At 65.8% G+C, this 55,851-nt stretch carries 53 protein-coding genes, 1 tRNA gene and 2 riboswitches (1 of these 56 running past the window's edge); of the genes, 35 read left to right on the top strand and 19 right to left on the bottom strand.

The features are described from left to right. The 11 genes from BSY239_RS06020 to tolA form a co-directional block, all read left to right on the top strand. On the top strand, positions 1 to 166 hold the end of the coding sequence (locus tag BSY239_RS06020) for a type IV pilin protein (RefSeq protein ID WP_216637503.1). It extends 209 nt beyond the left edge of the window; only the last 166 of its 375 coding nucleotides appear in the window; its start codon lies beyond the left edge, outside the window; it ends in the stop codon at positions 164 to 166. Between the two features lie 127 nt (positions 167 to 293). Then, positions 294 to 2,495 (top strand): type IV pilus modification protein PilV, encoded by a 2,202-nt coding sequence (gene pilV / locus BSY239_RS06015; protein ID WP_069046048.1) that lies wholly within the window; start codon positions 294 to 296, stop codon positions 2,493 to 2,495. 88 nt (positions 2,496 to 2,583) lie between these two features. After that, positions 2,584 to 3,228 (top strand): riboflavin synthase, encoded by a 645-nt coding sequence (locus tag BSY239_RS06010; RefSeq protein WP_069046047.1) that lies wholly within the window; start codon positions 2,584 to 2,586, stop codon positions 3,226 to 3,228. After that, positions 3,225 to 4,355, top strand: a complete 1,131-nt coding sequence (ribBA, locus tag BSY239_RS06005) for a bifunctional 3,4-dihydroxy-2-butanone-4-phosphate synthase/GTP cyclohydrolase II (protein WP_069046046.1) — start codon at positions 3,225 to 3,227, stop codon at positions 4,353 to 4,355. Before BSY239_RS06010 ends, ribBA begins: the two co-directional genes overlap by 4 nt. A gap of 45 nt (positions 4,356 to 4,400) precedes the next feature. Beyond that, positions 4,401 to 4,865, top strand: a complete 465-nt coding sequence (ribH, locus tag BSY239_RS06000) for a 6,7-dimethyl-8-ribityllumazine synthase (RefSeq protein ID WP_069048812.1) — start codon at positions 4,401 to 4,403, stop codon at positions 4,863 to 4,865. 2 nt (positions 4,866 to 4,867) lie between these two features. Beyond that, positions 4,868 to 5,398 (top strand): transcription antitermination factor NusB, encoded by a 531-nt coding sequence (nusB, locus tag BSY239_RS05995; protein ID WP_069046045.1) that lies wholly within the window; start codon positions 4,868 to 4,870, stop codon positions 5,396 to 5,398. Continuing rightward, the gene (locus BSY239_RS05990) at positions 5,395 to 6,615 is read left to right on the top strand and encodes a pyridoxal phosphate-dependent aminotransferase (RefSeq protein ID WP_069046044.1); all 1,221 of its coding nucleotides are present in this window, start codon (positions 5,395 to 5,397) and stop codon (positions 6,613 to 6,615) included. Before nusB ends, BSY239_RS05990 begins: the two co-directional genes overlap by 4 nt. An 11-nt stretch (positions 6,616 to 6,626) precedes the next feature. Beyond that, a complete protein-coding gene (gene ybgC, locus BSY239_RS05985) occupies positions 6,627 to 7,058 on the top strand; it encodes a tol-pal system-associated acyl-CoA thioesterase (protein ID WP_069048811.1) in 432 nt (143 codons plus the stop codon). Between the two features lie 33 nt (positions 7,059 to 7,091). Beyond that, positions 7,092 to 7,790 (top strand): protein TolQ, encoded by a 699-nt coding sequence (tolQ, locus tag BSY239_RS05980; RefSeq protein WP_069046043.1) that lies wholly within the window; start codon positions 7,092 to 7,094, stop codon positions 7,788 to 7,790. Positions 7,791 to 7,792: 2 nt separating this feature from the next. Further along, positions 7,793 to 8,236: an ExbD/TolR family protein gene (locus BSY239_RS05975; RefSeq protein WP_069046042.1), complete on the top strand. Its 444-nt coding sequence runs from the start codon at positions 7,793 to 7,795 to the stop codon at positions 8,234 to 8,236. A gap of 16 nt (positions 8,237 to 8,252) precedes the next feature. Further along, a complete protein-coding gene (gene tolA / locus BSY239_RS05970) occupies positions 8,253 to 9,149 on the top strand; it encodes a cell envelope integrity protein TolA (RefSeq protein ID WP_069046041.1) in 897 nt (298 codons plus the stop codon). A gap of 120 nt (positions 9,150 to 9,269) precedes the next feature. Here the strand turns inward: tolA and dnaE are convergent, their stop codons facing one another. From dnaE to BSY239_RS05945, 5 genes are all read right to left on the bottom strand, one after another. Further along, positions 9,270 to 12,827 carry a DNA polymerase III subunit alpha gene (gene dnaE, locus BSY239_RS05965; RefSeq protein WP_069046040.1) on the bottom strand — a complete coding sequence of 1,186 codons (3,558 nt, stop codon included), beginning with the start codon at positions 12,825 to 12,827 and terminating at the stop codon, positions 9,270 to 9,272. A 37-nt stretch (positions 12,828 to 12,864) separates the two neighbouring features. Then, positions 12,865 to 13,578, bottom strand: a complete 714-nt coding sequence (locus BSY239_RS05960; protein WP_069046039.1) for a DUF599 domain-containing protein — start codon at positions 13,576 to 13,578, stop codon at positions 12,865 to 12,867. A 39-nt stretch (positions 13,579 to 13,617) separates the two neighbouring features. After that, entirely contained in the window at positions 13,618 to 14,172 is a 555-nt protein-coding gene (locus BSY239_RS05955; protein ID WP_069046038.1) for a flavodoxin family protein, read from the bottom strand. A 72-nt stretch (positions 14,173 to 14,244) separates the two neighbouring features. After that, complete coding sequence (locus tag BSY239_RS05950) at positions 14,245 to 14,652, bottom strand: DoxX family protein (RefSeq protein WP_069046037.1); 408 nt, start codon at positions 14,650 to 14,652, stop codon at positions 14,245 to 14,247. Positions 14,653 to 14,689: 37 nt separating this feature from the next. Beyond that, positions 14,690 to 15,391: a pirin family protein gene (locus BSY239_RS05945; RefSeq protein ID WP_069046036.1), complete on the bottom strand. Its 702-nt coding sequence runs from the start codon at positions 15,389 to 15,391 to the stop codon at positions 14,690 to 14,692. Positions 15,392 to 15,542: 151 nt separating this feature from the next. On the opposite strand from BSY239_RS05945, the gene BSY239_RS05940 reads away from it, so the two are divergent. The 6 genes from BSY239_RS05940 to BSY239_RS05915 all read left to right on the top strand — a co-directional run bounded on the left by BSY239_RS05940 (position 15,543) and on the right by BSY239_RS05915 (position 20,893). After that, positions 15,543 to 16,490, top strand: coding sequence for a LysR family transcriptional regulator (locus BSY239_RS05940; RefSeq protein ID WP_069046035.1), 948 nt, complete (start codon positions 15,543 to 15,545; stop codon positions 16,488 to 16,490). A 95-nt stretch (positions 16,491 to 16,585) separates the two neighbouring features. Next, the gene (locus BSY239_RS05935; protein ID WP_069046034.1) at positions 16,586 to 17,686 is read left to right on the top strand and encodes an NAD(P)/FAD-dependent oxidoreductase; all 1,101 of its coding nucleotides are present in this window, start codon (positions 16,586 to 16,588) and stop codon (positions 17,684 to 17,686) included. 60 nt (positions 17,687 to 17,746) lie between these two features. Next, a complete protein-coding gene (gluQRS, locus tag BSY239_RS05930; protein ID WP_069046033.1) occupies positions 17,747 to 18,619 on the top strand; it encodes a tRNA glutamyl-Q(34) synthetase GluQRS in 873 nt (290 codons plus the stop codon). Between the two features lie 31 nt (positions 18,620 to 18,650). After that, entirely contained in the window at positions 18,651 to 19,379 is a 729-nt protein-coding gene (gene trmB / locus BSY239_RS05925; RefSeq protein WP_069046032.1) for a tRNA (guanosine(46)-N7)-methyltransferase TrmB, read from the top strand. Between the two features lie 17 nt (positions 19,380 to 19,396). Next, entirely contained in the window at positions 19,397 to 20,329 is a 933-nt protein-coding gene (locus BSY239_RS05920) for a pseudouridine synthase (protein WP_069046031.1), read from the top strand. A 195-nt stretch (positions 20,330 to 20,524) separates the two neighbouring features. Then, on the top strand, positions 20,525 to 20,893 hold the full coding sequence (locus tag BSY239_RS05915) for an RNA recognition motif domain-containing protein (RefSeq protein ID WP_069046030.1): 369 nt from the start codon (positions 20,525 to 20,527) through the stop codon (positions 20,891 to 20,893). A gap of 77 nt (positions 20,894 to 20,970) precedes the next feature. Here the strand turns inward: BSY239_RS05915 and BSY239_RS05910 are convergent, their stop codons facing one another. Beyond that, the gene (locus BSY239_RS05910) at positions 20,971 to 24,039 is read right to left on the bottom strand and encodes an FAD-binding and (Fe-S)-binding domain-containing protein (protein WP_069048810.1); all 3,069 of its coding nucleotides are present in this window, start codon (positions 24,037 to 24,039) and stop codon (positions 20,971 to 20,973) included. Between the two features lie 44 nt (positions 24,040 to 24,083). Continuing rightward, positions 24,084 to 24,785 carry a GntR family transcriptional regulator gene (locus BSY239_RS05905; RefSeq protein ID WP_069046029.1) on the bottom strand — a complete coding sequence of 234 codons (702 nt, stop codon included), beginning with the start codon at positions 24,783 to 24,785 and terminating at the stop codon, positions 24,084 to 24,086. Positions 24,786 to 24,892: 107 nt separating this feature from the next. Between BSY239_RS05905 and BSY239_RS05900 the strand changes: the two genes are divergently transcribed. Genes BSY239_RS05900 through BSY239_RS05885 form a run of 4 tightly spaced genes read left to right on the top strand, consistent with a single transcriptional unit; the run spans position 24,893 to position 29,146 of the window. Then, positions 24,893 to 26,128, top strand: coding sequence for a pyridoxal-phosphate-dependent aminotransferase family protein (locus BSY239_RS05900; protein ID WP_069046028.1), 1,236 nt, complete (start codon positions 24,893 to 24,895; stop codon positions 26,126 to 26,128). Between the two features lie 48 nt (positions 26,129 to 26,176). Next, entirely contained in the window at positions 26,177 to 27,154 is a 978-nt protein-coding gene (locus BSY239_RS05895) for a Bug family tripartite tricarboxylate transporter substrate binding protein (RefSeq protein ID WP_069046027.1), read from the top strand. 10 nt (positions 27,155 to 27,164) lie between these two features. Then, positions 27,165 to 27,944, top strand: a complete 780-nt coding sequence (locus tag BSY239_RS05890) for an enoyl-CoA hydratase/isomerase family protein (RefSeq protein ID WP_069046026.1) — start codon at positions 27,165 to 27,167, stop codon at positions 27,942 to 27,944. Beyond that, the gene (locus BSY239_RS05885; protein ID WP_257784873.1) at positions 27,941 to 29,146 is read left to right on the top strand and encodes a CaiB/BaiF CoA transferase family protein; all 1,206 of its coding nucleotides are present in this window, start codon (positions 27,941 to 27,943) and stop codon (positions 29,144 to 29,146) included. Before BSY239_RS05890 ends, BSY239_RS05885 begins: the two co-directional genes overlap by 4 nt. Positions 29,147 to 29,156: 10 nt before the next feature. Here BSY239_RS05885 and alaS read toward each other — a convergent pair whose 3' ends face one another. Further along, the gene (alaS, locus tag BSY239_RS05880) at positions 29,157 to 31,790 is read right to left on the bottom strand and encodes an alanine--tRNA ligase (RefSeq protein ID WP_069048808.1); all 2,634 of its coding nucleotides are present in this window, start codon (positions 31,788 to 31,790) and stop codon (positions 29,157 to 29,159) included. A 227-nt stretch (positions 31,791 to 32,017) separates the two neighbouring features. On the opposite strand from alaS, the gene BSY239_RS05875 reads away from it, so the two are divergent. Next, positions 32,018 to 33,508 (top strand): NAD-dependent succinate-semialdehyde dehydrogenase, encoded by a 1,491-nt coding sequence (locus BSY239_RS05875; RefSeq protein WP_069046025.1) that lies wholly within the window; start codon positions 32,018 to 32,020, stop codon positions 33,506 to 33,508. Positions 33,509 to 33,575: 67 nt separating this feature from the next. Here BSY239_RS05875 and BSY239_RS05870 read toward each other — a convergent pair whose 3' ends face one another. Continuing rightward, the gene (locus tag BSY239_RS05870; RefSeq protein WP_156775421.1) at positions 33,576 to 34,283 is read right to left on the bottom strand and encodes a PEP-CTERM sorting domain-containing protein; all 708 of its coding nucleotides are present in this window, start codon (positions 34,281 to 34,283) and stop codon (positions 33,576 to 33,578) included. Between the two features lie 205 nt (positions 34,284 to 34,488). Here BSY239_RS05870 and BSY239_RS05865 point away from each other — a divergent pair. Continuing rightward, positions 34,489 to 34,562: transfer RNA gene (locus BSY239_RS05865), tRNA-Gly, on the top strand. 60 nt (positions 34,563 to 34,622) lie between these two features. On the opposite strand, the gene BSY239_RS05860 is transcribed toward BSY239_RS05865, so the two are convergent. The 3 genes from BSY239_RS05860 to BSY239_RS05850 form a co-directional block, all read right to left on the bottom strand. Then, positions 34,623 to 35,201 (bottom strand): TMEM165/GDT1 family protein, encoded by a 579-nt coding sequence (locus BSY239_RS05860; protein WP_069046023.1) that lies wholly within the window; start codon positions 35,199 to 35,201, stop codon positions 34,623 to 34,625. Between the two features lie 70 nt (positions 35,202 to 35,271). Further along, entirely contained in the window at positions 35,272 to 35,910 is a 639-nt protein-coding gene (locus BSY239_RS05855; RefSeq protein WP_069046022.1) for a 3-oxoacid CoA-transferase subunit B, read from the bottom strand. Position 35,911: 1 nt separating this feature from the next. After that, on the bottom strand, positions 35,912 to 36,619 hold the full coding sequence (locus tag BSY239_RS05850) for a CoA transferase subunit A (RefSeq protein WP_069046021.1): 708 nt from the start codon (positions 36,617 to 36,619) through the stop codon (positions 35,912 to 35,914). An 88-nt stretch (positions 36,620 to 36,707) separates the two neighbouring features. Here BSY239_RS05850 and BSY239_RS05845 point away from each other — a divergent pair, with 88 nt between their 5' ends. Beyond that, positions 36,708 to 37,262 carry a PAS and helix-turn-helix domain-containing protein gene (locus BSY239_RS05845; RefSeq protein ID WP_069046020.1) on the top strand — a complete coding sequence of 185 codons (555 nt, stop codon included), beginning with the start codon at positions 36,708 to 36,710 and terminating at the stop codon, positions 37,260 to 37,262. Positions 37,263 to 37,265: 3 nt separating this feature from the next. On the opposite strand, the gene BSY239_RS05840 is transcribed toward BSY239_RS05845, so the two are convergent. Further along, positions 37,266 to 38,237 (bottom strand): Bug family tripartite tricarboxylate transporter substrate binding protein, encoded by a 972-nt coding sequence (locus BSY239_RS05840; RefSeq protein WP_069046019.1) that lies wholly within the window; start codon positions 38,235 to 38,237, stop codon positions 37,266 to 37,268. Between the two features lie 46 nt (positions 38,238 to 38,283). Further along, on the bottom strand, positions 38,284 to 38,670 hold the full coding sequence (locus BSY239_RS05835) for a carboxymuconolactone decarboxylase family protein (RefSeq protein WP_069046018.1): 387 nt from the start codon (positions 38,668 to 38,670) through the stop codon (positions 38,284 to 38,286). 109 nt (positions 38,671 to 38,779) lie between these two features. Here BSY239_RS05835 and BSY239_RS05830 point away from each other — a divergent pair, with 109 nt between their 5' ends. After that, positions 38,780 to 39,358: a peroxidase-related enzyme gene (locus BSY239_RS05830; protein WP_069046017.1), complete on the top strand. Its 579-nt coding sequence runs from the start codon at positions 38,780 to 38,782 to the stop codon at positions 39,356 to 39,358. A 2-nt stretch (positions 39,359 to 39,360) separates the two neighbouring features. On the opposite strand, the gene BSY239_RS05825 is transcribed toward BSY239_RS05830, so the two are convergent. Genes BSY239_RS05825 through BSY239_RS05815 form a run of 3 tightly spaced genes read right to left on the bottom strand, consistent with a single transcriptional unit; the run spans position 39,361 to position 41,507 of the window. Further along, positions 39,361 to 39,783 carry an acyl-CoA thioesterase gene (locus BSY239_RS05825; protein ID WP_069046016.1) on the bottom strand — a complete coding sequence of 141 codons (423 nt, stop codon included), beginning with the start codon at positions 39,781 to 39,783 and terminating at the stop codon, positions 39,361 to 39,363. Next, the gene (locus tag BSY239_RS05820; protein ID WP_236944139.1) at positions 39,780 to 40,724 is read right to left on the bottom strand and encodes a DMT family transporter; all 945 of its coding nucleotides are present in this window, start codon (positions 40,722 to 40,724) and stop codon (positions 39,780 to 39,782) included. The genes BSY239_RS05825 and BSY239_RS05820 overlap by 4 nt, the downstream gene beginning before the upstream one ends. Beyond that, positions 40,725 to 41,507, bottom strand: a complete 783-nt coding sequence (locus BSY239_RS05815) for an SDR family oxidoreductase (protein ID WP_069046015.1) — start codon at positions 41,505 to 41,507, stop codon at positions 40,725 to 40,727. It abuts the gene before it with no gap. A gap of 132 nt (positions 41,508 to 41,639) precedes the next feature. Between BSY239_RS05815 and BSY239_RS05810 the strand changes: the two genes are divergently transcribed. The 6 genes from BSY239_RS05810 to BSY239_RS05785 all read left to right on the top strand — a co-directional run bounded on the left by BSY239_RS05810 (position 41,640) and on the right by BSY239_RS05785 (position 50,789). After that, positions 41,640 to 43,325 (top strand): electron transfer flavoprotein-ubiquinone oxidoreductase, encoded by a 1,686-nt coding sequence (locus tag BSY239_RS05810; protein ID WP_069046014.1) that lies wholly within the window; start codon positions 41,640 to 41,642, stop codon positions 43,323 to 43,325. Between the two features lie 129 nt (positions 43,326 to 43,454). Then, entirely contained in the window at positions 43,455 to 43,967 is a 513-nt protein-coding gene (locus BSY239_RS05805; protein WP_069046013.1) for a hypothetical protein, read from the top strand. 31 nt (positions 43,968 to 43,998) lie between these two features. Further along, a riboswitch (glycine riboswitch) is annotated at positions 43,999 to 44,100 on the top strand. A gap of 12 nt (positions 44,101 to 44,112) precedes the next feature. Then, positions 44,113 to 44,217: riboswitch (glycine riboswitch) on the top strand. Between the two features lie 58 nt (positions 44,218 to 44,275). After that, positions 44,276 to 45,400 carry a glycine cleavage system aminomethyltransferase GcvT gene (gene gcvT / locus BSY239_RS05800; protein WP_156775420.1) on the top strand — a complete coding sequence of 375 codons (1,125 nt, stop codon included), beginning with the start codon at positions 44,276 to 44,278 and terminating at the stop codon, positions 45,398 to 45,400. Positions 45,401 to 45,435: 35 nt separating this feature from the next. Then, a complete protein-coding gene (gcvH, locus tag BSY239_RS05795; RefSeq protein WP_069046011.1) occupies positions 45,436 to 45,807 on the top strand; it encodes a glycine cleavage system protein GcvH in 372 nt (123 codons plus the stop codon). Positions 45,808 to 45,829: 22 nt separating this feature from the next. Next, on the top strand, positions 45,830 to 48,727 hold the full coding sequence (gene gcvP / locus BSY239_RS05790; RefSeq protein ID WP_069046010.1) for an aminomethyl-transferring glycine dehydrogenase: 2,898 nt from the start codon (positions 45,830 to 45,832) through the stop codon (positions 48,725 to 48,727). Between the two features lie 88 nt (positions 48,728 to 48,815). Beyond that, the gene (locus tag BSY239_RS05785; protein ID WP_069046009.1) at positions 48,816 to 50,789 is read left to right on the top strand and encodes a B12-binding domain-containing radical SAM protein; all 1,974 of its coding nucleotides are present in this window, start codon (positions 48,816 to 48,818) and stop codon (positions 50,787 to 50,789) included. Between the two features lie 57 nt (positions 50,790 to 50,846). On the opposite strand, the gene BSY239_RS05780 is transcribed toward BSY239_RS05785, so the two are convergent. Then, positions 50,847 to 51,506: a DsbA family oxidoreductase gene (locus BSY239_RS05780; RefSeq protein WP_069046008.1), complete on the bottom strand. Its 660-nt coding sequence runs from the start codon at positions 51,504 to 51,506 to the stop codon at positions 50,847 to 50,849. A 100-nt stretch (positions 51,507 to 51,606) separates the two neighbouring features. On the opposite strand from BSY239_RS05780, the gene aroE reads away from it, so the two are divergent. Next, the gene (gene aroE, locus BSY239_RS05775) at positions 51,607 to 52,428 is read left to right on the top strand and encodes a shikimate dehydrogenase (RefSeq protein ID WP_069046007.1); all 822 of its coding nucleotides are present in this window, start codon (positions 51,607 to 51,609) and stop codon (positions 52,426 to 52,428) included. Here the strand turns inward: aroE and BSY239_RS05770 are convergent. Continuing rightward, positions 52,409 to 53,425 carry an SGNH/GDSL hydrolase family protein gene (locus tag BSY239_RS05770; RefSeq protein WP_069046006.1) on the bottom strand — a complete coding sequence of 339 codons (1,017 nt, stop codon included), beginning with the start codon at positions 53,423 to 53,425 and terminating at the stop codon, positions 52,409 to 52,411. The genes aroE and BSY239_RS05770 overlap by 20 nt on opposite strands. A 272-nt stretch (positions 53,426 to 53,697) precedes the next feature. Here BSY239_RS05770 and aroQ point away from each other — a divergent pair, with 272 nt between their 5' ends. The 3 genes from aroQ to BSY239_RS05755 all read left to right on the top strand — a co-directional run bounded on the left by aroQ (position 53,698) and on the right by BSY239_RS05755 (position 55,842). Then, a complete protein-coding gene (gene aroQ / locus BSY239_RS05765; protein WP_069046005.1) occupies positions 53,698 to 54,156 on the top strand; it encodes a type II 3-dehydroquinate dehydratase in 459 nt (152 codons plus the stop codon). A gap of 70 nt (positions 54,157 to 54,226) precedes the next feature. After that, entirely contained in the window at positions 54,227 to 55,117 is an 891-nt protein-coding gene (locus BSY239_RS05760; RefSeq protein ID WP_069046004.1) for a DMT family transporter, read from the top strand. A gap of 44 nt (positions 55,118 to 55,161) precedes the next feature. Next, on the top strand, positions 55,162 to 55,842 hold the full coding sequence (locus BSY239_RS05755) for a TetR/AcrR family transcriptional regulator (protein WP_069046003.1): 681 nt from the start codon (positions 55,162 to 55,164) through the stop codon (positions 55,840 to 55,842). Positions 55,843 to 55,851: the final 9 nt, after the last annotated feature.

The following is a 55,851-nucleotide window of genomic DNA, read 5'->3' as shown; positions in this document are numbered from 1 at the left end:
GGCGTCCACAGACGGGTTGGCCTACACGCTGACGGCCCACCCCCAGGGCGATCAGGCCAGTGACCAGTGCGGCTCGTTCCGAATCAACCACACGGGCGTTCGAAGCCAAGTCGCCACGGCCGAAGTGCCGCACCCCCTCGGCCCGATGGAATGTTGGGCTTGGTAGAGCCGAAAACACGGATTGAGCTCCCCGTCAATACCGCCTGAATAGTAGTCATACCGGCTATCCATCCAATCATTTTGGCTGTCAGATAGTTACTTTGTGACTCTTTTTTCGCAGTTAGAGTGCGTGCATGTTCAAAGCACACACGTTCCCTGTGCGCCCAAACCAGGCTGGCTTCAGTCTCGTTGAGGTGCTGGTCACCATCATCATCCTGAGCATCGGGATGTTGGGGTCGGCAGGCATGCAGACGGCTGCGCTGCAAGCCAACACCCAAACGCGCTACCAGGTGGTTGCTGCTGCTTTGGCGAGCGAGTTGGCCGAATCCACCCACAGCGACCGGTACTTGCCGGGCAACACCTTGGAGCGCTACAGCGACGGCGTTCGACAGGCAGAGCAAACACCTGTTCCGCTGGATGTGCAAAAGTGGACCGGGATCGTGGGCTCGTTCGAAGCCAACGTGGGCGCTCCCTACACGGACAGCACCGGCACAACCCGCAAGGCCTTCAACATTGCGCAAAACAGCCCCTACCGCCCGGACCTTCCCAACATAGCAACCGATCCGTTCGTTGAAACCGGCGCGACGGGCTCCTTCATGATGGCGGGCCTGGCGCTCTTCGCCAACACGCAAAGCTTCCGAGCCGATCTGCCCAAGGCCCGCATCAGCACGTTTTCCATCGACGTCAACAGCTACAACATGACAGGTGCCAGCGCCAGTCTGCGCCGCGGTACACAGTTGCACCTGGCCGCCAAATACGGCGGTTTCGATGACGCACTAGCGGGCAACACCGGCAGCCCGTTTGCCATGGGCAACAACTTCGCCTGGCAAGGCGCCAACGGCGACGCCAAAAACTACTTTGTGGTGAGCGACCCCCAAAAATTCCTGGACTCGATCGGCAACGTCTTCGCCTCACTGGTCAACGAAACCAGCAGCATTGCGGGCAGTGCACTGACATCGCAGGAGCTGAGCACCTCGGAAGCAAACTCGGTGTACCAAGGCGGCTTCAATCCCGTGGGCGGCGACTGGAGCGGCCGGGTTCGCAAGTTCGCCCTCAGCCTGTCAGCCGACGGAAAAGCGACGCTGGAAAGCACGCCAGCCTGGGACGCCTCGGAACTCCTCACACTGCGCACCCTGGCCGACAGTGGCGCCAGTCGCAACATCGTGGTGGGTTCGCCACTGGGGCAACAAGGCAGCGTGGGTCCGTCTCCATTCAAATGGGACAGCTCCCTCGCTGCTGCGCACCAGGATGCGCTGAACACGAGCCCCAGCGGTCCCGTGGACAACCTTGGTCCTGGTCGGCTGAACTTCCTGCGCGGCCACCGCGGTGATGAGCGCTCTGCTTCCGCTCCTCAACGTCCGTTTCGAGCTCGCACACGGGTCTTGGGCAGCGTGGTCAACTCAGGACTGGTGTACCAAGGGGCGCCGTCCACGACGCTTGCAGGCACTGGCTACGCCGCCTTCCAGCAGACGCAGAAGAACCGGACGCCGGTGGTGTTTGCAAACGCCAACGACGGCATGCTGCACGCGTTCCGCGCCAGCGACGGTCTAGAACTGTTTGCCTACATCCCGGGCTTCATCGTCCCGCAACTCAACATCCTGCCCGATCCCGACTACACGCATCGCCCACTGCTGGATGCAACGCCCACCGTGGGTGAGGTCCAGATGAACGGTCAATGGCGAAGCGTGCTGGTGTCTGGCGCGGGGGCAGGAGCGCAAGGCATCTACGCACTCGACGTGACAGAACCCGATGCATTCTCCAAGGACAGCGTGCTGTGGGAATTCACCGACGCGGACCATGCCGCCATGGGCAATGTGCTGGGCAAGCCCCGCATCGTTCGAGTCCGCATGAACGATGCTGGAACAGGCAGCGACAGCTACAAATGGATGGCGGTTGTGCCCACCCGTGTCAGCGGCAACTTCTTCAATGCGACACAACTGGCCCGGGCCAATGCCATGCGCATGTCACGCCACACCCTGGTGCAGGTGGTGGATGCCGATCTGGGGTGGGTCGGAGGTTGGCGTGTGTATGCCGACATGGACCGTGACATGCAATACACAGCGGGGACCGACACGCTGATCGTCGAGCAGGGGCCCGCCGGGGATGGCGTGATGAGCAACGGGCCCAGTGATGATCTGGAAGATCGAGGCACCGTGGCGGACGGGTATTTGCTGTTCAATCCCGCAGGTTTCCCGCGTTCCAGCACCGATGGAATCGCCACCGGCAGCGTGGTGTTCTACCTGCCGGAAGGTCGCGCCACCGCGGTGGTCTATTCCCAGGCCGGCCGCATCCGCCGCTGCGACCCCACCAAGACGGGCTGCCGCCCAACATCGTGACGGATCACTGACTCGCCCAGGCCTGCTCCGTTCGGGGCCGACACCCTGACGAACCGGGCGAGCTTCAAAACCCTGCGAAAATAGCCGGATGTTTACCGGCATCATCACCGGCGTGGGGCGCATCGCCGCCCTCCACGACCTGGGCAGCTCTTTGGACCATGGCAAGCGACTCACGATCGAGGCACCCCCCGGGTACCTGGATGATGTTGGCTTGGGCGACAGCATTGCGCTCAACGGCGCCTGCATGACCGTGACCTCGCTGGATCTGCCCCAGCGGCACTTCACCATCGACATCTCGGCAGAATCGCTCGCCCGCACCACGGGTTTGGCGCAAATCGGCTACCGCATCAACCTGGAAAAAGCGCTGCGCGCCCACGACCGGCTGGGTGGACACATCGTCTCCGGGCATGTGGACGGCGTCGGGCGCGTGACCCGCTTCGCCCAGGTCGGTGAGAGCTGGGAACTGCGTGTCATCGCGCCGACCGAGCTCGGCAAATACCTCGCCTACAAGGGCTCAATCACCGTCAATGGCGTCAGCCTCACCGTCAATTCGGTTCAGGACGACGCCGACGGCTGTGAATTCAGCATCAACCTCATTCCCCACACGGTGCAAAACACCTCCCTGGGCCAGTTGACCGACGGCAGCTCGGTCAATCTGGAAATCGACACCGTGGCGCGCTATGTCGAGCGCATGCTCAGCGCCGGTCACACCACTCTCAAGGAACCCGCATGAACGCGCCTGAAACCCTGGCCCCGGTGGCCATTTCGCCTGTGGAAGACATCGTGGCCGACATGCGCGCCGGGCGCATGGTGATCCTGGTCGACGAAGAAGACCGCGAAAACGAAGGCGACCTGGTGCTCGCAGCCGACCATGTGACGCCCGAAGCCATCAACTTCATGGCCCGTTTCGGCCGTGGCCTGATCTGCCTCACGCTCACCAAAGAGCGCTGCGAGCGCCTGCGCCTGCCGCCCATGGTCCCACGCAACGGCACCAAGATGGGCACGGCCTTCACCATCTCCATCGAGGCCGCGGAGGGTGTGACCACCGGCATTTCGGCCGCCGACCGCGCGCGCACGGTGCAGGTGGCGGTGGCGCCGAACGCGGTGGCCACCGACCTGGTGCAACCCGGCCACATCTTTCCGCTGCAGGCGGTGGAAGGCGGCGTGCTCATGCGCGCGGGCCACACCGAAGCGGGTTGTGATCTCGCCGCCATGGCCGGCTGCAGCCCCAGCGCCGTGATCTGCGAAATCATGAAGGACGACGGCACCATGGCCCGCCTGCCCGACCTGCAGCTGTTCGCCGCCGAACATGGCCTGAAGATCGGCACCATCGCCGACCTGATCGAACACCGCAGCCGCAACGAAAGCCTGGTACACAAGCTGGGCACACGTCCCCTGAACACGGCGTTTGGCGAATTCAGCGCCACCGCTTTCCGCGACGAACCGAGTGGCGCCCTGCACCTGGCACTGGTCAAGGGCCAGTGGAACCCTGATCAATCGGTGGACGTGCGGGTGCACGAGCCGCTGTCGGTGCTGGACGCGCTGGAAGTTGGACGCTCCATGCACTCCTGGAGCCTGGAAGCCAGCCTGCGCCATATCAGCGAAGCTGGCGCCGGTGTGGCCGTGTTGCTCAACTGCGGCGAGACCGCTGGTCAGCTGCTGGCCCAGTTCGAAGGCACGGCGCGCTCCGCCCAGGCGCCCGAGCGAGGCCGCATGGACCTGCGCACCTACGGCGTGGGCGCGCAGATCTTGCGCGAATGTGGCGTGCAGAAGATGCGCCTCATGGGCAACCCGCGCCGCATGCCCAGCATGACCGGCTACGGCCTGGAAATCACCGGGTACCTCAGCCGAAACGGTTGAAGCCACTCACCTCCCCAACATCCTCAAGAAGAAATGGAGCCGCACATGTTCGGCGCAGACAAAGGCACGGCTGACTTGCTCGACGGCAAGAAGCTCAGCATCGGGATCGTTCAGGCCCGCTTCAACGAACCCATCACCGACGCGCTGTATGCCGCCTGCCTCGCAGAGCTGCTCGCACTCGGTGTGCAAGAGAAGAACATCGCGCACGTCAAGGTCCCCGGCGCGCTGGAAGTGCCCGTGGCCCTGCAAGCCATGGCCGAGCGCGACGACTTCGACGCGCTCATCGCCCTGGGCTGCATCATCCGCGGCGAGACCTACCATTTCGAATTGGTGGCCAACGAATCCGGCGCGGGCGTCACCCGCCTGGCGCTGGACTACCAGATCCCCATTGCCAATGCCATCCTGACCACCGAAACGCTGGAGCAGGCCATCGCCCGCAAGACCGACAAAGGCCGCGACGCGGCCCGCGTGGCAGTCGAAATGGCCCACCTGCTTCAAGAGATCGGTTGAACATGTCCACAGAACTTCCCACCACCGAGGGCGACAAGCCCAAGAGCGGCTTGATCGGCCGCAAGGCGGCCGACAAGTCGGCCCGCACCCGCGCACGCGAGTTCGCCTTGCAGGCGATCTACCAGCACCTGGTGGGCCGCAACGCCGCCACCGACATCGACGCGTTCACGCGCGACCTGGCCGGCTTCCACAAATGCGACAGCGTGCACTTCGATGCGCTGCTGCACGGCTGCGTCAACCAGGCCGACGCGCTGGACGCACTGATCAAGCCCGCACTGGACCGTCCGCTGTCCGAACTCTCTCCCATCGAACGCGGCGTGCTCTGGATCGGTGCCTACGAGTTCCAGCACTGCCTGGACGTGCCGTGGCGCGTGGTGCTCAACGAGTGCATCGAACTCGCCAAATCGTTCGGTGGCACCGACGGCCACAAGTACGTCAACGGCGTGCTGCACCAGTTGGCCGCGCAGTTGCGCCCGGCCGAGGTGGCCGCCGCGCCCTCCAAAACCGGCGCCCGCAAAAACGCAGCCCCGTGAGGATTTCGCAGCGCGCCCAGCGCGTCGAACCCTTCTACGTGATGGAGCTGGCCAAAGCGGCGTCCAGCATGGCCGCCCAGGCCAAGCCGGGCGACCGGTCGATGATCTACCTGAACATCGGCGAGCCGGACTTCACGGCTCCACCTCTGGTCATGGCCGCCGCCGAGCGCGCCATCCGCAGCGGCAGCAGCCAGTACACGCAGGCGCTCGGCCTGCCCGCCCTGCGCGAAGCCATCAGCGCCTGGTACTTGAGCCGGTTCGGCCTGTCCATCGACGCGAGCCGCATCGTCGTCACCGCGGGCGCCTCTGCGGCCTTGCAGCTGGCCTGCCTGGCCCTCATCGAGGCTGGCGACGAGGTGCTCATGCCCGACCCGAGCTATCCGTGCAACCGCCAGTTCGTGCAAGCTGCCGAAGGCCGCGCGGTCATGGTTCCCAGCGGTCCAGAACAGCGCTTTCAACTCAGCGCAGATCAAGTGCAAGCCCACTGGACCCCCGCCACACGCGGCGTGCTGCTGGCCTCACCGTCCAACCCCACCGGCACCTCGATCGCCCGCGACGAACTCGAACGCATCGCGCGTTTCGTCCGCGCCAAAGACGGCGTGACCCTGGTCGACGAGATCTACCTCGGCCTGAGCTACGAAGATGAATTCGGCCACAGTGCCCTCGGCCTGCCCGACGGCCTGGGCGATGAGGTCATCAGCATCAACAGCTTCAGCAAGTACTTCAACATGACCGGCTGGCGCCTGGGCTGGCTGGTGCTGCCGCCCGCACTGGTGCCCGCGGTGGAGCGCCTCGCGCAGAACCTGTTCATCTGCGCGAGCACCATCGCGCAACACGCAGCCCTGGCCTGCTTCGAGCCCGAGAGCCTCACCGAGTACGAGCGCCGGCGCAGCGAGTTCAAGGCGCGGCGCGACTTCTTCATTCCCGAACTCAACCGCCTGGGTCTGAGCGTGCCGGTGATGCCCGACGGCGCCTTCTATGCCTGGGCCGATGTGACCGGGCTGTGCGAGCGCTGGGGCATCCCGCGGCAGGGCCCCCGGCCCGATGAAGGCGGTAGCTGGGCGCTGGCCTTCGAGCTCATGAACCGCTGTCAGTTGGCCGCCACACCGGGGCGCGACTTCGGCAGCGCCGACCCGGGCCGCTATCTGCGTTTCTCGACCGCCAATTCGATGGCCCAGCTTCAGGAAGCCGTGGCCCGCCTGGAGCAAGCGCTGTGAACCCGCCCGCGCTGCAATCTGCACCATTCACGTGGCCAGTCCGCGTGTACTGGGAAGACACCGACGCGGGTGGCATCGTCTTCTACGCCAACTACCTCAAGTTCTTCGAGCGCGCCCGCACCGAGTGGCTGCGCGCCCTGGGCGTCGAGCAACAACGCCTGCGCGAACAACTCGGCGGCATGTTCGTCGTCACCCAGACCCAGTTGCAATACCACCGCCCCGCGCGGCTTGATGATTTGCTTCTGGTTACAGCACGGGTGGTGGAAGCAGGCCGTGCGTCCATGACAATCGAGCAGACCGCGCTCCTGAAACCGCAGCAAGGCGACGCACAGGCAGCCCTGCTCTGCAGCGGCACCATCCGCATCGGCTGGGTCGACGACCGCCTGCTGCGCCCGCAGCGCATACCGCCCGCCGTGATGGCCGCGCTTCAACTGACGCCCTGAAACTTCTTCACGACCCGCCTTCTCTGAACACCCATGAACCAAGACCTCTCCATCGTTCAATTGATGCTCAACGCCAGTTGGGTGGTGCAAGCCGTGGTGGTGCTGCTCATGGTGGTTTCCGTCATGAGCTGGGCTGCCATCTTCCGCAAGGTGTTTTCGCTCAAGCGCGTGCGCGCGCACAACGAAGACTTTGAACGCGAGTTCTGGTCGGGCACCAACCTCAACGACCTGTACGCCGCAGCCGCCCAGAGCGCCAAACACGGCGGCCCGATGGAGCGCATTTTTGCCAGCGGCATGCGCGAATACCAGAAACTGCGCGAGCGCCGCATCACCGACAACGGCGCCCTGCTCGACGGCGCGCGCCGTGCCATGCGCGCGAGCTTCCAGCGTGAACTCGATGTGCTGGAAACCAACCTGTCCTTCCTCGCATCGGTCGGCTCGGTCTCGCCGTACGTGGGCCTGTTCGGCACCGTGTGGGGCATCATGCACGCCTTCACAGGCTTGGCCGCGCTGGCGCAGGTGACCTTGGCCACCGTGGCGCCGGGCATCGCCGAAGCGCTGGTGGCCACCGCCATCGGCCTGTTCGCCGCCATCCCCGCGGTGGTGTTCTACAACCGCTTCGCGCACGACATCGACCGCGTGGCCAACGCCATGGAGACCTTCATGGAAGAGTTCTCCAACATCCTGCAGCGCAACCTCGGCGCGCAGACACAAACACCCTCGGGTCACTGACCATGCCCGCCGTTTCATCACGCGGCCGGGGCCGCCGCACCATCAACGAGATCAACATGGTCCCGTTCATTGACGTGATGCTCGTGTTGCTGATCATCTTCATGGTCACAGCGCCGCTGATCACGCCCAGCCAGATTGCGCTGCCCAGCGTGGGCCAGGCCGGGCGCCAGCCCGACCGTTTCGTGGCGGTGATGATCGACAAGGACGAGCAGATCCAGGTGCGCGAAGGTTCGGCCAGCACCGACCCCCAGCCCGTGAGCCTCCCCCAACTCGTGGCCCGTGTGCAGCAACTGCAGAGCAGCAAGGGCGCGGCACCCGAAGGCGGCGTGCCGGTCGTGATCAGCGCCGACAAGAACGTGAAGTACGAAGCCGTTGTTCGTGTGATGAGTACCCTTCAGGAAGCCGGGATTGCCCGCGTGGGCCTGTCCGTGCAAACCTCACGCTGAAACCATCCCCAGCACCATGCAGTCCACCGCCGACCACCTCGACCTCGCGCCGCCACCCAGCGGCCGCTGGCTCGGGCCCATGGGGCTGGCGCTTGTTGCCCATGGACTGCTGGTGATTGCCCTCACACTGGGTGTGCAGTGGCAACACGACGCCGAACCGGTCACGGTCGAAGCCGAGCTCTGGTCACGCATGCCGGTGCAGGCCGCACCACGCGCGGTGGCACCACCACCTCCGACGCCTGCACCCCAGCCCGCCCCGCCGAAACCGGCACCCAAACCCGCGCCGGCGCCAGCGCCCGCACCTCCGCCGCCCGCACCCAACCAGGCCGACATCGCGACGGCGCAGGCGAAGAAAAAAGCCGAGGCCGAACAGAAAGCGCGCGAGGAAGAAGCGAAGAAGTTGGCCGCCGCGAAGGCCGCCGAGAAGGCAGCAGCGGAGAAGAAGGCCGCAGCTGAAAAAGCCGCCGAGGAAAAAGCGCGCCAGCAGAAACTGGCCGAGCAAAAGCGGGAACAGGAGCGCAAGGCCGCGGCCGATGAAAAGCGCCTGGCGCAGATGCGCGAAGACCAGATCAACCGCATAATGGGCCAGGCCGGCGCCACCGGTGGTCCACAAAGCACCGGCACGGCCGCACAGTCCAGCGGCCCCACACCGGGCTATGGCGCCAAGGTGGCCGCACGCATCAAACCCAACGTGGTGTTCACCGACGTGGCCCCGGGCAACCCCCGCGCCGAGGTCGAGGTTCGCACCTCACCCGACGGCACCATCACATCGCGCAAGCTCATCAAGAGCAGCGGCAACGCCGCATGGGACGAGGCCGTGCTGCGCGCCATCGACCGCACCAACAGCCTGCCCAAAGACACGGACGGGCGCGTCCCGTCATCACTGGTGATCGGTCTGCGCCCGCTGGACTGACACACGAGGCAGAACCGGAGCGCCGGGACCCACCCAGAAACATCGCGAAACCGGCTTCGCCGGGCCGCAGATGTTGTCCCCCTTGAGGGGGAAGCCGCGCAGCGGCGCAGGGGGTGCCACCTAATCGAACACGATTTCCGCCCGCCGCTCATGCGCCTGGGCCATCCAGCTGGCCAGCGCCGCATCGGTCGGGAAAAACAGCGCCCGGTCGTCCAGCTGCAATTCGCACTGCGCGCCCTCGCGCAAGAGCTGCAGGCGCACCGGCAGGCCCCGAACCAACTCCCCCTGCTCCGTCACTTCCCGCTTGGGCGGGAACTCGCGCACCAGTTGGGCCACGGCGGGTGCGTGGCCGTTCACCGCCACGCGCAGGTACTTGCCGAAGCGGCAGCGCGCCGCGGCCAGGTCCCACACCTGCTGGATCTTCAGGCGCACGCCGCCCGAGAAGCGGTCGGGCTGGGCCACGGCCTGCACGATGATGAGCTCGTCGTCCTTCAGCAGGTTGCGGTGCGCGTTGATCAGGTTTTCGTCGGCGCTGGTTTCGAACACGCCGGTCTTGTCGTCGAGCTTGAACAGCGCGAGTTTGCCTCGCTGGCCGTTGATCACGCGGAAGTCGGTCACGATGCCGGCCAGGATCACCGGGTCGCGGCTCTCCACCACATCGCCCAGCGGCGTGCGCGCGAAGCGGCGCACCTCGCGCTCGACCTCGTCAAACAAATGGCCCGAGAAATAGAAGCCGATCGCGGTCTTCTCCATGGTCAGGCGCTCTTTCACGCCCCAGGGCGTGGTAGCCACCAGATCGGGGTCCTGCGTGCTGGAGCCGTGGTCGCTGTCGCCGAAGATGTCGGCCTGAGCGGCGTTCGCAGCCGACGCGGCGGCGAAGGTGAACGCACGGTCCACCGAGGCCAGCAGCTCCGCTCGGTTGAGGTGCAGTGAATCAAAACCACCGGCCTTGATCAGCGCTTCCACCGTGCGCTTGTTCAGGCGCGTGCGGTCCACCCGCACGCAGAAATCGAACAAGCTCTTGAACGGTCCTGTCTCGTGGCCCCGAGGGCCTTCGCCGCGGCCTTCGCGCGCGGCCACGATGGCTTCAATCGCTCCCTGGCCCGTGCCTTTGATGGCCCCCAGACCATAGCGGATGACCTTGTTGGTCACGGGCTCGAAACGGTGGAAACCGCGGTTCACATCGGGCGCCTCGAAGCTCATGCCCATCTTGAGCGCGTCTTCGTGCAACACCTTGAGCTTGTCGGTGTCGTCCATCTCCACGGTCATGTTGGCGCAGAAGAACTCGGCCGTGTAGTGCACCTTGAGCCAACCGGTGTGGTAGGCCAGCAGCGAGTAGGCGGCGGCGTGCGACTTGTTGAAACCGTAGCCCGCAAACTTCTCCATCAGGTCGAAGATCTCGTCGGCCTTCTGCTGAGAGATGTCGTTCTTCGCGGCACCGGCGCGGAAGATCTCGCGGTGCTCCGCCATCTCCTCGGCCTTCTTCTTGCCCATGGCCCGGCGCAGCATGTCGGCGCCGCCCAGCGAGTACCCGCCCAGGATCTGCGCGGTCTGCATCACCTGCTCCTGGTAGACCATGATCCCGTAGGTCTCGGACAGCATCTCGGCCACCAGCGGGTGCGGGTACTCGATCACTTCCTTGCCGTGCTTGCGGTTCACGAAGCTGGGGATCAGGTCCATGGGGCCTGGCCGGTACAGCGCGTTGAGCGCGATCAGGTCTTCCAGCCGGCTCGGCTTGGCGTCTTTGAGCATGCCCTGCATGCCGCGGCTTTCAAACTGGAACACGGCCTCGGTCTGGCCGCGCGAGAACAGCGCGTAGACCTTGGCGTCGGTCAGCGGGATGTCTTCAAAACGGAAGCCCTCCTGGCCCGGGTGGCGCTTCATGATCAGCTCGCGCGCAATCTCCAGGATGGTCAGCGTCGCCAGACCCAGAAAGTCGAACTTCACGAGACCGATGGCCTCCACGTCGTCCTTGTCGTACTGGCTCACCGCCGAGTCGCTGCCGGGCTGTGCGTACAGCGGGCAGAAGTCGGTGAGCTTGCCCGGCGCGATCAGCACACCCCCGGCGTGCATGCCGATGTTGCGCGTCATGCCTTCGAGCTTCTGCGCCAGCTCGATCAGCGTCTTGACATCGTCTTCCTTCGCGATGCGCTCGGCCAGCACCGGCTCCATCTCGATCGCGTAGTTGTTCTTGTCGCCTTCTTTTTTCGGGTTGGGCGGGTACTGCAGCGTGACCGACATGCCCGGCTTGTTCGGAATCAGCTTGGAAATGCCATCGCAAAAACCATAGGAGAAATCGAGCACACGACCCACGTCGCGGATGGCCGCGCGCGCGGCCAGCGTGCCGAAGGTGGCGATCTGGCTCACCGCGTCCTTGCCGTACTTGTCCTTGACGTAGTCGATCACGCGGTCGCGGTTGGTCTGGCAGAAGTCGATGTCGAAGTCGGGCATGGACACCCGCTCCGGGTTCAAGAAGCGCTCGAACAGCAGCTTGTATTGCAGCGGGTCCAGGTCGGTGATCTTGAGCGCGTAGGCCACCAGCGAGCCGGCGCCCGAGCCCCGGCCCGGGCCGACCGGGCAGCCGTTGTTCTTGGCCCAGTTGATGAAGTCGCCCACGATCAGAAAGTAGCCCGGGAACCCCATGTTCAAAATCGTGTTGATCTCGAACTCCAGACGCTCCACGTAACGCGGACGCTCGGCGTCGCGCTTGGCCGGGTCGGGGTACAGGTGGGCCAGGCGCTCTTCGAGCCCCTCAAACGACGACTGGCGAAAGAAGTCCGCCATCGGCATGGGCACGCCATCGATCAGCGGCGTGGGGAAGTTGGGCAACTGCGGCTTGCCCAGCACCAGCGTGAGGTTGCAGCGCTTGGCAATCTCCAGCGTGTTGGCCAAGGCAGAAGGCACGTCCGCAAACAGCGCCTGCATCTGCTCGGCGCTCTTGAAGTACTGCTCGCGGGTGAAGCGGCGCACACGCCGGTTGTTGCCGAGGATCTCTCCTTCGGAAATACACACGCGCGCTTCGTGCGCCTCGTAGCCGTCGGGCTCCAGAAACTGCACCGGGTGCGTGGCCACCACCGGCAGGTGCAAACGCGCCGCCAGTTGCACGGCTTGCGTCACGTGGCGCTCGTCGTCGGCACGCCCGGCGCGCTGCAGCTCGATGTAGAAGCGGTGGGTGAACATGGTGGAGAGTTGCAGCGCCATGTCGGTCGCGCGTTGCGTGTCGCCCTGCATCAGCGCTTGCCCCACCGGGCCGGCCTGCGCACCCGAGAGCATGATCAAACCGGCATTGCATTCCTGCAGCCAGTCGCGGTGCACCAGCGCCTGGCCCCGACCTTCGTTGCGCGTCCAGGCGCGGGCCAGCAGCTCGCTCAGGTTCAGGTAACCCTGGTGGTCCTGCACCAACAGCAGAACCCGAGGCGCGGCGGGCTGGTGGCTGCCGGGCATGGCGCCGGGCGTTTCTTCGGTGAAGCCCTGCAACATCACCTCGGCGCCGATGATGGGCTTGACGCCCACACCGCGCGCGGCCTTGTAGAACTTGACCGCACCGAACAGGTTGCTCAGGTCGGTGATGGCCAGGGCGGGTTGGCGGTCGGCGGCCGCGGCGGCCACGACTTCATCGATGCGGTTGGTGCCGTCGACGACGGAGAATTCGGTGTGCAGGCGCAGGTGTAGAAACATCGCTCCATTTTAGGAGCCGGCACCCGCCACCACGGCCTCAAGGCAGCGGTGTCACATCTTCTTTCAGGATGTGCAACACCTCGGAGCGGAATTCGCGCATGTACAGAATGGCGACCACCGCCAAGGTGGCCAACACCATCGACAGCGGGGACACGAACCACGCCAACGCTGCGAACGAAAAGTAGTAAGCCCGCAGACCGTCGTTGAAGGTCTCCGCCGCAGCGCCCACCATGGCGGCGGCGCGCCGGGCGTAGTGCTCGCGGTCGAACTTGCCGGAGTCGAAGTCGTCGGGCGAGGGCATGGCGCCGATCACCAGCGCCACAAAGGTGTACTGCCGCATGCACCAGGAAAAGCGGAAGAAGGCGTACACGAAGATCGCCACCATCACCAGGATCTTGAACTCGAAGACGATGAGCGTGGTCGTTTGCGCGAACGGGATCTCGCTCATCAGCTCGGTGGCCTTGTCGGTGGTGCCCAGCAGCGCAAACAGACCACCGATGACGAGGATGGAGGTGGACGAGAAAAACGCCGGCGTGGTGGACAGCGTTTGCGTGATCACGCCGTCGATCACGCGCGGGTCGCGTGCTGTGGCCTGCGTCATCCAGTAGCCACGGTAGCGGTTGGTCGTCTGAATGAGCGAGCCGACCTTGCGCCCCCACACACGTGCGAACCATGCGTAGCCGGACCACAAGACAAAAAAGCAGACCAGCGCCAGCCAGTCTGCCCAAGGGATGATGCTCAGGAATTTCATGCAGCGGATGTTACGCCGCAGGAGCCCTGGATCAGGCCATCAGGCCTTGAATTTGGCTGCCGTCGCAGCCACGCGCTCACCGAACAAACGAGCCGTCTCCAGGTCACCCGGCAGCATTTCGTTCGCGCCCGCATCCGACGGGCTCTGTGCCATGGCGCCGCTGAAGGAGCCCACGTAGTTCACGTCGTTGCGCTGCGCGGCCTTGCTGTTGGCAGGCATCAGGCCGGTGCCGACCCAGATGCCGCTGTGCTGCATGGCCAGGGTGAACAGGTAGTGCAACGTAGACAGCTTGTCGCCGTTCATGGTGGCGCTGTTGGTGAAGCCCGCAAAGATCTTGTCTTTCCACTGCTGGCTGAACCAGGGCTTGCTGGAGGCATCGGCAAATTTCTTGAACTGCCAACTCACGGTACCCATGTAGGTCGGTGAGCCCATGATGATCGCGTCGGCCGCGGCCAGGGCTTCCCAGCCGCCTTCGGGCAGGTTGCCTTCGGCATCGATGGCGAGCAGCTCGGCACCAGCGCCCTCGGCCACCGATTGCGCCATGCGCTGGGTGTGGCCGTAGCCGGAGTGGTACACAACAACAACTTGGGTCATGGGATAGCTTTCAGATGGAGCGCCGTCTGCAAGTCGGGCGCGGGTTGAAGGAATGGCGGGATTCTGTGCGTTTCAGGCCTTGCGGCGGGCGTCCAGGCTGAATGCACCGGCGCCGAATGCGGCCAATGCCAGCAGACCACCGACCACACCGATGTTCTTCATGAACATCAGCTGCTGCATCATTTGCTGCTCGGCGGGCAGGGCCCAGTAGGCGTGGAAGAAGAACGAAGCCACCAGCGTGAACAGCGCCAGCGCCAGCGCCGCCCAACGGGTACCGAAACCAATGATCAGCGCGATGCCGCCGAGCACCTCGACCGCGATGGCGATGGCAGCGCCCAGCTCGGGCATGGGCAGGCCCACTGAGCCGATGTAGCCGGCCGTACCAGCGAAACCGCCGATCTTGCTGATGCCCGCGGGCAGAAAGAGGGCTGCGAGCAACAGGCGGGCCAGCAGGGCGAAGGGGTTTTGAAGTGCGTTCATGAAAAGTCCTTGGGGTCAAAAAACAGGGTTGAAAAAATCAGGCGGCCAGATCGAACACCAGCACTTCGGCGTCCTTGCCGTTGGCCAGTTGAAGCTGGCTTTCGGCCGCCAGCACCGCGGCGTCACCGCCCTTGAGCGTTTCGCCATTCACATCGAGCGAGCCGCGCACCAGGTGCACATAGGTCTTGCGCGCCGGGTTCAGCGCCAGCTCGGCCGACTCGGCACCGTCAAACAAACCGGCGTACATCGCCGCATCGGCGTTGATGTGCACCGAACCTTGCGTGCCGCCGTTGGACGCCACCAGTCGCAACTTGCCGCGTTTCTGGTCGTCGCCAAAGCTCTTCTGCTCGTAGCCCGGCTCGATGCCCGTCACGTTGGGCTCGATCCAGATCTGCAGAAAGTGGGTGGTGCTGTTGGGTGCGTGGTTGAACTCGCTGTGGCGCACGCCGCTGCCTGCGCTCATGCGCTGCACGTCGCCCGGCGGGATGCCCTTGACGTTGCCCATGCTGTCCTTGTGCGCCAGGTTGCCCTGCAGCACGTAGCTGATGATTTCCATGTCGCGGTGGCCGTGCGTGCCGAAGCCGGTGCCCGGGGCGATGCGGTCTTCGTTGATCACGCGCAGGTTGCCCCAGCCCATCCAGGCCGGGTCGAAGTAGTCGGCGAACGAGAACGAATGAAAGCTCTTGAGCCAGCCGTGGTCGGCAAAACCGCGGGCGTCGGAGCGTCGAATCTGGAGCATGGTGAGTTCCTTTCCGTCTGGGAGTGGCGCCACTGAGACCGGGTGGATTTCGTTGGCATGGGGTGGATTGTGGGTGGGCGAACGGCCTTTGAGACTGCACGGATTTGATGGCATCATTCAAACCGTTTGAACAGTCGAATCCCACACCAGCATGGCCAATTCCACCCCGCGCGCCGCCTTGTCCCCTGAAAACCTGGGCCTGCTGGAGGCGGTGGCGCGGCTGGGCAGCATGGCCGCCGCAGCGCGCGAAGTCGGCATGGTTCCCAGCGCGCTCACCTACCGCATCCGCCAGGTGGAAGACGCGCTGGACGTGCTGCTGTTCGACCGCAGCGCGCGCCGCGCCGTGCTCACGCCCGCCGGCGCCGAGCTGCTGCGCTCGGGCCAGTACCTGCTCAACGAGCTCGACGCGGTGGCGCAGCGCGTCAAACGCGTGGCCACGGGTTGGGAGCCGCAGCTCACCATCGCGGCCGACGCGATCATCGCGCGCGCCACGCTGTTCGAGCTTTGCGAGGCCTTTTACGCCGAAGGTGCACCCACGCGACTGAAGCTGCGCGCCGAGACGCTGTCGGGCACGGTGGAGGCTCTGCAAATGGGCCAGGCCGATCTGGCTCTGGGCGTGCCCAGCGACCTCTCGTTGCCCGAGATCCAGGCGGCACCACTGGGCCCGATCACCTTCGTGTACGCGGTGGCGCCGCACCACGCATTGGCGTCGGTGAGCCACAGCCTGTGCGACGAAGAACTGCGCGAACACCGCGCCGTGGCCGTGGCCGACAGCGCGCAGCGCGGGCGCGGCGTCACCCACAACCTGCTGCCCGGGCAGGACGTGCTCACCGTGCCCACCATGCAGCACAAGCTCGAGGCACAGCTGCGCGGTCTGGGCAGCGGTTTCCTGCCGCTGCCGCTGGCCCAGCCTTTCATCGCGGCCGGCCGGCTGGTGGTGAAACAGGTGCAGCGGCCCGACCGCACATTGCGCGTGGCCTATGCCTGGCGCCTGCCCCGCACTGCGGGCGACACGGGTCGTGCGCTGCGCTGGTGGCTCGATCGCCTGCAAAGCCCGCAGACACGCGCGGCGCTGCTGAGCAACCATCACCAGACATGAGCCAGCCGCTGCCCGCATTCGGCAGGCAGGCTGCTACAGTCAACAGCACTCCCCACCCCACCCGATCAAGCGTCACCAAGAAAGCGCCCCGAGACATGACCACATCTCCCAAGACCCGCGCCTCCAAAGCCGTCTCCTCCAAATCCAGGACCACAAAGCCGGCGGGTCTGCACATCGCCGTGGTGGGCGCCGGCATGGCGGGTGTGGTGTGTGCACGCACGCTGGTGCAGGCCGGTCACCGCGTCACGCTGTTCGAGAAGAGCCGCGGCCTCGGTGGTCGCATGTCGACCCGGCGCACCGAGTTCGGCGGCTTCGACCATGGCTCGCAGTATTTCACCGTGCGCGACAAGCGCTTCGAAACCGCACTGCGCAGCAATGCCACGTCGGTCGTGCGCCCCTGGAGCGCCAGCACCGTGCGCGTGCTCGACGAATTCGGCCACGTGCTGGCCAGCGCACCACCTCCCACCGAACCGCATTTCGTGGCCTCGCCCGGCATGAACGCGCTGGTGGGTTTGTGGGGCCAACCCCTGGCGTCCAACACCCTGCTCGACACCCGCGTGACCCAGATCGAGCGCGACGCCCTGCACCCTGACCAGTGGCAGTTGCGCACCGAAGACAGCGCCGGTGGCCAACAAGTCGTGGGTGGTTTTGACCGCGTGGTGCTGGCCATGCCGCACCCACAGGTGCACGACCTGCTGCGCGCCTCGGGCCTGGCACCCGAACTGCGCCAGGCGCTGGCGCCCGTGCACGTGGCGCCCTGCTGGACGCTGATGGTGGCGTACCCCCAGGCCATGCAGCCCGGCCTGCCCCACCTGGGTCCGCAGTGGAACGCCGCGCGCAGCACGCACCACCGCATCAGCTGGCTGGCGCGCGAGTCGAGCAAGCCCGGGCGCGACCCGATCGAGCGCTGGACCATCCAGGCCAGCCCGGCCTGGTCGACCAAACACCTGGAAGACGACGCCGAGCGCGTCAAGGCCAAGCTGCTCAAGGGCTTTGCCGAGATCACCGGCATCCGCGCCACACCCACCTTCGCCGTGGCGCACCGCTGGCGCTTTGCGCAAACGCAAACCCCGCTGGGCAAGAGCCACCTGTTCGACAAGGCGCTGGGCATCGGCGCCTGTGGCGACTGGTGCCTGGGCCACCGGGTTGAAGACGCGTTTGTCTCCGGCCTCGAAATGGCGCTCGAGCTCGCCTGAAGTCCTGCCATCCTGCGTCTGCTCATCCTGAGCCTGTCGAAGGATCGAAGCCCCGCCCAGATGGCCACCTACCGGGGCAGGTTTGCCCCCTCCCCCACTGGCCCGCTGCACGCGGGCTCGCTCGTGGCCGCACTGGCCAGCTGGTTGGACGCACGTGCCCACGGCGGCGCCTGGCTGGTGCGCATCGAAGACGTGGACACGCCGCGCTGCGTGCCCGGCGCCGATCGACTCATCCTGCAGCAACTCGCCACCTGCGGCCTCGTGAGTGACGAGCCTGTGCTCTGGCAGTCGCAGCGCGGCGATCGGTACCAGCAGGCGCTGGACCGGCTCATCGACCAAGGCCACGCCTACCCCTGCGGCTGCTCGCGCAAAGACGTTGAAGCCGCCCTGCAAGCCCAAGGTGTGAGCCGCGAACGCCACCACATCGCCGTTTATCCCGGCACCTGCCGACCGGAGAACGGCGGCCTGCATGGCAAACCCGCGCGCGCCTGGCGCTTCCAGATTCCGGCACCCGTTGACGTGAACTGGACCGACCGCCGCCTGGGACCACAAACCCAGAACGTGGCCACCGAAGTCGGCGACTTCATCCTCCAACGCGCCGATGGACTCTGGGCCTACCAGCTCGCCGTGGTGGTGGACGACGCTGCGCAAGGCATCACCCACGTGGTCCGCGGCGAAGACCTGACCGACAACACGGCGCGCCAGCTCCTGCTGCAACAAGCGCTCGGTCTGACCACGCCGGCCTACCTGCACACCCCGCTGGTGCTGGGAGCCAACGGCGAAAAACTCAGCAAGCAAAACGGCGCCGAGCCGCTGGACCTGGGCGATCCGCTGATCGCACTGAACGCTGCGGCACACGCCCTGGGACTACCGCCGCAGACCGGCAGCGTGTCGCAGGCCCTCACCGCTTGGGCCGAAGTGTGGCCGGCCTAGAATTTACGCCTTTGTCGACCGAACCCGCCCCATGACCGATCCCCGCCACGCGCACCCACGCCCCCCTGCCAGCGACGCGCCCTACCTGCGCGAGGTGAAGAGCTATGTGTTGCGCGCTGGCCGCATGGGACCCGGGCAGGCACGGGCCTACGAGCAGCACGGTCCACGCTTCCTGTTGAACTACGTGCCCGGCGCTTTTGACGCCACCGCGGCCTTTGGTCGCGCCGCACCGTTGATCCTGGAAATCGGCTTCGGCATGGGCGGCGCCACCGCCCACATTGCCGGCGTGCGACCTGGCGACAACTTCCTGTGCTGCGAAGTCCACGAGCCCGGCGTCGGTGCGCTGCTCAAACTGGTGGGTGAACAAGGTCTGGAGAACATCCGCATCCTGCGCCACGACGCGGTGGAGGTTCTGGACCACATGCTCGGCGAATCCAGCCTGGACGGCGTGCACATCTTTTTTCCCGATCCCTGGCACAAAAGCCGCCACCACAAGCGCCGCCTGATCCAGCCAGCGTTCGTGAACCGCCTGGCGCGCCACCTCAAGCCCGGCGGCTACCTGCACCTGGCCACCGACTGGGAGCCGTACGCCCAGCAGATGCTGGAAGTGCTGAGCGCCGAACCGCTGCTGCAGAACACGGCCGAGCCCGGCGGCACCGGCTACGTTCCTCAGCCCGCGTACCGCCCCCTCACCAAGTTCGAGAACCGGGGCTTGAAGCTGGGCCACGGGGTGTGGGACCTGGTGTTCCGCCGGGTCTGAGGCCCGAGCGTCCCGCCGTGGCCCGTCCGCCGAAGAGTCCGCACATTCCCGCGCGCGATGGCGTGTCCGCCAGTTGTGTCGCCCTGCCCCACGGGTCATCGGCGGCCTGGCCGCTGCTGCTGGACTTCCTCGCAGAACGCCTCAACGTCGTAGACCGGGCTGCCTGGGAGCAGCGCCTGGCGCGCGGCGAGGTGCTGGACGACAGCGGCCAGCCGCTGCCGCCCGGGGCTCCCTTCCAGCCCGGGACGCGCATCCACTACTACCGCCACCTGGACGACGAACCCGACATCCCGTTTGAAGAAGCGGTGCTGTTCCAGGACGAACACCTGCTGGTGGCCGACAAGCCGCATTTTTTGCCGGTCACGCCGGGCGGGCGCTACGTGCAGCAAAGCCTGCTGGTGCGCCTGAAGCGCCGCACCGGTATCGACACGCTCAGCCCCATCCACCGCATCGACCGCGAAACCGCCGGGCTCGTGCTGTTCAGCCTTCGGCCGCAGGACCGCAACGCCTACCAGGCCCTGTTTCGCGAGCGCGCGGTGCACAAGGTCTACGAAGCGATCGCGCCCCACCGCCCCGAATTCAACTGGCCACTCACGCGGCGCAGCCGCATCGACGAAGACAGCGGCAGCTTCTTTCGCATGGTCGAGTCAGCAGGCGAGCCCAACAGCGAGACCCACATCGAGCTGTGTGAAGTGCGCGGTGACTGGGCACGCTACCGGCTCTCGCCCCTCTCGGGCAAACGCCACCAGTTGCGCGTGCACATGAACGCGCTGGGCGCGCCCATCGTGGGCGACCAGTTTTATCCCACGGTCTTGCGCGGTCCCGATGACGCTGAAGACTTCGCCGAACCGCTGCGCCTGCTGGCGCGCAGCATCGCTTTTGACGACCCTGTCACCGGCTTGCCCCGGACTTTCGAGAGCCAACGCGCGATCGATTGGCCTCCAGCCTGACGGCTGCAAAAGCCTTCGGGAATACGCGGACAAGGGGACATGGCTGCCGTAGCGCATAATCAACACGTTCGCGCGTCCAATCGCGCTTACAAGTCAGGTGATCGGTCAGTTTCGCGCGCTACGGCGGTACTTTTAGAGTTAGTTGTGCTTTCGGGACCCCATCGCTTTTGTTTTCAGTTATTTTGAGGAGTCCTCATGGGCAACAAACTTTACGTCGGCAACCTGCCGTACACCGTTCGCGACGAAGACCTGCAACAGTCTTTCAGCGAATTCGGCTCTGTCAACAGCGCCAAAGTCATGATGGAACGCGACACCGGTCGCTCCAAGGGTTTCGGCTTTGTCGAAATGGGCAATGACGCCGAAGCGCAAGCAGCCATCTCCGGCATGAACGGCCAGTCCCTGGGCGGCCGCAGCATCACCGTGAACGAAGCCCGTCCGATGGAGGCACGTCCTCCCCGCACCGGCGGCTACGGCGGTGGTGGTGGTGGCGGCGGCTACGGTGGTGGCGATCGCTCCGGCGGTGGCGGCTACGGTGGCGGCGGCGGCGGTCGCGGCGGTTACTGATCCCTGTCAGCCCTGCGCTGACAAGATCTGAAAAGGCCCCGGAGCTCAGGCTCCGGGGCCTTTTCGTTTTTGTCCTGTCAATCTTTCAGCAAGCCCGCCAGCAGGCGGCTCACATGCACCGCTTCGCGCTGCGCGCCATCGGCGATCTGGTGGCGGCAGCTGGTGCCGTCGGCCACCACGATGGCGCCAGGTTCGGCGCGCACCGCCGGCAGCAGGCTGAGTTCGGCCATCTGCATCGACACCTCAAAGTGCGAGGCCTCATAGCCGAAGCTGCCGGCCATGCCGCAGCAGCTGCTCTCGATCAGCTGCGGCTTGGCGCCCGGAATCCAGCGCAACACCTCCAGGATCGGTGAGACGGCGTCGAACGCTTTCTGGTGGCAGTGGCCGTGCAGCAGCACCGGTTGGTCCACGGCCTTGAGCCGGGCCTTCAAGCCGTCGAGCCGGCCGGCTTTGACCTCGCGCGCCAGGAACTCTTCGAACAGCAGGGCGTGCTCGGCAATTTGTTGCGGCGCCGAGCCCAGGCCCATCACGAGCATCTCGTCGCGCAGCGTGAGCAGGCACGAAGGCTCCAGGCCCACGATGGCGATGCCCTTGTGTGCAAACGGCAGCAGGCTCTGCACGACCTCGCGTGCTTTTTCTTTCGCCTGCTCCACCATGCCGCTGGCCAGATAGGTGCGGCCACAGCAGAGGTGCTTGCCGTCGTCCTGGGCCTTGGTCGCCACGTGCACGGTGTAGCCGGCGGCTTGCAGCACCTTCACCGCCGCGTGCGCGTTTTCCGACTCGAAGTAGCCGTTGAAGGTGTCGACGAAGAGCACCACGCCGCGTTCGGCGGCCAGCACCTCGTCGCGTGTTGCGGTCTTGAGGGGCGTGTTGAAAAAATGGCGGGCGCTCCACTCCGGCAGGCTGCGGCGAGCCGACAGGCCCAGCCATTTCTCTGACAGTGAGGCCAGCAGCGGCACACGGTTGCACAGGTTGAGCACCGGTGCCAGCCGCGCTGCCCAGGCCGCGTAGTCGGGCAACTGCGCGACCAAACGGTCCTTGAGCGTGTGGCCGTGTTTCGCCTTGTAGTGCTGCAGGAACTCGACCTTCATCTTGGCCATGTCCACGCCGGTGGGGCAGTCGCGCTTGCAGCCCTTGCAACCCACGCAGAGGTCCATGGCCTCGCGCACCACCTCGCTGGTGAGCGCGTCGCTGCCCGCCAGCCCCGGGATCTGGCCGCTGAGGGCCAGGCGCAAGGTGTTGGCGCGGCCGCGCGTGAGGTGCTGTTCGTCGCGGGTGACGCGGTAGCTCGGGCACATGGTGCCGGCGTCGAACTTGCGGCAGTGACCGTTGTTGTTGCACATCTCCACCGCTTTGGCCAGGCCGCGCGCCGGGTCTTCGCCGGTGCCGGGCGCGGTGGTCACTTCGGTCACCGGGTCGGCTTTCACGTCCCACGCGCTCCAGTCGAGCACGGGCTGGATGGGCACCACCTTGTAGCTCGGTGGAAACCGCATGAGCCGCGTGTCGTCCATCTTCGGCGGGTTGATCATGCGGTTGGGCGAGAGCAGCCCGGTGGGGTCGAGGTGCTGCTTGATGCGGGCAAACGCGTCGTTGATGCGCGGGCCGAACTGCCATTCGATCCACTCGCCGCGGCACAGGCCGTCGCCGTGCTCGCCGCTGAATGCGCCCTTGTACTTGCGCACGAGTTCGCTCGCCTCTTCGGCGATCGCGCGCATCTTGTTGGCACCCTCGCGGCGCATGTCGAGAATCGGGCGCACGTGCAGCGTGCCCACCGAGGCGTGGGCGTACCAGGTGCCCCGGCTGCCGTGTTTGTGGAACACCTCGGTGAGCGCGTCGGTGTACTCGGCCAGGTGGACCAGCGGCACCGCGCAGTCTTCGATGAAGCTCACCGGTTTGCCGTCGCCCCGCAGGCTCATCATGATGTTCAGGCCGGCCTTGCGCACTTCCCACAGGTTTTTCTGCGGCGCGTCCTCCACCATCTCCACCACGCTGCCGGGCAGACCGAGCTCGCCCATGAGCTCCACCAGCTCGCGGATCTTGTGTGCGATGTCGGCCTTGCTCGGGCCGCTGAATTCCACCAGCAAGACCGCAGCGGGCTTGCCTCCGTTGATGTGCGGCGAGAGCGCGGTGCGGATGGTGGGCGCGAACGCCGGGTTCTTGAGCGAGAGCTCGATCATGGTGCGGTCGACCAGCTCCACCGCCGTGAGCTGGCCCACGGCCATGCCTTCACCCAGCTTGACGATGTGCTGCGCACTGTCCATCGCCTGGAAGAAGGTGGGGAAGTTCACCACGCCCAGCACCTTGGCGCGCGGCAGTTCGCGCAACTGCAGCTTGAGCGAACGCGTGAGCGCCAGCGTGCCCTCGCTGCCAATGAGCAGGTGCGACAGGTTCACCGAGCCGTCGTGGGTGTACGGCTTTTCGTTCTGGTTGCGGAAGATGTCGAGGTTGTAGCCGGCCACGCGGCGCAGCACCTTGGGCCAGCGCGCGTCGATCTCCTCAGCGTGCTCCAGGGCCAGATCGCGCACGAAGTCGCCAATGCCTTTGGCTTGCGGGCTGGCGGTGGCGTGGTCGCCGAAGTCGACCAGGCTGCCGTCGGCCAGCCAGGCTTGTGCGCCCAGCACGTTGTGCACCATGTTGCCGTAGGCCACGGAGCGGCTGCCGCAGGAGTTGTTGCCGGCCATGCCGCCCAGCGTGGCCTGCGCACTGGTGGACACGTCCACCGGGTACCAAAGGCCGTGGGGCTTGAGCTGCGCATTGAGGTGATCGAGCACCAGGCCGGGCTCCACCGTGGCGGTGCGCTCGTCCACATTCACGTCGAGCACGCGGCGCATGTGTTTGCTGTGGTCGATCACCAGGCCCGCGCCCACGGTCTGTCCACACTGGCTGGTGCCGCCGCCGCGCGGCACGATGGGCACGGCGAGATCGCGGCAGATGTCGAGCGCCAGGCGCACGTCGTCCGCGTCTTGCGGCACGAACACGCCCACCGGCACCTGCTGGTAGATGGACGCGTCGGTGGCGTAGCGGCCACGGTCGGCGGGGCTGAACAGCACCTCGCCCTGCGTCTCCTGCGTCAAGCGGCGCGCCAGCTGGCCAGCCACTTCGTTGCCGATCCCGGCCACGCGTTCGTACGCCGCGTCCGCCTGCATCGACGAAGATTTTTCTCGTGTCACCGCCAGGGGCAAGGGTGCGTTCATTCTTTGGCTCCCTGCTGCTGCATGGTCTGCACTTCCATCGAGCGCAACTGCTCGATGACCACGTCGCGCTTGTTGTTGAGATGGGTTGTGAGCACATTGGCCAGCGCCACCGGGTCGCGAGCTTCCAGCGCCTGGATCATGGCTTCGTGTTCCTTCACTGCGCGGCTCCATTTCTCGCCGTCCTGGTTGGAGCGAAAGCGCAGCGCCTGCAGGCGCGCGTTGACCTGGTTGTAGGTGCTGGTGAGCACGGGGTTGCGGGCGGCGGCGTTGATGGCCCGGTGGATCGCTGCATTGAGCGGGTAATAGGCCGAGAGATCGCGCCGCGTGTAGGCGGCCATCATCTCGTAGTGCAGGGCCTTGATCTCGGCGAGTTCAGCGTCGGTCACGCGCTGCGCGGCCAGTTGCCCCGAGGCGGCTTCCAGTCCGGCCATCACCTCGAAGGTGTTGTGGACGTCGGTCTCGCTGAGCTGCACGGCCACCGCGCCGCGGTTGGGCACCAACTCCACCAGGCCCTCGGCGGCCAGGGTCTTGATGGCTTCGCGCAAAGGCGTGCGGGACACCTTGAGTTGTTCGCAGAGTTCGCGCTCATTCAGCTTGGCGCCGGGGGCGATCTGCCCTTCCACCAGCATCTGGCGCAAACGCTGGGTGGCCTGCTCGTGCAAGGCGGCGGGGGGCATGTTGAAAATCTGGGCCGTCATGTTTTGTATTCAAAAGTTGGGCTGTTTTTAGGCATTTTAGGGCTGGTCCGATTGACAGATTCAATTTGTATGCAAAAAATGCGTCTGCCATCCAACCACACATTGCCATGCTGACCACCGACTTCCACCCCACCGGCCGCCACTTCTTGCAGATTCCGGGCCCCTCGCCCGTGCCCGACCGCGTGCTGCGCGCCATGAGCCTGCCCACCATCGACCACCGTGGCCCGGAGTTCGCCGTGCTGGGTCTGAAGGTGCTGGCCGACATGCAAAAGATCTTCCAGACCAAACACCCGGTGATGATTTACCCGGCCTCGGGCACCGGCGCCTGGGAAGCCGCGCTGGCCAACACGCTGAGCCCGGGCGACCACGTGCTGATGTACGAGACCGGGCATTTCGCCTTCCTGTGGAACAAGCTGGCCACGCGCCTGGGTCTGAAAGCCGAGGTGCTGGCCTTGAGCGGCACCGACAACGGCGTGCCCGCGAGCTGGCGCCACGGCGTGCAGGCCGACCTGATCGAAGAGCGCCTGAAGGTCGACAGCGGCCACAGCATCAAGGCGGTGTGCGTGGTGCACAACGAAACCTCCACCGGCGTGACCAGCAACATCGCCGCGGTGCGCAAGGCGATCGACGCGGCCAGACACCCCGCCCTGCTGCTGGTGGACACCATCTCGGGCCTCGCCAGTGCGGAGTATTGCCACGACGCGTGGGGCGTGGACGTCTCCATCAGCGGCTCGCAAAAAGGCCTGATGCTGCCGCCCGGCATCAGCTTCAATGCGCTCTCGCCCAAAGCCATCGAAGCCAGCAAGACCGCCAAGCTGCCCAAGGCCTTCTGGGCCTGGGACGAAATCATCGAGATGAACAAGACCGGCTACTGGCCGTCAACGCCCAACACCAACCTGCTCTACGCGCTGAGCGAAGCGGCCGACATGATCCTGGGTCAGGGGTTGGACGTGGTGTTCGCGCGCCACCAGCGCTGGGCCGACGGCGTGCGCGCTGCGGTGCAAACCTGGGGCCTGCCGATCCAGTGCGCCGAGAACGGCGTGCACTCGCCCATCCTCACCGGTGTGATGACGCCCGAGGGCGTGGACGCCGACGCGGTGCGCAAGATCATTTACGAACGCTTCGACTGTTCGCTGGGCACCGGCCTGGGCAAGATCAAGGGCCGCATGTTCCGCATCGGCCACCTGGGCGACACCAACGACCTCACGCTGATCGCCGCCGTGGCGGGCTGCGAAATGGGCCTGAAGCTGGCTGGCGTGAAGCTCGCCGGCTCGGGCGTGCAGACCCTCATGGACTACTACGCCAGCCACCCCGCCGCCGTGCCGCTGCGCAAGGCCGCCTGAGATCGATTTCCCCCGCGTTCCACCACCACACGACCCCCAGGAGACACCATGCAACGCAGAACCTTCGTCACCGCCACGGCGGCCACCGCAGCCACCCTGGCCGCGCCCATGCTGAGAGCCCAGACCCTGCCCGTTGGTCCGGTGCGCATCATCGTGGGCTTCGCACCCGGCGGCGGCACCGATGCGCTGGCCCGCCTGGTGGGCCAGAAGCTGCAGGCCATGTGGAACCTCACGGTGGTGGTGGAAAACCGGGCCGGTGCGTCGGGCGTGATCGCTGCCGACCTGGTGGCCAAGGCGCCGCCCGACGGCAACACCCTCCTCATGGCCCACATCAACAGCCACGCGCTGGCGCCCGGCCTGATGCCCAAGCTGGGCTACGTGGTGGAACGCGACTTCACGCCGCTGACCCTGGTGGGCGTCACGCCCAACCTGCTGGTCAGCAACCTGGACCAACCCGCCAAAACCGTGGCCGAACTCGTGGCGCAGTGCAAGGCCAACCCCGGCAAGGTCACCTTCGGTTCGGCCGGCCAGGGCTCGGCCCAACACCTCGCGCTGGAATCTTTCAAGCTCGCTGCCGGCGTGTTCGCGTTGCACATCCCTTACCGTGGCTCCGGCCCCATGCTCGCTGACCTCATGGGCGGGCAGATCGGCTACTCGTTCGACACCATGACGGCAGCGACTCCGCACGTCAAAAGCGGCAAGGTACGCGCGATTGCACAGACCCGCGCCAAACGCGCCTCGGGCCACCCGACCGTGCCGACCATGGCCGAGTCCGGCTTTCCCGGCTTCGAGGCCACCACCTGGTACGGCCTGGTGGGCCCGGGCAAGATGCCGCCGGCCATTGCGCAGCGCATGAACGAAGACATCAACAAGGTGCTCGCCATGCCCGACATCAAAGAGAAGCTGGACCAGTACGGCGCCGAAGACGGCGGCGGCTCGGCTCAGCAGTTCGCCGACTTCATCCGCACCGAGCAGGTGAAGTGGTCCAAGGTGATCAAGGACGCCAAAGTCACCATCGACAGCTGAGCGACGACGCATGACCGACCAGGGCCAAGTGCGCCTGCAGATCGAGGCCGGCGTGGCCTCGGTGCTGTTTGACCGACCCCAGGCGCGCAACGCGATGACCTGGGCCATGTACGAACAGCTCGCGGCCATCAACCGCGAGTTGAGCACGGACCGCAGCGTGCGGGTGGCGGTGTTCCGCGGTGCCGGTGGGCAGGCCTTCGTGGCCGGCACCGACATCGAGCAGTTCGCGGCCTTCCAGACCGGCGAAGACGGCGTGGCCTACGAACGCCAGATCGAGGCAGGCATCGAATTGATGTGCAACCTGCCCATGCCCACCGTGGCCGTGGTCGAGGGCTGGTGCGTGGGTGGCGGCCTCGCCATTGCCACCGCATGCGATTTCCGCCTGGCCACGCCGGGCTCGAAGTTCGGCGTGCCGATCGCGAAGACGCTGGGCAATTGCCTGTCGATCCAGAACGTGGCGCGGCTGAGCGCGGCCTTCGGGCAGCAGCGCGTGAAGCGCATGCTGATGCTGGCCGACTTCATCCCCGCCGAGGAATCGCTGGCCTGCGGCTTCCTGCACGCCGTCGAGGCGCCCGAAGCCATCGACCAGGCCACCACTGCGCTCGTGCAGCGGCTGGTTGCGCTGGCCCCGGTGACGCAGAGCGTGAGCAAGGCTGCGCTGGAGCGGCTGGTGACACACGACCTGGCCGCTTCCGAAGACCTGATCCGCATGGCCTACGGCAGCGACGACTTCCACGAAGGCGTGGCCGCTTTCGTGGCCAAACGACCCCCCATCTGGAGTGGCCAGTGAAACCATCCACCGGTCCGCTCGCGGGCCTGCGCGTGCTCGAAGTCACCCAGATCATGTCGGGCCCCACCTGCGGCCTGCTGCTGGCCGACATGGGTGCCGACGTGATCAAGATTGAAAAGATTCCCGGCGGCGATGACGCGCGCGGCTACCGCGATCCGCAGGTGGGCGGCGTCTCGGCGCCTTTCATGATGATGAACCGCAACAAGCGCGGCCTGGCCCTCAACCTCAAGAGCCCCAAGGGCCGCGCACTGCTCTTGAAAATGGCGAAGAGCGCCGACGTGCTGGTGGAAAATTTTCGCGGCGGCACCATGGACAAACTGGGTTTGGGCTACGAGGCACTGAAGGCCGTGAACCCGGGCCTGATCTACTGCGCCATCACCGGCTACGGGCGCAGCGGGCCGTACGCCGACAAGGGCGGCTTCGACCTCATCGCGCAAGGCTTCGCGGGCCTGATGTCCATCACCGGCGAAGCGGGCCGCCCGCCGGCCAAGAGTGGCAGCGCGGTGTCGGACATGAACGCCGGCATCCTCGCGGCACTCGGCATCCTGGCCGCCTACATCCACAAGCTCAAGACCGGCGAAGGCCAGGTGGTGGACACGTCGCTGAGCGACGCGGCCCTGCAGCAGACCTACTGGCACGCGGCGGTGTGGTTCGCCACGCAGCGCTCACCCGAGCCCACCGGCTCGGCCCACATCCTCACCGCGCCCTACCAGGCGTTTGAAGCCAGCGACGGCTGGATCAACATCGGTGGCGCCAACCAGGCCAACTGGGAACGCATCTGCGACGTGCTGGGGAATCCCGCGTGGAAAGGCGACGAGCGCTTTGCCACCAACCGCGACCGCATGGCCCATCTGGATGTGTTGGTGGAGCTGATGAACGCCGTGGTTCGCACGCGCACACGCGGCGAATGGCAGGCCGCATTTGACGCAGCGGGTGTGCCGGCCGGGCCGGTGCACACCATCGGCGAAGCGCTGAGCCACCCGCAGACGCTGGCGCGCGGCATGGTCGTGGAGGTGGAGCATCCGCAAGCCGGGGCCACGCGGGCCATCGGCTGCCCCATCCATTTCTCGGCCTCGCCCGACCGCAGCAGCACACCCGCGCCGCTGCTGGGCCAGCACACGCGCGAGGTGCTGCGTGAATTCGATCTGCCGGAGGCGGAGATCGACGCCCTCGTGGCCGAAGGCGTGGTCGCAGAAGCCTGAACCGGCAGGCTCAGGCCCGCTCGGCGACCCAGGCCTGCACCGACTTGAGCGCGGCATCCAGACCCGACGCATCGGTGCCGCCGGCCATGGCCATGTCGGCCTTGCCGCCGCCCTTGCCGCCCACCTGCTGGGCCACAAAGTTCACCAGTTCACCGGCCTTGACCTTGCCCGTGCTGTCGGCGGTGACGCCGGCGGCGATCTGCACCTTGTTGCCGTCCACGGCGGCCAGCACGATGGCGGCGGTCTTGAGCTTGTCCTTGAGCTTGTCCATGGTTTCGCGCAGGCCCTTGGCGTCTGCGCCGGTCAACACCGCCGCCAGCACCTTGATGCCCTTGACGTCCACCGCCTGGTTCACCAGCTCGTCGCCCTGGGCCGAGGCCAGGCGGCTCTTGAGCGCGTTCATGTCCTTCTCGAGATCGCGCATCTGCTCCAGCAGCGCACCCACGCGCGCAGGCACTTCGCCCGGCGTGACCTTGAGCGTGCCGGCCACGCCACCCAGCGTCTCTTCCATGCCCTGCACATAGGCCAGCGCATTCAGGCCTGTCACCGCTTCCACCCGGCGCACGCCCGCCGCCACACCGCCCTCGGCGGTGATGGTGAAGAAGCCGATGTCGCCCGTGGCCTTCACGTGCGTGCCGCCGCAAAGTTCGCGGCTGGAGCCGATGTCGAGCACCCGGACCGACTCGCCGTACTTCTCGCCAAACAGCATCATGGCGCCGGTCTTCTGCGCCGACTCGATGTCCATCACACGTGCCTGCGTCGGCGCGTTGGTCACGATCTCGGCGTTCACGAGCTGTTCGATCTTGCGGATCTGCGCGTCCGTGACCGGCGCGTTGTGTGTGAAGTCGAAGCGCGTCTTGTCGGCATCGACCAGGCTGCCTTTTTGCTGCACGTGATCGCCCAGCACCTCGCGCAGGGCCTTGTGCATCAGGTGGGTCACAGAGTGGTTGCGCACGGTGGCGGCGCGCACCGCCGTGTTCACCTGGGCCGCTGCGCTGTCGCCCACGCTGATGGTGCCCTGCACCACGGTGCCGTGGTGACCGAACACGTCGGACTTGATCTTCTGCGTGTCGCCCACATCGAAGCGCGCCGAGCCGCTGGTGATCACGCCTTCGTCGCCCACCTGGCCGCCGCTCTCGGCGTAAAACGGCGTGCTGTCGAGCACCACCACGCCCTGTTGACCGGTCTTGAGCTCGGCCACCGGCGTGCCATCCAGGTACAGCGCCACGATCTTCGCGGAGGCGTCCAGCTGCTCGTAACCCACAAAGGTGTTGCCGGCGCCGGTGTAGTCGAGCGCCTTGTCCATCTTGAACTTGCCGGCCGCGCGGCCCTTGGCCTTTTGCGCTTCCATGGCGGCGTGGAAACCGGCTTCGTCAACGCTCAGACCACGCTCGCGGCACACGTCGGCAGAAAGGTCGAGCGGGAAGCCGTAGGTGTCGTGCAACTTGAAGGCCACATCGCCGGGCAGCACCTTGGCCCCATCGGCCAAGGCCGCATCGAGGATCTCCATGCCGTTGGCCAGCGTTTCGTAAAAGCGCTCTTCCTCCACCCGCAGCACCTCGGTGATGCGATCCGCCTGCTTCGCGAGGTTCGGATACGCCTCACCCATCATGCGCACCAGGTCGGGCACCATCTTGTGGAAGAACGGCGTCTTCTGGCCCAGCTTGTAGCCGTGGCGGATGGCGCGGCGCACGATGCGGCGCTGCACGTAGCCGCGGCCCTCGTTGCTCGGGATCACGCCGTCGCTGATGAGGAACGAGGTGGCGCGGATGTGGTCGGCGATCACTTTCAGCGATGGGTTGCTCAGGTCGGTCGTGCCGGTCTCGCGGCCGGCGGCCTTGATGAGCGCATCGAAGATGTCGATCTCGTAGTTGCTGTGCACGTGCTGCAGGATCGCGGCCAGGCGCTCCAGACCCATGCCGGTGTCCACGCAGGGCGCGGGCAGCGGCGTCACGGCGCCGGTCTCGTCCATGTTGAACTGCATGAACACGTTGTTCCAGATCTCGATGAAGCGGTCGCCGTCTTCATCGGGGCTGCCCGGGGGGCCGCCGGGAATGTGGTCGCCGTGGTCGTAGAAGATCTCGGAGCACGGGCCGCACGGGCCGGTGTCGGCCATCATCCAGAAGTTGTCGCTCTTGTAACGCCCGCCCTTGTTGTCGCCAATGCGGATCACGCGCTCGGGCGGCAGGCCGATCTCCTTGGTCCAGATGTCGTAGGCCTCGTCGTCCTCTTCGTACACCGTGGCCAGCAAGCGCTCTTTCGGCAGTTTGTAGACCTCGGTCAGCAACTCCCAGGCCCACTTCAGGCTTTCGCGCTTGAAGTAGTCACCAAACGACCAGTTGCCCAGCATCTCGAAAAAGGTGTGGTGGCGCGCGGTGTAGCCCACGTTTTCCAGGTCGTTGTGTTTGCCGCCGGCGCGCAGGCAGGCCTGCACCGAGGCCGCGCGCACATAGGGGCGCTTGTCGGTGCCGAGGAACACGTCCTTGAACTGGACCATGCCCGAGTTGGTGAACATGAGCGTGGGGTCGTTGCCCGGCACCAGCGAGCTGGACGCGACCACGGTGTGGCCCTTGGAGGCGAAGAAGTCCAGGAAGCTCTTGCGGATGTCGGCAACGGAAACAACTGCAGTGGCGGGGCGGGTCATGGTGGCCTTGTGGTTTTCGGTCGAGGGAAACGGCTGCCGCACGGGCGCGCGAAACCCCGTATTTTCCAACATGGCGGACCGCTCGCCTCAAAGCGGGCTTTCGCGGCGTTGTTGCCCGGGTGGACCGGGGGTCAAGGTCGCCAGCGGTACTGCACGCCGAGGGTCAAAGGACTATGCTTTCTGGCTGCCCTGCCACCCTGGCGCGCACCGAACACCGGAGACTCCCCATGGACATGAAGACTTCCCCACTCGCCCTGTTGAAAGACCCCACCCTGCTCAAGACCGACGGACTGGTCAACGGCCAGTGGGTCGCGGGTGCCAGCCGCTTCGACGTGCTCGACCCGGCCACCGGCCTCAAGCTCGCCGACGTGGCCAACCTCGGCCCCAAGGACGCAGAGGCCGCCATTGCTGCGGCCAACGCCGCCTGGCCCGCGTGGAAAGCCAAGACCGCCAAGGAGCGAAGCATCATCTTGCGCAAGTGGTTCGACCTGTTGATGGCCAACCAGGAAGACCTGGGGCGCATCCTCACCGCCGAGCAGGGCAAGCCGTTCGCCGAGGCCAAGGGCGAGATCGCCTACGGCGCGAGCTTCGTGGAGTGGTTCGCCGAAGAGGCCAAGCGCGTCAACGGCGAGACCTTGCCCACCTTTGACAACAACCGGCGCCTGATCGTGCTCAAACAACCCATCGGCGTGTGCGCGGCCATCACACCGTGGAACTTCCCGCTGGCCATGATCACGCGCAAGGTCGCGCCCGCGCTCGCCGCCGGCTGCCCGGTGATCATCAAACCCGCCGAGCTCACGCCGCTGACCGCGCTGGCCGCGGCCGAGCTGGCCATCCGCGCCGGTATTCCGGCCGGTGTGCTCAACATGCTCTGCGCCGACGCCGACAACAGCATCGCCGTGGGCAAGGTGCTGTGCGAAAGCGACGTGGTGCGCCACATCAGCTTCACCGGCTCCACCGAAGTCGGCCGCATCCTCATGGCGCAGTGCGCGCCCACGGTCAAGAAAATGTCGCTCGAGCTCGGCGGCAACGCGCCCTTCATCGTGTTCGACGATGCCGACGTCGACAGCGCCGTGGAGGGCGCCTTCGCCAGCAAGTACCGCAACGCCGGCCAGACCTGCGTCTGCTCCAACCGCATCTACGTGCAGGCCGGCGTGTACGACAGCTTCGTGGAGAAGTTCTCTGCCAAGGTGAAGACCACCAAGGTCGGCAACGGCTTCGAGGACGGCGTGAACCAAGGGCCGCTGATCGAAGAAGCGGCACTGGTGAAGGTGCAGCGGCATGTGGACGATGCCGTGGCCAAGGGCGCACGCGTGATGACCGGCGGCAAGCGATTGACGAACATCGGCAGCGGCCAGTTCTTCGAGGCCACCGTGGTGGCCGACGCAACCGCCGACATGCTGTGCGCCAAAGAAGAAACCTTCGGCCCCTTCGCCCCGGTGTTCAAGTTCCACACCGAGCAGGAAGCCATCGATGCGGCCAACAACACCGAGTTTGGTCTGGCCAGCTACTTCTACAGCCGCGACGTGGGCCGCATCTTCCGCGTGAGCGAAGCGCTGGAGTACGGCATGGTCGGCATCAACGTGGGCATCCTGGCGACCGAGCACGTGCCGTTCGGCGGCGTGAAGCAGTCGGGCCTGGGCCGTGAGGGCTCGCACCACGGCATGGACGACTATGTGGAGATCAAGTACCTGTGCGTGGGGGACATCTTGAAGTGAGGTTTTGAAGCGGGCAGAAAAAAAGGAGCGCGGTGCGCTCCTTTTCATTGGCGATGCCTGCTTCTGTTTATTTGAGCGCACGACGGCGACGCACAGCGCCCATACCGAGAAGCGCCGCGCCGAGCAAGGCGACGGTCCCTGGCTCAGGAATGCCAATACTTCCGCCTGTGATGCTCAGGCGGACCACCATGTCGTCATGATTGTCGTCGTCCCCCGCACCTCCGTCGTCCAGGAACAACCAGGCAATGGTCCCGCTACCAGCCGTGGAAAGATCGCCATTGTTGTCCAGCCCTCCAAGGCCTGCCGTGCTGGTCAATGAAACGAAGAAGTTCGGTGTGGCGCCCAGCGAGTTGTCGGGGTTGGAGCCATTGTCTGCAATGCCAGGCAGGCCGGATATGAAACCGAAGTCCAGCAGGCCTGAAGCCACGTTGTTGACGACGCAAGTCTGCAGGGGATTTCCCAAAGCGTTGAACGTGGTGCCTCCGCCATGGTTGAAGCTGCAAGCGCCTCCGAAGCCCGAGAATGAATTTCGGAATCCCGCTTCGGCACCAAAATAGTCAACCGTGATCTGCAAAGGGCCGCCGCTCAAGTAGAGCTGCGCGCCGTACCAGCCTTCCACCGGTCCGACTGCGCCCCCGCCAAAGTTGGTGCTGAGGAACTCGTTCACGGCCCCGTCGGGAATACTGCCAAAGGTGAGGGCCGCATGACTGGACGTCGCCGCCAACCCCGCCAACGCAACCGCACAGGCCGCGACTGATTTTTTCAGAAGTGTCATAGCGTTCTCCTTAGAAGTTGCGGTCCGGGACTGGACCGGTTCGGCTTGACGCGTGACAAACAGCACATTCCTTGCCAGCTTCAAAAAGCGCAGAAAAAACAAACACTTGTGCGCAATTGAATTGTCGATCAGCTTTTTGAGGCACGGGCCTTGTCAAGAAACCCGACACGTTTGACCGCCTGCTTCGCGTAAACTCCACCCCCTCGCGGGTGTAGTTCAATGGCAGAACGGCAGCTTCCCAAGCTTCATACGAGGGTTCGATTCCCTTCACCCGCTCCATGTAAACAAAAAGGCCCCATTCGGGGCCTTTTTGTTGGTTGGGCTGGCTTTCAGCGGCAGTCAAGCCATGAAAGATTTTCCGACACCGAGCAGCGTGAGCACACCGAGCATCACAAAGATAAGGGCAGCTATGGCGTGCACCAGCTTGATAGGCACCTGGCGCGTGATGGCATCGCCAAAGAACACCACCGGCGCGTTGGCCAGCATCATGCCGGCGGTGGTGCCCAGCACCACGGCGTAGAGAGGTTCGTACTGGGCTCCCAGAGCCACGGTGGCAATCTGTGTCTTGTCGCCCATCTCGGCCAGAAAGAAAGCCCAGGTGGTGATGAAGAACACACCCATCCGACGCTGGGGCACGGCGTTGTCGTCGTCGAGCTTGTCGGGGATCAGCATCCACAGCGCCATGGCGATGAAGGACACGCCCAAGACCCAGCGCATCACGTCGGGCCCGACCGCGGCCATGATCCAGGCGCCTGCCAGGCCGGCCAGGGCGTGGTTGAGCAAGGTGGCGGCGAGGATGCCCCAGACGATGGGCCAGGGGCGTTTGAAACGCGCGGCCAGCACGAGGGCCAGCAATTGCGTCTTGTCGCCCATTTCGGCGAGGGCGACGATGCCCGTGGAGATGAGGAAAGCTTCCAAAAGGGGATCTTGTTGCTGACAAAGAAAACGCCCGCTCGTGGCGGGCGTTGGGCTGCCGGAATTCTAGCCGTCAGAGCAGCGTGGGTCCGGTCTTGGACTGGATGAACTCGCGCGTGACGCCCGGGGCCAGTTCCACGAGCTTCAGGCCTTGCGGTGTCACGTCCATCACGCCGAGGTCGGTGATGATGCGGTTGACCACGCCCACGCCGGTGAGTGGCAAGGTGCACTGGTCAAGGATCTTCAGGTCTTCGGTGCCGTCTTTCTTCTTGGCCACGTGCTCCATGAGGATGATCACGCGCTTGACGCCCGCCACCAGGTCCATGGCACCGCCCATGCCCTTGACCATCTTGCCGGGGATCATCCAGTTGGCCAGGTCGCCCTTGGCGCTCACCTGCATGGCGCCCAGGATGCTCAGGTTGATCTTGCCGCCGCGGATCATGGCGAAGCTGTCGTGGCTGCCGAAGATGCTGGAGCCGGCGATGGTGGTCACGGTCTGTTTGCCGGCGTTGATGAGGTCGGCGTCCACCTCGTCCTCGGTGGGAAACGGGCCGATGCCCAGCATGCCGTTCTCGCTCTGCAGCCACACCTCTTTGTCGGCGGGCACGAAGTTGGCCACCAGCGTGGGAATGCCGATGCCCAGGTTCACGTAAAAACCGTCTTCGAGTTCGTGGGCTGCGCGCGCAGCCATCTGGTCTTGGTTCCAGGGCATATCAGACTCCCGCCTTGTCGGTGATGGTTCGTTTTTCGATGCGCTTCTCGGGCGTGGCGTTGAGCACCAGGCGGTGCACATAGATGCCGGGCAGGTGAACCTGGTCGGGGGCGATGGCGCCCTTCTCCACGATCTCCTCGACCTCGACCACGCAGATCTTGCCGGCCATGGCCACCGCGGGGTTGAAGTTGCGCGCGGTGAAGCGGAACTGCAGGTTGCCCGAGGTGTCGGCACGCCAGGCTTTCACCAACGAGACGTCGGGCACGAGTGCGCGCTCCATCACATAGGTTTCGCCATCGAACTCGCGCAGTTCCTTGCCTTCGGCCACCATGGTGCCCACGCCGGTTTTGGTGAAGAAAGCCGGAATGCCGGCGCCGCCGGCGCGCAGCTTCTCGGCCAGCGTGCCCTGCGGCGTGAACTCGAGCTGCAGTTCACCGGCGAGGTACTGGCGCTCGAACTCCTTGTTCTCGCCCACATAGCTTGAAATCATCTTGGTGATCTGCCGCGTTTCCAGCAGCTTGCCCAGGCCAAAGCCGTCCACGCCCGCGTTGTTCGAGATCACGGTGAGGTTCTTCTTGCCGCTGTCGCGCAGCGCGTCGATGAGGGCTTCGGGAATGCCGCAGAGCCCGAAGCCGCCCACGGCGAACAACTGGCCGTCGGCGACGATGTCTTTGAGCGCGTCGGCCGCGCTCGGGAAAATCTTGTTCACGTTGCTGTCTCCTGGGTTGAAGCAAGGGAGCCGGTACGATACTACGTAACGGCATACGTAGTAACTCGTAAAGCAAAACCCTCACCCCATGGACATCGACTACCGCCTTGCATTTGACCTGGCGCCCGTGGGCCTGGCGCTCTCCCGTGAACGAACCATGGTCGATTGCAACGAGGTGCTGTGCGAGATGTTCGGCGCAACGCGAGAGCAGCTCGTGGGTCAGAGCTTTCAGATTCTCTACCCCAGTGCCGACGAGTACGAGCGCCTGGGCGCACGCATGGCGCCGCTGCTGGGCAAGGGCGGCACCTACGCGGACGACCGCATCATGAAACGTGTGGGTGGCCGCCTGAAAGACGAGACTTTCTGGTGCCATGTGACCGGGCGCGCCTTGAGCCGCGAAACGCCGCACGCCGCCGGCATCTGGAGCTTTGAGGACCTCAGCTCACGCCGCACCGTGAAAGCCGACCTCACGCCGCGCGAGCGCGAGGTGGCGGCCCACCTCATGAGCGGCCTGACCAGCAAGGAGATCGGCAAGGCCCTTGAGATCAGCCACCGCACGGTGGAGATCTACCGGGCGAGGCTGATGCGCAAGTACGGCGCGCACAGCACGCCGGACCTCGTACATCGCCTCCTCGCCGGGTGACACTCATTGTGGTTGGAACCCACTGTCCTGGATGATCTTCGCCCAGACCTTGCCATAAGCCTGTTCGCGCGCACCCAGCTGCTCGCCGGTCATGAAACCCACGCTCAGGCCCATGGCGGTGAGCTTGTCGCGCACATCGGGCTGGGCAATGGCCTTCTGCACCGCCTGCGCGATGCGGTCCAGCGTGGCCTTGGGTGTGCCGGCCGGGGCGAACAGCCCGTAGTACGGCACGTCTTCAAAGCCCTTGAGGCCGAGTTCGGCAAAGGTGGGCACCTCGGGCATGGCTGCCTGGCGCTGGGTGCCCATGACGGCCACCACGCGCAGCTTGCCGGCCTTGTGGTTTTCAATGAAGTCGGGAATGGAGGCCACACCGGCCGGGATCTGGTTGCCCAGCATGTCGGCCATCATGGGTGCACTGCCACGGTAGGGTGCGGCCACCAGGTCCAGGCCGTTCTGCTTCGCGATCACCTGCACCAGGAACTGCGGCACCGAGGCCGGCGCGGGAATGCCCACCGTGCCTTTGCCGCCGGCGGCCTTCACACCGTCCACATAGGCCTTGAAGCCGGTGGCGGGCGTGCCGCCGGACACCGCGAACGCGTTCACAAAGGTGGCGAATCCGGCCACCGGCACGAAGTCCTTGGCCGGCTCGTAGCCCGGGGCCTTCATCACCATGGGCAGGATGGTGATGCTGTGGTCGTGGCTCAGGAACAGGGTGTTGCCATCAGCCACCGAGGCCTTGAGCGCCTGTGCAGCGATCTGCCCACCCGCGCCGGGTTTGTTCTCCACGATGACGGCATGACCCAGCTCTTCCTTGAGCCTTTCGCCCAGGATGCGCGCGATCGCGTCGGTGCCGCCACCGGGCGGGAAGCCCACGAGGATGCGGGTGGTGGTCTGCGCCTGGGCCAGGCCCAGGGTGCACACAAGGCCCGCAGCGAGCAAGGCGCGACGGACCGGGGATGGGCGTGAAAGTGTCATGTCAAGGCTCCGGGGAGGATGAAAAATCCGATCGTAGCGGCAGCCCTCAGGGCTGCTCGGCGTCGACCACGCTGGCCGCTGTGCGGAAGGCCTCCACCGCCGTGGGCACGCCGCAGTACACAGCCACCTGCAGCAGCACCTCTTGCAGCTCGGCCGGTGTGGCGCCGTTGTTGAGCGCACCGCGCACGTGCCCTTTGAGCTCGTGCTGCTTGCCCAGCGCGGCCAGCATGGTCACGGTGATCAGGCTGCGTGTCTTCAGGTCCAGCGTGCCGCGCTGCCACACGTCGCCCCAGGCCTTGCGCGTGATGTGCTGCTGGATCGGCTCGGTGAACGGGGTCATGTTGGCGAACGCATGGGCCACGAAGGCCTCGCCCATGACCTGCTTGCGCATGGCAAGTCCGCGTTCGAATTCGGGGTCGTTGTTGTCTTGCATGGTGTGATCCGGAGGATGAGAAAGGAAGTCGCGTCAACGATACCGCAAGGCCGTGGCGGCCGGTACCATGCGTTGCACCCAACGCCACTTGCACCCAACGGAGACCGACATGAACCGCTACCCCGCCCCCGACATCAACGACCTGCCCGAAGACATCAAGGCCAAGGTGCTCGAAGTTCAGGCCAAGGCCGGTTTTGTGCCCAACGTGTTTCTGGCGCTCGCCCGCCGCCCCGCCGAGTGGCGCGCGTTCTTCGCGTACCACGACGCGCTGATGCTCAAGGAAGAAGGATCGCTGACCAAGGGCGACCGCGAAATGATCGTAACCACCACGAGTGCAGCCAACCACTGCCTCTACTGCGTGGTGGCGCACGGCGCCATCCTGCGCATCTACGAGAAGAAGCCCTTGGTGGCCGATCAGGTGGCGGTGAATCACCACAAGGCGGACATATCGCCGCGCCAGAAAGCCATGCTCGATTTCGCGATGAAGGTCTGCCTGAATTCACACGAGGTCAACGACGACGACTTCGCGCCGCTGCACGCCCACGGTTTTTCCGACGAAGACATCTGGGACATCGCCGCCATCACCGCGTTCTTCGGCCTGTCCAACCGCATGGCCAGCTTCAGCAACATGCAGCCCAACCCGGAGTTTTATGTGATGGGGCGGGTGCCGAAGGCCAAGCCCGCCTGAACTCAGTCCTGCAGGCGCAACCTCAGCCTGTCGGGAATCGGCGCCGACTTCTGCTTCGGAAAATCAACCCACACGGTGGTCGCGCCGCCCGAGGCGTACACCGTCCCGGGGTCGTCGCTGCGCGTCAAGGTGCACCAGGTCTCGAAGCTGCTGCGCCCCACATCGCTGGCAAACATGGTGGCGATCACGTCGCCGGGAAACTCCAGCTGCTTGTGGAAGGTGCAGAAGGCATTGACGATCACCGGGCCCTCGCCCTGCGGGTCGGGTTGGCAGCCGATGCTGCGCATCCACTCGATACGGATCGTCTCGAGGTATCTGAAATAGGTGGTGTTGTTCACATGCCCCATCGCATCCATGTCGCCCCAGCGGATGGGGATGGTCATGCAGAACACTTCTTTCTTCTGCGCGGGCAACTCGAACTTCATCGGTGGGCCTTGATGGAAGCAATGATGCCGAGGACGAACAACGCGCACGCGGCCCACTGCAAGGCAGCAGGCCAGGCGCCGTCCCAGGCGAAGCTGTAGACGAGTCCGAACACGGTCTCGCTCACGATGAGTTGGCCTGCCAGACTGGCGCTGAGCCGGCGGCTGGCCATGTTCCACAGCACCGAGGCCACCCAGGCTGCGCCGATGCCAGTGACCACACATACCGCCACAAAGGTGCCGAAGCCCGGGCGCGACACCAGCGTGGCCAGATCGGTGCCGGCCACCGCCCAGATGGCCAGCGCCCCCACTCCCGCGGCAAGACCGAGCCAATTGGCCCAGACCGTGGAATTGACTTCGGGGTGTCTGGCCAGCCAGCGGGCATTGAGCAGGCCAAACGCGGTCCAAGACAGCATGGCGAGCACCGCGTAAAGAATGCCGAGCCACAGGTTCGTGCCCACGCTTCCGTCCTGCCCGTGCGCCGTCACCTGCATCATCAGCGCCATGCCCGCCACCGTGAGCAACACGCCTGGCACCAACGACCGCCAGCGCAAACCTTTGGGTTTGCCCAACAACATGATCCACAACGGAATGGTGCCGATGATCAGCACCGGCAGCGCCGCGCCCGCGGCCTGGATGGCCAGCACCAGCAGCAGGTAGTAACCGGTGTAGCCCAGCAGGCTGAGCCAGAGCGCCGCGCCCGCCTGGGCCAGCGTGGGGCGTTGCGTGTCACCCCGAAGGGCGGCCCATAGCAACAAAACTACCGACAGCAAACCACACGAGAGGTAGCGCCCCACGGTGAGGTCGATCGAGCTGAAACCGGGTGCAATCAGGGGCGCGATGAAGGTCGTGCCCCAGAACGCGCCGGCACCCAGGCCCGCGAAGATGCCGGTGACCATGCCCGGCGGCCAGCCCGAAGGCCGGCCCAGCACCGCAGTGGTCATTCAGGCTCCGAAACCGTCGTCGGCGGCGATCACCGCGCCGTTGATGAAATGGCTCTCGTTCGAGCACAGCATCACCAGCACCGCGTCCAGATCGGTCGGCACACCCACCCGCTTGCGCGGCAACATGCCGATGAGCTTCTGGCCCTGTTCGGTCTGCCAGTGGTGGTGGTTGATCTCGGTGTCGATGTAGCCCGGGCAGATCGCGTTCACGTTGATGCCGTACTTGCCCCACTCCACCGCCATGGCCTTGGTCATCTGCACCACCGCCGCCTTGCTCATGCAGTACACGCCGATCTGCGGCAGCACCTTCAGGCCGGCCATGGACGCGATGTTGACGATGCGCCCACCCACATAGGTACCGGGCGCCGCACCCTTGGCACGAGCCAGCATGCGCTTGCCCACCTCTTGCGCCACGAAAAAAGCACCCTTGGTGTTGGTGTTGAAGATGAAGTCGTAGTCTTCCTCGCTCACGTCCTGCAGACGCTGCGTGGTGCTCACGCCGGAATTGTTGACGAGGATGTCGATCGCGCCGACCTCCGTTTCGGCGTGTGCCACCGCGGCCTTGATGGAGGCCTGGTCGGTCACGTCCATGGCCACCACGTGGGCGTCGCCGCCTTCGGCTTCGATGTGTGCGCGCAGGGCCATGAGGCGGTCGGTGCGGCGGCTGGCGAGCACCACGGCCGCGCCGGCTTTGGCCAGGGTTTTGGCGAACTGTTCGCCCAGCCCGCCCGATGCCCCGGTGATCAAGGCCACGCGGCCCGACAAGTCCATGCTGTATGCCACGATGCAAGTCCTCAGTAGAAATTAGTACGACCGTTCGATTTTTTGCGGGTGCCGCATAAAATGCTGTCTGTCGAGTGACACGCAAGGCACACTCTGCGCCTTCTTGAAAATCATTATCAGCGAGACCCCCCGATGACCCACGATGAATTGCTGGCCCAGTTCGGCCCCCGCGAAGCCATGGAATACGACGTGGTCGTGGTCGGTGGCGGCCCCGCAGGCCTGTCCACCGCCATCCGCCTCAAGCAGCTGGCCACCGAGAAGGGCAGCGAGATCAATGTGTGTGTGCTGGAAAAAGGCTCTGAGCCCGGCGCGCACATTCTGAGTGGCGCGGTGATGGACCCGATCGCCATCACCGAACTGTTCCCCGACTGGAAAGAACGTGGCGCCCCGTTGCACCAGCCCGTGACGGGCGATGACTTGCTGGTGCTCACCGAGACCGGCGCCACCCGCACGCCCGACTGGCTGATGCCGCGCAACTTCCACAACGACGGTTGTTATGTGATCAGCCTGGGCGCGGTCACCAAGTGGCTGGGCGAGCAGGCCGAAGCCCTGGGTGTGGAAATCTTCCCGGGCTTCACCGCGGCCGAAGTGCTCTACAACGAGGACGGCTCCGTCAAGGGTGTGGCCACCGGCCACCTGGGCCTGGGCAAGGACGGCGAGCCCACCGGCCACTTCCAGCTCGGCATGGAGCTGCACGCCAAGTACACCGTGTTTGCCGAAGGCGCGCGCGGTCACCTGGGCAAACAGCTCATCGCCAAATACAAGCTCACCGAGGGCAAGGACGCGCAGACGTTTGCCATCGGCATCAAGGAGCTGTGGGAAATCCCGGCCGAGAAGGCCAAGCCCGGCCTGGTGGTGCACACCGCCGGCTGGCCCATGGACGCCGACACCTTCGGCGGTGGTTTCCTCTACCACCTCGAAGGCAACAAGGTCACGCTGGGCCTGGTGGTCGGCCTGGACTACCAGAACCCCTGGATGTCGCCGTTCGAAGAAATGCAGCGCTGGAAAACGCACCCCAGCATCCTCGCGCACATCGAAGGCGGCAAGCGCCTGGGCTACGGCGCGCGCGCGCTGAACAACGGCACGCCACAGGCCCTGCCCAAGCTGGTGTTTCCGGGTGGCGCCATGGTGGGCTGCAACGCCGGCTTTCTGAACGCCGCGCGCATCAAGGGCAGCCACGCGGCCATCAAGAGCGGCATGCTCTGCGCCGAAGCCGCGTTTGAAGCGGTGACCGCCGGCCGCCAGAGCGACGAGCTTTCCGGATTCACCGAGCGCTTCGAGAAAAGCTGGCTGCATGAGGAGCTCTGGACCTACCGCAACTTCAAGAACTGGTTCAAGAAGAGCCCGTTGCTGGGCAAGCTCATGACCGGTGTGGAGCACTGGTTCCTGCCCAAGGTGGGCGTGAAGACGCCGCCCTGGACGCTGCACAACACCACACCCGACCACCTGAAGCTGCGCCCGGCCGACGAGATGCCGAAGATCACGTACCCCAAGCCCGACGGCAAGATCACCTTCGACAAGCTCTCCAGCGTGTTCGTGTCCAACACCAACCACGAAGAGAACCAGCCGGCCCACCTCACGCTCAAGAACAACAGCGTGCCGGTGCAGATCAACCTGGCCAAGTACGCCGGCCCCGAGAGCCGCTACTGCCCGGCAGGCGTCTACGAGTACGTGAAGAACGACGACAACACCGACCGCCTGCAGATCAACGCGCAGAACTGCGTGCACTGCAAGACCTGCGACATCAAGGATCCGACGCAGAACATCGTGTGGGTCACGCCCGAGGGGGGCGGTGGACCGAACTACGCGGGCATGTGAGCGAAGTCACGGCCTTCCGGGATTCCTTCGACAAGCCGCCTCCGGGCGGCTTTTTCACGTCTGTGTTTCACCGCGTCGTCACATGGCCTGACCACAGTGCGGGCTTCTGCCATCACACGCTGCCACACCATGCTGAACAAGACCGACAAAGGCCGCGCCGAGCTGCAACCCGGCCAACGCACGCTGGGCCAGCGCGAGCGCGCCGTGCTGCTGGTGGCGGACGGTCGCAAGGCCACGGCCTCGCTGCAGGCGCTCTTTGGAGGCCTGGGCGCCGGGATCGTGCGCGAGTTGCTGGCCCAGGGCTACATCGTTGACGAGGCCCCACCTGCGCCTGCAACGCCATCACCGCAGGAACCGGCGGGCACCAAAGCCTCGGTTGACGCCTTTTCGGGACCGCGTTCACTGGCCAGCGCACGCATGTTTTTGTTCGACATCAGCGAGCGCATGTTCGCTCCACGCCACAAGGAGATGGCTGCGCAGTTCCGGGACGCGTTGCGCGAAGCGCGTGACGCGGCTGCCATGCTGGCGGTGAGCCGCGACATGCTCATGGCCATCGAGGGCATGGCGGGCGCGGCACGGGCCGACGCGATCAGCGAACGCCTGGCCAAGCTGCTGCCCGAATCCACCCTGGAAAGCACCTGAGCAACCCTTTTCAGGATGCCGTCGGCTACACTCGGCCGGGTCAGGAGAGCGCCGCCCCCGAGGTGGCCGCCGAAGGCGCAGGAGGTCACCCATGTGGCCCTGAACGCTCAGGCAAAAGGACTGGCAAACACGGGTCGCGAGGCCGGTGTACCCCCCTGGAGAGAGATCGCTCATCGAGGCGATCCACCGAAGGAGCAAACGCGGCATCGCCCGCGTGAATCTCTCAGGTAAAGCGGACAGTGGGGCAGCGCACGGATGAACCGTGTTCCGCCCCCTTGGGGCCTGCCCCTTTTGCCTGCGAGCCCTCCGTGTCCGACACCGATCTCCTCAAGACCCCGTTGCACGCCCTGCACACCGAACTCGGCGCCCGCATGGTGCCGTTTGCCGGCTACAGCATGCCGGTGCAGTACCCCGCCGGCCTGATGGCTGAACACCACCACACCCGCGCAGCCGCCGGCCTGTTCGATGTCTCGCACATGGGCCAGCTGAGGCTGGTGGGCGCGGATGCTGCCGCGGCCTTCGAGTCGCTGATGCCGGTGGACGTGATCGATCTGGCCGTGGGCAAGCAGCGCTACGGCCTGCTGCTCAACGACGTCGGCGGCATCATCGACGACCTGATGTTCGTGAACCGGGGCACCGACCTCTTCGTGATCGTCAACGGTGCCTGCAAACACGGCGACCTGGCCCACATCATCGAGCGCATCGGCAGCCGCTGCACCGTCGAGCCCCAGTTCGATCGCGGCCTGCTTGCCCTGCAAGGCCCACAAGCTGTGACGGCGCTTCAGCGGCTCGTGCCCGGCGTGGACAAGCTGGTCTTCATGACCGGCGGCGCCTTCAACTGGCAAGGCGCCGACCTCTTCATCACCCGCAGCGGCTACACCGGCGAAGACGGCTTCGAGATCTCGGTGCCGGCTGCGAGCGCCGAGGCCTTCGCCCGCGCCCTGCTGGCCGAGCCCGAGGTGAAACCGGTGGGTCTGGGCGCCCGCAACTCGCTGCGCCTGGAAGCCGGCCTGTGCCTCTACGGCAACGACATCGACACCACCACCACGCCGGTGGAAGCCGCGCTCAACTGGGCGATGCAGAAAGTGCGTCGCACCGGTGGCGCGCGAGCGGGCGGCTTTCCGGGTGCGGCGCGTGTGCTCGCGCAGCTCGATGGCACCGAGCCGTTGCAACGCAAGCGTGTCGGTTTGATCGCGCTCGAACGTGTTCCCGTGCGTGACCACACCGCGCTGCAAACCCCCGGCGGCGAGACCATCGGCGAAGTCACCAGCGGCCTGCTCGGCCCCAGCGCCGACAAGCCCGTGGCCATGGGCTATGTGAGCCCCGCACACGCGGCCTTGGGCACGCGCCTGCACGCCATGGTGCGCGGCAAGCCGGTGCCCATGGAAGTCAGCGCCATGCCCTTTGTGCCCAACCGCTACTTCCGCGGTTGAATCCCTGTCCCTCTTCTTTTTTCAGGAGCTTTCCCATGACCACCAAGTACACCGAAGACCACGAATGGATCAGCGTTGACGGCGACATCGCCACCGTCGGCATCACCGTGCATGCGCAGGACGCGCTGGGCGACGTGGTGTTTGTCGACCTGCCCGAGGTGGGCAAGAGCTTTGCGCAGAAGGACGTGGCCGGCGTTGTCGAGTCCGTCAAGGCCGCGGCCGACGTGTACATGCCCGTGAGCGGTGAAGTGACCGAGGTCAACGAAGCCCTGCGCGCCGACCCCTCGCTGGCCAACAGCGACCCGCTCAAGAGCGGCTGGTTCTTCAAGGTCAAGCTGTCCGACCCGGCACAGGTCGACGCCCTGCTCGACGAGACCGCCTACGCCGCCTTCTCATCCAACGCCTGAACCATTCCGCCGGAGCCTTTCCATGCTGATGCCGTCTGTCAAACCCCTGGATGAACTCGAGAACCCGTCCGAGTTCGTGGCCCGCCACATCGGCATCGGCGAAGCCGACGAAGCGCTGATGCTCTCGGTCATCGGCGAGGCCTCGCGCCGCGCGCTGATCGACGGCATCGTGCCGCGCAGCATCGCGCGCAGCCAGGGCATGCAGCTGCCACCGGCCATCACCGAAGCCGCCGCACTGGTCGAGCTGAAGGCGATTGCCGAGCAGAACCAGCTGCTCAAGAGCTTCATCGGGCAGGGTTACCACGGCACCCACACACCGGGCGTGATCCTGCGCAACGTGCTGGAGAACCCCGCCTGGTACACCGCCTACACGCCCTACCAGGCCGAGATCTCGCAGGGGCGCATGGAAGCGCTGATCAACTTCCAGACCATGGTGTGCGACCTCACCGGCATGGCGATTGCCAACGCCTCCATGCTCGACGAAGCGACCGCCGCCGCCGAGGCGATGACGCTGGCCAAACGCTCCGTGAAAAGCAAGGGCAACACCATCGTGGTGGCGGGCGACTGCCACCCGCAAACCATCGAGGTGGTGCAGACGCGTGCCGCGCCGCTGGGCATCCAGGTGCTGGTGGCCAACTCGGCCGCCGAGTGGAACGCAGCGCTGGCCGACGACGGCTACTTTGCCGTGCTCGCGCAGTACCCGAGCACCAGCGGCCGCATTGAAGACCTGGCCGCCGATGTGAAGACGGTGCAAGGCAAAGGCGCAGCCTTCATCGCCGCCGCCGATTTGCTGGCGCTCACCCTCATCACGCCGCCGGGCGAATGGGGCGCCGACATCGTGGTGGGCACCACCCAGCGCTTCGGCATGCCCATGGGCGCGGGCGGACCCCACGCTGCCTTCATGGCCTGCCGCGACGAGTTCAAGCGCTCGCTGCCCGGCCGTCTGGTCGGTGTGAGCGTGGACGCCCACGGCAACCCCACCTACCGCCTTGCGCTGCAAACGCGCGAGCAGCACATCCGCCGCGAAAAGGCCACGTCCAACATCTGCACGGCGCAGGTGCTGCCGGCGGTGGTGGCCAGCATGTACGCCGTGTACCACGGACCCGCGGGACTCAAGCGCATTGCGCAGCGCGTGGCCGCCTACACGGCGGTGCTGGCACAGGGCCTGGAGCAACTGGGCTGGACGCCCACCAGCGAGAGCGCCTTCGACACGCTCACCTTCAAGGCCGGTGACCGCGCCGCCACGCTGCTGCAGCGCGCGGTGGACGCCGGCATGAACCTTCGCCTGAGCTGGGGCGAGTACGTGGGCATCACGCTGGACGAGACCACCACGCGCGAAGACATCGAAAAACTGTGGGGCGTGTTCGCGCTGCACGGCCAGAGCCTGCCCGGTTTTGCCGAATTCGAAAAAGGCATCGAGCCGCGCATTCCCACCGAGCTGCGCCGCACCAGCGCCTACCTCACGCACCCGGTGTTCCACAGCCACCATTCCGAGACCGGCATGCTGCGCTACATCCGCGCGCTCTCCGACAAGGACCTGGCGCTGGACCGCAGCATGATCCCGCTGGGCTCTTGCACCATGAAGCTCAACGCCACCAGCGAGATGATTCCCATCACCTGGCCGGGCTTTGCCAACGTGCACCCGTTCGCGCCCGCCAGCCAGTCGCTCGGCTACAAGAAACTCGACGAACAGCTGCGCGCCTGGCTCTGCCAGGCCACGGGCTACGCCGGCATCAGCCTGCAGCCCAACGCCGGCTCGCAGGGCGAATACGCCGGCCTGCTGGTGATTCAGGCGTACCACGCCTCGCGCGGCGAACACCACCGCAACATCTGCCTGATCCCCAGCAGCGCGCACGGCACCAACCCGGCCAGCGCGCAGATGGTGGGCATGCAGGTCGTGGTCACCAAGTGCGACGAGAACGGCAACGTGGACATGGCCGACCTGCAGGCCAAGTGCGAACAGCACAGCGCCAACCTGGCGGCGGTGATGATCACCTACCCCAGCACGCACGGCGTGTTCGAGACCACGGTCAAGGAACTCTGCGCGCTGGTGCACCGGCACGGCGGGCGCGTGTACGTGGACGGCGCCAACATGAACGCGCTGGTCGGCGTGGCCGCGCCCGGCGAGTTCGGCGGCGACGTGAGCCACCTCAACCTGCACAAGACCTTCTGCATTCCCCACGGCGGTGGCGGCCCGGGCGTGGGCCCGGTGTGCGTGGTCGAAGACCTCGTGCCCTTCCTGCCCGGGCATGCCACGGGCGGCCTGCCGGTGAACGGCGTGGGCGCCATCTCGGCGGCTCCGCTGGGCAACGCGGCCGTGCTGCCGATCAGCTGGATGTACATCCGCATGATGGGCGCCGACGGCCTGAAGCACGCGACCGAAGCGGCCATCCTCGCGGCCAACTACATCAGCAAGCGCCTCGCACCCCACTACCCCACGCTCTACGCCAGCGCCAACGGGCATGTGGCGCATGAATGCATCCTGGACCTGCGCCACTTCAAGGACACCAGTGGCGTGATGGCCGAGGACGTGGCCAAGCGCCTGATGGACTACGGTTTCCACGCGCCCACGCTGTCCTTCCCGGTGGCCAACACGCTGATGGTGGAACCCACGGAGAGCGAGACGCTGGAGGAGCTGGACCGCTTCATCGACGCGATGATCGCGATCCGCGAAGAGATCCGCCTCGTGGAAGCCGGCGCCTGGCCGCAGGACGACAACCCGCTGAAGAACGCGCCGCACACGGCGGCGAGCCTCATGACGGCCGACTGGTCACACCCCTATGCGCGCGACGTGGGTGCGGCGAGCACCTCGACCCGGGCGCACGCCAAGTACTGGCCGCCGGTGGGGCGTGTGGACAACGTGTATGGGGATCGCAACCTGTTCTGCAGTTGCGTGCCCCTGTCTGAATACCCGGTCTGATTTCCGGGTCCTCGCCCGCCCATCGGGTGGGTGAGGTCGGCTGGAGCGGTCCCAAGCCTCACAATCGGGAACCCCCCGAAGCGACACCATGACCACCCCAGCCCTGCGCGTGCTGAGCCTCATCCCCCCGATGACGCAGCTCAACACGCCCTACCCCTCCACCGCCTACATCACCGGCTTCCTGCGCTCGCGCGGGGTCGACGCGGTGCAGGCCGATCTGGCGCTGGCGCTGGTGCTCAAGCTGTTTTCACCGGCCGGGCTGGAGTCCGTGCGCAGCCACGCACTGGCGCAACCTGAAGCCCAGCGTACAGCCAGCGTGCACGCCTTCCTCGACCAGTTTGCCCGCTACCGCGCCACCATCGGCCTCGTGATCGCCTTTCTGCAAGGCCGAGACTCGACCCTGGCGCACCGCATCGCCGCGCGCGAGCTGCTCCCCGAAGGCCCGCGCTTTGCCGCGCTGGAGGTCTACGTGGACGCCGCGCTCAGCGAAGAAGGCGGCGACCCGCTGGCCTGGGCCTTTGGCGCGCTGGGCGTGCAGGACAAGGCGCGCCACATCGCCACGCTCTACCTCAACGACCTCGCCGACGTGCTGCGCGACGCGGTCGACGAACGTTTTGCCTTCGTGCGCTATGCCGAGTCATTGGCCAGCAGCCAGCCCACCTTCGAGCCCATGGCCGCCGCACTTGCCGCGCCGTTCACGCTGGTCGACGAGATCCTGCACACGCTCACGCTGGCCACCTTGTCGCAGCACAAGCCCGACCTCGTGCTGCTCTCCGTGCCCTTCCCCGGCGCGCTGTACGCCGCGCTGCGCATCGCACAGACCATCAAGGCGCAGAACCCGCACATCACGATTGCGCTGGGCGGCGGCTTCGTCAACACCGAGCTGCGCGAACTGGCCGAGCCGCGGGTGTTCGACTTTGTGGATTTCGTGACGCTGGATTCGGGCGAGCGGCCCTTGCTGGCGCTCATGGAGTACCTGCAGCGCAAGCGGTCGAAGCAGCGCCTGGTGAGGACCTTCGTTCGGGAGAGCCCTCACCCCGGCCCTCTCCCAGAGGGAGAGGGAGTGGATGCGGAAGCCGTGGTTCGCTACATCAACTTCGTCGAGCCCGAAGTGCCGTTTGAAGAGGTCGGCACCCCCACCTGGGACGGCCTGCCGCTGGAGCGCTACCTGAGCCTGCTCGACATGCTCAACCCCATGCACCGGCTCTGGAGCGACGGGCGCTGGAACAAGCTCACCGTGGCGCACGGCTGCTACTGGAAGAAGTGCAGCTTCTGCGACGTGAGCCTGGACTACATCAGCCGCTACGAAACCGCATCAGCTGCCACACTCGCCGACCGCATCGAAGCCATCGTGAACGAGACCGGCCAGACCGGCTTCCACTTCGTGGACGAAGCAGCACCGCCCAAGGCCTTGAAAGCGCTGGCCGACGAACTCATCCGCCGCCAGTTGCCCATCTCCTGGTGGGGCAACATCCGGTTTGAAAAAACCTTCACGCCCGAGCTCTGCCAGTTGCTCGCCGACAGCGGCTGCATCGCCATGAGCGGCGGGCTCGAAGTGGCCTCCGACCGGCTGCTCACGCTCATGAAAAAGGGCGTGACGGTCGAACAGGTGGCGCGCGTCACCAAAGGGTTCTCGGACGCCGGCATTCTGGTGCACGCCTACCTCATGTACGGCTTTCCCACGCAGACGGTGCAGGACACGGTGGACGCGCTCGAATACGTGCGCCAGCTGTTCGAAAACGGCTGCATCCAGAGCGGCTTCTTCCACCGCTTCTCGTGCACCGTGCACTCACCCGTGGGCCTGGATCCGGCCGCCTACGGCATCGAGCTGATCCCGCTGCCGCCGGTCACGTTCGCCAAGAACGACATCGGCTTCATCGACCCCAGCGGCGTGGACCACGACGCACTGGGTGTGGGCCTGCGCAAGGCGATCTACAACTACATGCACGGCATCGGACTGGACGAAGACGTGCGCGCCTGGTTCAGCCACTTGCCGGGCAAGGTGCCCAAGCCCACCGTGGGCAGAAACCGCATCGCCAAGGCGCTCACCCAGCCCGCCTGATGAGCCTTCACTCCCTCTCCCTGCAGGAGAGGGCGGGGGTGAGGGCTCCCCGCCCCATCAAACCATTTCCGAAGCAATCTGCCTCAGCGCCTGCTCGAACACCGCCGCCGGCTGGCCGCCCGAGATCAGGTGCCGGTCGTTGACGATCACCGCCGGCACCGAGTGGATGCCCACGCTGGTGTAGAAGCCCTCGCGCTCACGCACCGCCTGCGCAAACTCGTCGCTCGCCAGAATGGCTTGCGCACGGACCTCGTCCAGCCCCACCTCGCGCACGCAAGCCATCAACACGGCGTGGTCACCCATGGCCTCCGAGCGTGTGTGGCAGGCCGCGAGCAGGGCTTTCTTCAGCGCGTGTTGTTGTCCCGGTGCGCCTTCATGTTCGGCCCAGTGCAGCAGGCGGTGCGCATCGAAGGTGTTCCAGATGCGGCCGCGGCCCTCCGGGTTGAAGACAAAACCCACCTCGGCGCCACGCGCGCGGATGGTGTCGCGGATCTGCACCTGCTGCGCTGCGGTGGAGCCGTACTTCTGCGTCAAGTGCTCGCCGATGTCCTGGCCTTCGGCAGGCATCTTCGGGTTGAGTTCAAATGGCTGAAAGTGCAGCTCGGCCGACACCTCGCCCTGCAACTTGCCCAGCGCTTCTTCGAGCGCGCCCAGCCCGACGGCGCACCAGGGGCAGGACACGTCGGACACAAAATCGATCTTGAGGGATGTGGTCATGGCAGCGATGTTAGGCCGTGCCCCTTGACCGCAAAAGGCGCAGGGGCTTGCGCCACAATCGCCGCTCATCCTTCGGCGCACCCCACACCACCGCAAACCCATGACCGACCGCTACGCCGTTCTCGGCAACCCCATTGGCCACAGCAAGTCGCCCCTGATCCACAGCCTTTTCGCACAGGCCACCGGGCAGGACATCGGCTACACCGCCATCGAAACACCGCTGGACGGTTTCGTTGAGACCGTGCTGGGCTTTCGCGCCGGTGGCGGCCGCGGGCTCAACGTGAGCCTGCCCTTCAAGCTGCAGGCGTTTGAAATCGCCACCGAGCCCAGCGAGCGCGCCCGGCTGGCGGGTGCGGCCAACTGCCTCAGGTTCGAAGGCGACCGGATCCTGGCCGACAACTTCGACGGCGTGGGTCTGGTCAACGACCTGCAGCGCAACCTGGGCTGCCCGCTGGCTGGCAAACGGGTGCTGCTGCTGGGTGCGGGCGGTGCCACGCGCGGTGCGCTGCTGCCGATCGCGGCCGAAGGACCCGCACTCATGGCGGTGGCCAACCGCACAGCCGACAAGGCCCACGCGCTCAAGCGCGACTTTGCGGCACACGCCCAACTGCAGTCGGGCGGCTACGACGACCTCCAAGGCCAGAGTTTCGATGTGGTGATCAACGCCACCTCCACCGGTCTCACGCAGGAAGCGCTGCCTTTGCCCGAGGGTCTGTTCGCGCCGGGTGCCATCGCCTACGAGATGGTCTACGGCAAGGGCCTCACGCCTTTCCTGAAGCAAGCCCAGGCCGCCGGCGCGAGCCGGGTGGCCGACGGCGTGGGCATGCTGGTCGAGCAGGCCGCCGAGGCCTTTGCCTGGTGGCGCGGTGTGCGGCCCGACACCTCGGCGGTGATTCAGCAGCTCACGGTGCCGCTGGTTTGAGCACCGCGACCATCACGCGGCCAGAGGCCATGCGGCTGCGCTGAACGGCCACCAGCAACAGCAAGGCCAGCGCCATGAGCGCCAGCGTGCCCGGCACGGGAACGCCATAAACAGCCAGCGCGGCTTCGCCGATCAGGCGGTGGGCATACGCGGAAGGGTGCAGGGCATCCGAGAACAGCGAGGTGGCGCAGCTCGCACCCTGGCTGCCGGCGAAACCGCCGCAAGGAAAGGCCACGTTGGTCACGCCGAATTCATCCGGATGGAGGCGAACGTCTGCGGCGATCGCCGCCATGTCGAGCAGTTCGACATTGACACCGGCATAGGCCGACAGCAGCAAGGGCACCAACGCATTGAAACGGTTGGTGGCGTCGGTGGACGCTGCCTGCAGATTCAAAAAGGCCGCTTCCGGCGTGGCACCCAGGTCGGGCAACGTGGAAATGAGCACGTTGCGGGCACCGGAGGCCGCGAGATAGCCGATGGTGGTGGCCAGGTTGTTGAACGCGGCGAGCGCTGCGGCTTGGCGGGCAGTCGCGTCGAGCGCCGGGTCCCCGGTGGAGATCAGGCGTGCATCCCGCATGTCGTTGCCGCCGCCCACCACCACATACAGGGCGTTGGGGTCGGCCACAAAACTGGCGCCCCAAATGCCGACTGCCTGCGCAAGCACACCCGGTGGGCTGCCAGCAGCGCCAGTGCGGGCACCGGCGAACGCGAAATTATTGCCCCCCACCGAATACGGGTTGGCCTGGCCCGCCAGCCCCAGCCCGGCGGCGAAAGTCTCCACCCACAGCGGGCCATCGGAGTACCGCCCGGACGCATAGGGCTGCGCCGTACCGGGCAATGCACCCCCGGTCGCGATGCTGAGGTTGCCGGTGTCCGACAAGCTGTCACCGAAAAAGAAAACGCTGCTGAACGGCCCTGCGTGTGCCGCCATCGATGCAGCGGCCAACGTGGGTAGCAGCGCGGCGCGCAAGAAAGACCGGATGCGCTGAAAGCTCATGGAAATGTCTCCTGGGATCTTGTTGGAATGTGCCGCGGTCGCGGCCTGTCTGCGTGAAGCCCGGCGAAACTCGCCGAACCCGCCGCGCCATTTGCAAGATTCACACCGAGTCCAGGAAAGCCCAATGAATCATCGGTCTGACACGTGACCACGGCCACGGCAGGGCGCGCCTGTCAAAGTGACCGACATGGGGCAAACCCTCGACGCACAGTCCAGCGGGGCGCGCCCTGCCACCTATACTTTCCACGCCCCCCCCAGCCAAACACGCCACCATGCAGACCTTGCTCATCCTCAACGGCCCCAACCTCAACCTGCTCGGCACACGCGAGCCCGAGCTCTACGGCGCGACCACGCTGGCCGATGTGGAAAAAGAATGCATGGCCCATGGGCAGCGCCTGGGCTTTGCCGTTGAATGTTTTCAGAGCAACCACGAAGGTGCGCTGATCGACAAGGTCCAGGACGCGGGCCGTCGTTTCAAGGCCGGTGAACTCGCTGGCGTGGTGTTCAACGCCGGCGCATTCACCCACACCTCGGTGGCCTTGTTCGACGCCATCAGCGGCGTCAAACCGCTGCCGGTGATCGAGGTGCACATCTCCAACGTGCATGCCCGCGAGGCCTTCCGCCACCACTCCTACCTGTCGCCGGCCGCCGCCGGCATCGTGGTGGGCTTCGGCACCGACGGCTACCGGCTGGCCATCGAAGGCCTGGCGCGCAAGGCCTTAGCCGCCTGATCGACCCTCGAGTCCTGCCCGCGACAGCTGGCGAAGCGGTCCTCCCTTCACCGCACCGCACAATCGATCGGTGAAAACCCGCCACTTCGCCCAGCTCGTGGGCCTGTCCGCGCTCTGGGGCGCGTCCTTCCTGTTCATCCGCATCGCCAGCCCCGTGATCGGGCCCATGGTGTTGGCCGGTTGCCGCGTGGCGCTGGCCGGACTCACGCTGGCCTTCATCATGCGAGGCCTCAAGCAAGGCTGGCCGTGGGAACACTGGCGCGAGCTCTTGCTGCTGGGCGCGCTGTCGGTGGCCGCGCCCTTCCTGCTCTACGCCTGGGCAGCGCTGCGCCTGCCGGCCGGCTACAGCGCCCTGCTCAACACCACGGCGGTGTTGTTCGGCACGCTGGCGTCTGCGTGGTTCAAGGAAGACACGCTCACCGCGCGCAAGCTGCTGGGCTGCCTGTGCGGTTTCATCGGTGTGGGCCTCATCGTGCGGCTGGGTCCAGTGCAACCCGACGCGGGCACCATCGCGGCGGCACTGGCCTGCATCCTCGCGGCCGCCTGCTACGGCTGCTCCACACCGCTCATGAAGCGCGCCACCACCCGCATGCAGCCACTGGCCATTGCCGCCGGCATCCACCTCGGGGCCATGGTGCTGGTGTTCCCCGGTGCGCTCTGGGCCTGGCCCGAGGCGCGGTTCACGCCGGCCGCACTCGGTGCCCTGTTCGTCATGGGGGTGGTCACCTCGGGCCTGGCCTACTGGGCACACCTGCGCATCATTCGCCATGTGACGCCGGTGGCGGCCATGAGCCCGGCCTTCCTCATTCCTGTTTTCGGTGTGACCTGGGGCCACCTGTTTCTGGGCGAGGCCTTGTCGCCCGGCATCTTTGCCGGCGGCGCGCTGGTGCTGCTGGCCACGGCGCTGGTCACGGGGTTCAATCCGTTGCGCCGCGGTGGTGTGCAAGACCCGGTGCCCTGAGCGCGGTACGCAGGTTATGCCGCCTGCGACCCTATACTGCGGAAATGAACGAAACGGTACATTCCACGCGACGCGGTGCCCGCAAGGCCGCACCGCCCAAGGAGACCACCCGCACCAACGACCCGGAGCGGACCATGGCCAACATCCTGGAAGTGGCCATGGCCGAGTTCGCGGAAAAGGGCCTGGCGGGCGCGCGCATCGACGAAATCGCGGCCGCCACGCAGACCAGCAAGCGCATGATTTACTACTATTTCGAGAGCAAGGAAGGCCTGTATCTGGCCGCTCTCGAAGAGTCCTATCGGCGCATGCGCGAAATCGAAAGCCAGCAGCACCTGGAGAATCTGGCGCCTGTGGCTGCCCTGCGTCGGCTGGTCGAGTTCACCTTCGACCACCACGTCAGCCACGAGAACTACATCCGCCTCGTGATCTCGGAAAACATGAACCGCGGGCAATTTCTGGCGCAAAGCCAGAGCATCCAGCAACTCAACGTACCGGCCATATCGTCGATCCGCGAGCTGTACGAACGCGGTGTGGCTGCGGGCGACTTTCGCCCGGGATTGGATCCGATCGACATCCACGCTTCCATCTCGGCGCTGACCTTCTTCAACGTCTCCAACCGCCACACCTTCGGCCTGATCTTCAAGCGCGATCTGACCGACCCGAAGGTCGCTGCCCAGCGGCGCGCCAGCATCACCGAAATGGTGTTGCGCTTCGTTCGCGCCTGACCCCTCCCC

It is taken from the genome of Hydrogenophaga sp. RAC07, from assembly GCF_001713375.1.
GTDB lineage: Bacteria > Pseudomonadota > Gammaproteobacteria > Burkholderiales > Burkholderiaceae_C > Hydrogenophaga.
This window is presented reverse-complemented; position numbering and strand designations above follow the sequence as displayed.

What these genes read in the sequence shown, in the direction of transcription:
- BSY239_RS05935 (WP_069046034.1), top strand. Translation starts at nt 16,586, where the DNA reads ATGACCACATCTCCCAAGACCCGCGCCTCCAAAGCCGTCTCCTCCAAA.
- BSY239_RS05905 (WP_069046029.1), bottom strand. Translation starts at nt 24,785, where the DNA reads ATGACGGCCCAGATTTTCAACATGCCCCCCGCCGCCTTGCACGAGCAG.
- dnaE (WP_069046040.1), bottom strand. Translation starts at nt 12,827, where the DNA reads ATGTTTCTACACCTGCGCCTGCACACCGAATTCTCCGTCGTCGACGGC.
- BSY239_RS05895 (WP_069046027.1), top strand. Translation starts at nt 26,177, where the DNA reads ATGCAACGCAGAACCTTCGTCACCGCCACGGCGGCCACCGCAGCCACC.
- BSY239_RS05890 (WP_069046026.1), top strand. Translation starts at nt 27,165, where the DNA reads ATGACCGACCAGGGCCAAGTGCGCCTGCAGATCGAGGCCGGCGTGGCC.
- BSY239_RS05835 (WP_069046018.1), bottom strand. Translation starts at nt 38,670, where the DNA reads ATGCAAGACAACAACGACCCCGAATTCGAACGCGGACTTGCCATGCGC.
- BSY239_RS05780 (WP_069046008.1), bottom strand. Translation starts at nt 51,506, where the DNA reads ATGACCACATCCCTCAAGATCGATTTTGTGTCCGACGTGTCCTGCCCC.
- BSY239_RS05960 (WP_069046039.1), bottom strand. Translation starts at nt 13,578, where the DNA reads ATGAAATTCCTGAGCATCATCCCTTGGGCAGACTGGCTGGCGCTGGTC.
- gcvH (WP_069046011.1), top strand. Translation starts at nt 45,436, where the DNA reads ATGACCACCAAGTACACCGAAGACCACGAATGGATCAGCGTTGACGGC.
- BSY239_RS05820 (WP_236944139.1), bottom strand. Translation starts at nt 40,724, where the DNA reads ATGACCACTGCGGTGCTGGGCCGGCCTTCGGGCTGGCCGCCGGGCATG.
- tolQ (WP_069046043.1), top strand. Translation starts at nt 7,092, where the DNA reads ATGAACCAAGACCTCTCCATCGTTCAATTGATGCTCAACGCCAGTTGG.
- BSY239_RS05770 (WP_069046006.1), bottom strand. Translation starts at nt 53,425, where the DNA reads ATGAGCTTTCAGCGCATCCGGTCTTTCTTGCGCGCCGCGCTGCTACCC.
- BSY239_RS05870 (WP_156775421.1), bottom strand. Translation starts at nt 34,283, where the DNA reads ATGACACTTCTGAAAAAATCAGTCGCGGCCTGTGCGGTTGCGTTGGCG.
- pilV (WP_069046048.1), top strand. Translation starts at nt 294, where the DNA reads ATGTTCAAAGCACACACGTTCCCTGTGCGCCCAAACCAGGCTGGCTTC.
- gluQRS (WP_069046033.1), top strand. Translation starts at nt 17,747, where the DNA reads ATGGCCACCTACCGGGGCAGGTTTGCCCCCTCCCCCACTGGCCCGCTG.
- trmB (WP_069046032.1), top strand. Translation starts at nt 18,651, where the DNA reads ATGACCGATCCCCGCCACGCGCACCCACGCCCCCCTGCCAGCGACGCG.
- BSY239_RS05950 (WP_069046037.1), bottom strand. Translation starts at nt 14,652, where the DNA reads ATGAACGCACTTCAAAACCCCTTCGCCCTGCTGGCCCGCCTGTTGCTC.
- tolA (WP_069046041.1), top strand. Translation starts at nt 8,253, where the DNA reads ATGCAGTCCACCGCCGACCACCTCGACCTCGCGCCGCCACCCAGCGGC.
- BSY239_RS05915 (WP_069046030.1), top strand. Translation starts at nt 20,525, where the DNA reads ATGGGCAACAAACTTTACGTCGGCAACCTGCCGTACACCGTTCGCGAC.
- BSY239_RS05755 (WP_069046003.1), top strand. Translation starts at nt 55,162, where the DNA reads ATGAACGAAACGGTACATTCCACGCGACGCGGTGCCCGCAAGGCCGCA.
- BSY239_RS05955 (WP_069046038.1), bottom strand. Translation starts at nt 14,172, where the DNA reads ATGACCCAAGTTGTTGTTGTGTACCACTCCGGCTACGGCCACACCCAG.
- alaS (WP_069048808.1), bottom strand. Translation starts at nt 31,790, where the DNA reads ATGACCCGCCCCGCCACTGCAGTTGTTTCCGTTGCCGACATCCGCAAG.
- BSY239_RS05975 (WP_069046042.1), top strand. Translation starts at nt 7,793, where the DNA reads ATGCCCGCCGTTTCATCACGCGGCCGGGGCCGCCGCACCATCAACGAG.
- aroQ (WP_069046005.1), top strand. Translation starts at nt 53,698, where the DNA reads ATGCAGACCTTGCTCATCCTCAACGGCCCCAACCTCAACCTGCTCGGC.
- ribH (WP_069048812.1), top strand. Translation starts at nt 4,401, where the DNA reads ATGTTCGGCGCAGACAAAGGCACGGCTGACTTGCTCGACGGCAAGAAG.
- ribBA (WP_069046046.1), top strand. Translation starts at nt 3,225, where the DNA reads ATGAACGCGCCTGAAACCCTGGCCCCGGTGGCCATTTCGCCTGTGGAA.
- BSY239_RS05825 (WP_069046016.1), bottom strand. Translation starts at nt 39,783, where the DNA reads ATGAAGTTCGAGTTGCCCGCGCAGAAGAAAGAAGTGTTCTGCATGACC.
- BSY239_RS05830 (WP_069046017.1), top strand. Translation starts at nt 38,780, where the DNA reads ATGAACCGCTACCCCGCCCCCGACATCAACGACCTGCCCGAAGACATC.
- BSY239_RS05805 (WP_069046013.1), top strand. Translation starts at nt 43,455, where the DNA reads ATGCTGAACAAGACCGACAAAGGCCGCGCCGAGCTGCAACCCGGCCAA.
- BSY239_RS05910 (WP_069048810.1), bottom strand. Translation starts at nt 24,039, where the DNA reads ATGCAGGCGGACGCGGCGTACGAACGCGTGGCCGGGATCGGCAACGAA.
- BSY239_RS05845 (WP_069046020.1), top strand. Translation starts at nt 36,708, where the DNA reads ATGGACATCGACTACCGCCTTGCATTTGACCTGGCGCCCGTGGGCCTG.
- gcvP (WP_069046010.1), top strand. Translation starts at nt 45,830, where the DNA reads ATGCTGATGCCGTCTGTCAAACCCCTGGATGAACTCGAGAACCCGTCC.
- BSY239_RS05945 (WP_069046036.1), bottom strand. Translation starts at nt 15,391, where the DNA reads ATGCTCCAGATTCGACGCTCCGACGCCCGCGGTTTTGCCGACCACGGC.
- BSY239_RS05810 (WP_069046014.1), top strand. Translation starts at nt 41,640, where the DNA reads ATGACCCACGATGAATTGCTGGCCCAGTTCGGCCCCCGCGAAGCCATG.
- BSY239_RS06010 (WP_069046047.1), top strand. Translation starts at nt 2,584, where the DNA reads ATGTTTACCGGCATCATCACCGGCGTGGGGCGCATCGCCGCCCTCCAC.
- BSY239_RS05875 (WP_069046025.1), top strand. Translation starts at nt 32,018, where the DNA reads ATGGACATGAAGACTTCCCCACTCGCCCTGTTGAAAGACCCCACCCTG.
- BSY239_RS05855 (WP_069046022.1), bottom strand. Translation starts at nt 35,910, where the DNA reads ATGCCCTGGAACCAAGACCAGATGGCTGCGCGCGCAGCCCACGAACTC.
- BSY239_RS05785 (WP_069046009.1), top strand. Translation starts at nt 48,816, where the DNA reads ATGACCACCCCAGCCCTGCGCGTGCTGAGCCTCATCCCCCCGATGACG.
- nusB (WP_069046045.1), top strand. Translation starts at nt 4,868, where the DNA reads ATGTCCACAGAACTTCCCACCACCGAGGGCGACAAGCCCAAGAGCGGC.
- BSY239_RS05840 (WP_069046019.1), bottom strand. Translation starts at nt 38,237, where the DNA reads ATGACACTTTCACGCCCATCCCCGGTCCGTCGCGCCTTGCTCGCTGCG.
- BSY239_RS05900 (WP_069046028.1), top strand. Translation starts at nt 24,893, where the DNA reads ATGCTGACCACCGACTTCCACCCCACCGGCCGCCACTTCTTGCAGATT.
- aroE (WP_069046007.1), top strand. Translation starts at nt 51,607, where the DNA reads ATGACCGACCGCTACGCCGTTCTCGGCAACCCCATTGGCCACAGCAAG.
- BSY239_RS05940 (WP_069046035.1), top strand. Translation starts at nt 15,543, where the DNA reads ATGGCCAATTCCACCCCGCGCGCCGCCTTGTCCCCTGAAAACCTGGGC.